General features: G+C 69.6%; 47 protein-coding genes, 3 tRNA genes and 1 pseudogene (1 of these 51 cut by a window edge). 19 read left to right on the forward strand and 32 right to left on the reverse strand.

From position 1 onward, the window contains the following. Nucleotides 1–162 precede the first annotated feature (162 nt). Together ppk2 and ACFYVR_RS03985 are read left to right on the forward strand one after the other, a co-directional pair. Nucleotides 163–930, forward strand: a complete 768-nt coding sequence (gene ppk2, locus ACFYVR_RS03980) for a polyphosphate kinase 2 (protein ID WP_387470348.1) — start codon at nucleotides 163–165, stop codon at nucleotides 928–930. A 56-nt stretch (nucleotides 931–986) separates the two neighbouring features. Beyond that, nucleotides 987–3,773: a cation-translocating P-type ATPase gene (locus ACFYVR_RS03985; RefSeq protein WP_387469813.1), complete on the forward strand. Its 2,787-nt coding sequence runs from the start codon at nucleotides 987–989 to the stop codon at nucleotides 3,771–3,773. Between the two features lie 59 nt (nucleotides 3,774–3,832). Here ACFYVR_RS03985 and ACFYVR_RS03990 read toward each other — a convergent pair whose 3' ends face one another. The 7 genes from ACFYVR_RS03990 to ACFYVR_RS04020 all read right to left on the reverse strand — a co-directional run bounded on the left by ACFYVR_RS03990 (nucleotide 3,833) and on the right by ACFYVR_RS04020 (nucleotide 13,943). Continuing rightward, entirely contained in the window at nucleotides 3,833–4,597 is a 765-nt protein-coding gene (locus ACFYVR_RS03990; protein WP_387469815.1) for a DivIVA domain-containing protein, read from the reverse strand. A gap of 113 nt (nucleotides 4,598–4,710) precedes the next feature. Then, complete coding sequence (gene coaD / locus ACFYVR_RS03995) at nucleotides 4,711–5,208, reverse strand: pantetheine-phosphate adenylyltransferase (protein ID WP_387469817.1); 498 nt, start codon at nucleotides 5,206–5,208, stop codon at nucleotides 4,711–4,713. Continuing rightward, on the reverse strand, nucleotides 5,205–5,768 hold the full coding sequence (gene rsmD, locus ACFYVR_RS04000) for a 16S rRNA (guanine(966)-N(2))-methyltransferase RsmD (RefSeq protein WP_387469819.1): 564 nt from the start codon (nucleotides 5,766–5,768) through the stop codon (nucleotides 5,205–5,207). The genes coaD and rsmD overlap by 4 nt, the downstream gene beginning before the upstream one ends. Nucleotides 5,769–5,822: 54 nt before the next feature. After that, nucleotides 5,823–9,236, reverse strand: a complete 3,414-nt coding sequence (locus ACFYVR_RS04005; RefSeq protein WP_387469821.1) for a pyruvate carboxylase — start codon at nucleotides 9,234–9,236, stop codon at nucleotides 5,823–5,825. A gap of 145 nt (nucleotides 9,237–9,381) precedes the next feature. After that, complete coding sequence (locus tag ACFYVR_RS04010) at nucleotides 9,382–9,909, reverse strand: hypothetical protein (protein WP_387469823.1); 528 nt, start codon at nucleotides 9,907–9,909, stop codon at nucleotides 9,382–9,384. Between the two features lie 55 nt (nucleotides 9,910–9,964). Further along, nucleotides 9,965–12,292: an ATP-dependent DNA helicase RecG gene (gene recG, locus ACFYVR_RS04015; protein ID WP_387469825.1), complete on the reverse strand. Its 2,328-nt coding sequence runs from the start codon at nucleotides 12,290–12,292 to the stop codon at nucleotides 9,965–9,967. Between the two features lie 16 nt (nucleotides 12,293–12,308). Further along, on the reverse strand, nucleotides 12,309–13,943 hold the full coding sequence (locus ACFYVR_RS04020) for a DAK2 domain-containing protein (RefSeq protein ID WP_387469827.1): 1,635 nt from the start codon (nucleotides 13,941–13,943) through the stop codon (nucleotides 12,309–12,311). 280 nt (nucleotides 13,944–14,223) lie between these two features. Here ACFYVR_RS04020 and rpmB point away from each other — a divergent pair, with 280 nt between their 5' ends. Then, nucleotides 14,224–14,415 carry a 50S ribosomal protein L28 gene (gene rpmB / locus ACFYVR_RS04025; RefSeq protein ID WP_007536895.1) on the forward strand — a complete coding sequence of 64 codons (192 nt, stop codon included), beginning with the start codon at nucleotides 14,224–14,226 and terminating at the stop codon, nucleotides 14,413–14,415. A gap of 81 nt (nucleotides 14,416–14,496) precedes the next feature. Next, nucleotides 14,497–15,294, forward strand: a complete 798-nt coding sequence (locus tag ACFYVR_RS04030) for an enoyl-CoA hydratase-related protein (RefSeq protein WP_387469830.1) — start codon at nucleotides 14,497–14,499, stop codon at nucleotides 15,292–15,294. Nucleotides 15,295–15,319: 25 nt separating this feature from the next. Here the strand turns inward: ACFYVR_RS04030 and ACFYVR_RS04035 are convergent, their stop codons facing one another. The 3 genes from ACFYVR_RS04035 to ACFYVR_RS04045 are packed head-to-tail and all read right to left on the reverse strand — an operon-like array spanning nucleotide 15,320 to nucleotide 17,718. Next, a complete protein-coding gene (locus ACFYVR_RS04035) occupies nucleotides 15,320–16,015 on the reverse strand; it encodes a uracil-DNA glycosylase (RefSeq protein WP_387469832.1) in 696 nt (231 codons plus the stop codon). Then, nucleotides 16,015–16,536 carry a gamma carbonic anhydrase family protein gene (locus ACFYVR_RS04040; RefSeq protein WP_387469834.1) on the reverse strand — a complete coding sequence of 174 codons (522 nt, stop codon included), beginning with the start codon at nucleotides 16,534–16,536 and terminating at the stop codon, nucleotides 16,015–16,017. Before ACFYVR_RS04040 ends, ACFYVR_RS04035 begins: the two co-directional genes overlap by 1 nt. Nucleotides 16,537–16,545: 9 nt before the next feature. Continuing rightward, entirely contained in the window at nucleotides 16,546–17,718 is a 1,173-nt protein-coding gene (locus ACFYVR_RS04045; RefSeq protein ID WP_387469836.1) for a thiamine-phosphate kinase, read from the reverse strand. On the opposite strand from ACFYVR_RS04045, the gene ACFYVR_RS04050 reads away from it, so the two are divergent. Continuing rightward, the gene (locus ACFYVR_RS04050; protein ID WP_387469838.1) at nucleotides 17,666–17,899 is read left to right on the forward strand and encodes an Lrp/AsnC ligand binding domain-containing protein; all 234 of its coding nucleotides are present in this window, start codon (nucleotides 17,666–17,668) and stop codon (nucleotides 17,897–17,899) included. The genes ACFYVR_RS04045 and ACFYVR_RS04050 overlap by 53 nt on opposite strands. A gap of 77 nt (nucleotides 17,900–17,976) precedes the next feature. Continuing rightward, the gene (locus ACFYVR_RS04055; protein WP_387470350.1) at nucleotides 17,977–18,549 is read left to right on the forward strand and encodes a DUF3515 domain-containing protein; all 573 of its coding nucleotides are present in this window, start codon (nucleotides 17,977–17,979) and stop codon (nucleotides 18,547–18,549) included. Between the two features lie 22 nt (nucleotides 18,550–18,571). Here ACFYVR_RS04055 and ACFYVR_RS04060 read toward each other — a convergent pair whose 3' ends face one another. Further along, nucleotides 18,572–19,678 carry a D-alanine--D-alanine ligase family protein gene (locus tag ACFYVR_RS04060; protein ID WP_387469840.1) on the reverse strand — a complete coding sequence of 369 codons (1,107 nt, stop codon included), beginning with the start codon at nucleotides 19,676–19,678 and terminating at the stop codon, nucleotides 18,572–18,574. Between the two features lie 34 nt (nucleotides 19,679–19,712). Then, on the reverse strand, nucleotides 19,713–20,711 hold the full coding sequence (locus ACFYVR_RS04065; protein ID WP_387469842.1) for an NAD(P)H-dependent glycerol-3-phosphate dehydrogenase: 999 nt from the start codon (nucleotides 20,709–20,711) through the stop codon (nucleotides 19,713–19,715). Nucleotides 20,712–20,842: 131 nt separating this feature from the next. Here ACFYVR_RS04065 and cofC point away from each other — a divergent pair, with 131 nt between their 5' ends. From cofC to ACFYVR_RS04080, 3 genes are all read left to right on the forward strand, one after another. Continuing rightward, a complete protein-coding gene (cofC, locus tag ACFYVR_RS04070; RefSeq protein WP_387469844.1) occupies nucleotides 20,843–21,523 on the forward strand; it encodes a 2-phospho-L-lactate guanylyltransferase in 681 nt (226 codons plus the stop codon). Nucleotides 21,524–21,689: 166 nt separating this feature from the next. Then, on the forward strand, nucleotides 21,690–23,807 hold the full coding sequence (locus tag ACFYVR_RS04075; RefSeq protein ID WP_387470352.1) for an RNA degradosome polyphosphate kinase: 2,118 nt from the start codon (nucleotides 21,690–21,692) through the stop codon (nucleotides 23,805–23,807). Nucleotides 23,808–23,834: 27 nt separating this feature from the next. Next, on the forward strand, nucleotides 23,835–24,779 hold the full coding sequence (locus tag ACFYVR_RS04080; protein ID WP_387469846.1) for an NUDIX domain-containing protein: 945 nt from the start codon (nucleotides 23,835–23,837) through the stop codon (nucleotides 24,777–24,779). A gap of 77 nt (nucleotides 24,780–24,856) precedes the next feature. Here ACFYVR_RS04080 and ACFYVR_RS04085 read toward each other — a convergent pair whose 3' ends face one another. The 3 genes from ACFYVR_RS04085 to leuC all read right to left on the reverse strand — a co-directional run bounded on the left by ACFYVR_RS04085 (nucleotide 24,857) and on the right by leuC (nucleotide 27,772). Further along, nucleotides 24,857–25,552 (reverse strand): HU family DNA-binding protein, encoded by a 696-nt coding sequence (locus ACFYVR_RS04085; RefSeq protein WP_387469848.1) that lies wholly within the window; start codon nucleotides 25,550–25,552, stop codon nucleotides 24,857–24,859. Between the two features lie 153 nt (nucleotides 25,553–25,705). Then, entirely contained in the window at nucleotides 25,706–26,320 is a 615-nt protein-coding gene (leuD, locus tag ACFYVR_RS04090; protein ID WP_387469850.1) for a 3-isopropylmalate dehydratase small subunit, read from the reverse strand. A 27-nt stretch (nucleotides 26,321–26,347) separates the two neighbouring features. Next, nucleotides 26,348–27,772, reverse strand: coding sequence for a 3-isopropylmalate dehydratase large subunit (gene leuC, locus ACFYVR_RS04095; protein ID WP_387469852.1), 1,425 nt, complete (start codon nucleotides 27,770–27,772; stop codon nucleotides 26,348–26,350). A gap of 165 nt (nucleotides 27,773–27,937) precedes the next feature. On the opposite strand from leuC, the gene ACFYVR_RS04100 reads away from it, so the two are divergent. The 3 genes from ACFYVR_RS04100 to ACFYVR_RS04110 all read left to right on the forward strand — a co-directional run bounded on the left by ACFYVR_RS04100 (nucleotide 27,938) and on the right by ACFYVR_RS04110 (nucleotide 29,517). Further along, a complete protein-coding gene (locus ACFYVR_RS04100; RefSeq protein ID WP_387469854.1) occupies nucleotides 27,938–28,657 on the forward strand; it encodes an IclR family transcriptional regulator in 720 nt (239 codons plus the stop codon). 90 nt (nucleotides 28,658–28,747) lie between these two features. Beyond that, nucleotides 28,748–29,245: a pyridoxamine 5'-phosphate oxidase family protein gene (locus tag ACFYVR_RS04105; protein WP_387470354.1), complete on the forward strand. Its 498-nt coding sequence runs from the start codon at nucleotides 28,748–28,750 to the stop codon at nucleotides 29,243–29,245. Nucleotides 29,246–29,349: 104 nt separating this feature from the next. Further along, nucleotides 29,350–29,517, forward strand: coding sequence for a DUF5302 domain-containing protein (locus ACFYVR_RS04110; protein WP_387469856.1), 168 nt, complete (start codon nucleotides 29,350–29,352; stop codon nucleotides 29,515–29,517). Between the two features lie 65 nt (nucleotides 29,518–29,582). On the opposite strand, the gene ACFYVR_RS04115 is transcribed toward ACFYVR_RS04110, so the two are convergent. The 5 genes from ACFYVR_RS04115 to ACFYVR_RS04135 all read right to left on the reverse strand — a co-directional run bounded on the left by ACFYVR_RS04115 (nucleotide 29,583) and on the right by ACFYVR_RS04135 (nucleotide 32,397). Further along, nucleotides 29,583–29,655 (reverse strand) — tRNA-Glu (locus tag ACFYVR_RS04115). Between the two features lie 60 nt (nucleotides 29,656–29,715). Then, nucleotides 29,716–29,791: transfer RNA gene (locus ACFYVR_RS04120), tRNA-Glu, on the reverse strand. A 54-nt stretch (nucleotides 29,792–29,845) separates the two neighbouring features. Then, nucleotides 29,846–29,917: transfer RNA gene (locus ACFYVR_RS04125), tRNA-Gln, on the reverse strand. Between the two features lie 145 nt (nucleotides 29,918–30,062). Then, nucleotides 30,063–31,538: a glutamate--tRNA ligase gene (gene gltX, locus ACFYVR_RS04130; RefSeq protein ID WP_387469858.1), complete on the reverse strand. Its 1,476-nt coding sequence runs from the start codon at nucleotides 31,536–31,538 to the stop codon at nucleotides 30,063–30,065. Nucleotides 31,539–31,623: 85 nt separating this feature from the next. Further along, entirely contained in the window at nucleotides 31,624–32,397 is a 774-nt protein-coding gene (locus tag ACFYVR_RS04135) for a fumarylacetoacetate hydrolase family protein (protein WP_387469860.1), read from the reverse strand. A gap of 119 nt (nucleotides 32,398–32,516) precedes the next feature. On the opposite strand from ACFYVR_RS04135, the gene ACFYVR_RS04140 reads away from it, so the two are divergent. The 3 genes from ACFYVR_RS04140 (at nucleotide 32,517) to ACFYVR_RS04150 (ending at nucleotide 36,493) form a co-directional block, all read left to right on the forward strand. Further along, nucleotides 32,517–33,704 (forward strand): MFS transporter, encoded by a 1,188-nt coding sequence (locus ACFYVR_RS04140; RefSeq protein WP_387469862.1) that lies wholly within the window; start codon nucleotides 32,517–32,519, stop codon nucleotides 33,702–33,704. A 128-nt stretch (nucleotides 33,705–33,832) separates the two neighbouring features. After that, on the forward strand, nucleotides 33,833–35,194 hold the full coding sequence (locus ACFYVR_RS04145) for a lipase family protein (RefSeq protein WP_387469864.1): 1,362 nt from the start codon (nucleotides 33,833–33,835) through the stop codon (nucleotides 35,192–35,194). A gap of 39 nt (nucleotides 35,195–35,233) precedes the next feature. Next, entirely contained in the window at nucleotides 35,234–36,493 is a 1,260-nt protein-coding gene (locus ACFYVR_RS04150; protein ID WP_387469866.1) for a hypothetical protein, read from the forward strand. A gap of 68 nt (nucleotides 36,494–36,561) precedes the next feature. Here the strand turns inward: ACFYVR_RS04150 and ACFYVR_RS04155 are convergent, their stop codons facing one another. The 6 genes from ACFYVR_RS04155 to ACFYVR_RS04180 all read right to left on the reverse strand — a co-directional run bounded on the left by ACFYVR_RS04155 (nucleotide 36,562) and on the right by ACFYVR_RS04180 (nucleotide 44,813). Beyond that, entirely contained in the window at nucleotides 36,562–37,575 is a 1,014-nt protein-coding gene (locus tag ACFYVR_RS04155; protein WP_387469868.1) for a 3-isopropylmalate dehydrogenase, read from the reverse strand. A 120-nt stretch (nucleotides 37,576–37,695) separates the two neighbouring features. Next, complete coding sequence (serA, locus tag ACFYVR_RS04160) at nucleotides 37,696–39,288, reverse strand: phosphoglycerate dehydrogenase (protein ID WP_387469870.1); 1,593 nt, start codon at nucleotides 39,286–39,288, stop codon at nucleotides 37,696–37,698. A gap of 163 nt (nucleotides 39,289–39,451) precedes the next feature. After that, the gene (locus tag ACFYVR_RS04165; RefSeq protein WP_387469872.1) at nucleotides 39,452–41,152 is read right to left on the reverse strand and encodes a SulP family inorganic anion transporter; all 1,701 of its coding nucleotides are present in this window, start codon (nucleotides 41,150–41,152) and stop codon (nucleotides 39,452–39,454) included. 148 nt (nucleotides 41,153–41,300) lie between these two features. Continuing rightward, nucleotides 41,301–42,302, reverse strand: a complete 1,002-nt coding sequence (ilvC, locus tag ACFYVR_RS04170) for a ketol-acid reductoisomerase (RefSeq protein WP_387470356.1) — start codon at nucleotides 42,300–42,302, stop codon at nucleotides 41,301–41,303. A gap of 76 nt (nucleotides 42,303–42,378) precedes the next feature. Then, nucleotides 42,379–42,882, reverse strand: coding sequence for an acetolactate synthase small subunit (gene ilvN, locus ACFYVR_RS04175; protein WP_387469874.1), 504 nt, complete (start codon nucleotides 42,880–42,882; stop codon nucleotides 42,379–42,381). Next, nucleotides 42,879–44,813 carry an acetolactate synthase large subunit gene (locus ACFYVR_RS04180; RefSeq protein WP_387469876.1) on the reverse strand — a complete coding sequence of 645 codons (1,935 nt, stop codon included), beginning with the start codon at nucleotides 44,811–44,813 and terminating at the stop codon, nucleotides 42,879–42,881. Before ACFYVR_RS04180 ends, ilvN begins: the two co-directional genes overlap by 4 nt. Nucleotides 44,814–45,098: 285 nt before the next feature. Between ACFYVR_RS04180 and ACFYVR_RS04185 the strand changes: the two genes are divergently transcribed. Together ACFYVR_RS04185 and ilvD are read left to right on the forward strand one after the other, a co-directional pair. Beyond that, nucleotides 45,099–45,617 carry a PH domain-containing protein gene (locus ACFYVR_RS04185; RefSeq protein ID WP_387469878.1) on the forward strand — a complete coding sequence of 173 codons (519 nt, stop codon included), beginning with the start codon at nucleotides 45,099–45,101 and terminating at the stop codon, nucleotides 45,615–45,617. A 181-nt stretch (nucleotides 45,618–45,798) separates the two neighbouring features. Continuing rightward, complete coding sequence (ilvD, locus tag ACFYVR_RS04190; RefSeq protein ID WP_387469880.1) at nucleotides 45,799–47,640, forward strand: dihydroxy-acid dehydratase; 1,842 nt, start codon at nucleotides 45,799–45,801, stop codon at nucleotides 47,638–47,640. A 178-nt stretch (nucleotides 47,641–47,818) separates the two neighbouring features. On the opposite strand, the gene ACFYVR_RS04195 is transcribed toward ilvD, so the two are convergent. Next, nucleotides 47,819–48,859, reverse strand: coding sequence for a Glu/Leu/Phe/Val dehydrogenase dimerization domain-containing protein (locus ACFYVR_RS04195; RefSeq protein ID WP_387469882.1), 1,041 nt, complete (start codon nucleotides 48,857–48,859; stop codon nucleotides 47,819–47,821). A gap of 348 nt (nucleotides 48,860–49,207) precedes the next feature. Between ACFYVR_RS04195 and ACFYVR_RS04200 the strand changes: the two genes are divergently transcribed. Then, complete coding sequence (locus tag ACFYVR_RS04200) at nucleotides 49,208–50,737, forward strand: amino acid permease (protein WP_387469884.1); 1,530 nt, start codon at nucleotides 49,208–49,210, stop codon at nucleotides 50,735–50,737. Between the two features lie 25 nt (nucleotides 50,738–50,762). Here the strand turns inward: ACFYVR_RS04200 and ACFYVR_RS04205 are convergent, their stop codons facing one another. Beyond that, complete coding sequence (locus ACFYVR_RS04205) at nucleotides 50,763–51,578, reverse strand: DoxX family protein (RefSeq protein WP_387469886.1); 816 nt, start codon at nucleotides 51,576–51,578, stop codon at nucleotides 50,763–50,765. 67 nt (nucleotides 51,579–51,645) lie between these two features. Between ACFYVR_RS04205 and ACFYVR_RS04210 the strand changes: the two genes are divergently transcribed. Beyond that, nucleotides 51,646–52,785 carry a PQQ-dependent sugar dehydrogenase gene (locus ACFYVR_RS04210; RefSeq protein WP_387469888.1) on the forward strand — a complete coding sequence of 380 codons (1,140 nt, stop codon included), beginning with the start codon at nucleotides 51,646–51,648 and terminating at the stop codon, nucleotides 52,783–52,785. A gap of 33 nt (nucleotides 52,786–52,818) precedes the next feature. On the opposite strand, the gene ACFYVR_RS04215 is transcribed toward ACFYVR_RS04210, so the two are convergent. From ACFYVR_RS04215 to ACFYVR_RS04230, 4 genes and pseudogenes are all read right to left on the reverse strand, one after another. Beyond that, nucleotides 52,819–53,784 (reverse strand): linear amide C-N hydrolase, encoded by a 966-nt coding sequence (locus ACFYVR_RS04215; protein ID WP_387469890.1) that lies wholly within the window; start codon nucleotides 53,782–53,784, stop codon nucleotides 52,819–52,821. A gap of 64 nt (nucleotides 53,785–53,848) precedes the next feature. After that, nucleotides 53,849–55,080 (reverse strand): annotated as a pseudogene (locus tag ACFYVR_RS04220) (cation:proton antiporter). Nucleotides 55,081–55,175: 95 nt separating this feature from the next. Next, nucleotides 55,176–56,687 (reverse strand): Asp-tRNA(Asn)/Glu-tRNA(Gln) amidotransferase subunit GatB, encoded by a 1,512-nt coding sequence (gatB, locus tag ACFYVR_RS04225; RefSeq protein ID WP_387469892.1) that lies wholly within the window; start codon nucleotides 56,685–56,687, stop codon nucleotides 55,176–55,178. A gap of 25 nt (nucleotides 56,688–56,712) precedes the next feature. After that, nucleotides 56,713–57,671, reverse strand: partial view of a 6-phosphofructokinase gene (locus tag ACFYVR_RS04230; RefSeq protein WP_387469894.1) — the 3' portion only. Its footprint extends 73 nt past the window's final position; only the last 959 of its 1,032 coding nucleotides appear in the window; its start codon lies beyond the right edge, outside the window; its stop codon occupies nucleotides 56,713–56,715.

Consider the following 57,671-nt stretch of genomic DNA (forward strand, 5'->3'; position numbering starts at 1 on the left):
ACCACGGGGAAACCGGCGGCATGATGTGCCCATCGCTTCATCCGGTCCGCGCGGCGAGTACGCGCACGAGGGTGTCGAAGGGGTCATGTGAGCAAGCATCACGGCGGCAGGAAACACGACGGGGACCACGACGGCCCCGACGAGACCGGGTCGCTCCCGCGCATGAAGTTCAAGCACTACCGCCGCCTGCTCGAACCGCTGCACGGCGAACTCGTCGCCATGCAGGAATGGGTCAGGTCGTCCGGCGCCAAGGTCTGCATCGTCTTCGAAGGCCGCGACACCGCAGGCAAGGGCGGGGTCATCAAAGCCATCACCGAGCGCGTCAGCCCGCGCGTGTTCCGCGTCGTCGCGCTGCCCGCGCCGACCGAACGCGAGAAGTCGCAGATGTACATCCAGCGGTACATCCCGCACCTGCCCGCGGCGGGCGAGGTGGTCGTCTTCGACCGCAGTTGGTACAACCGCGCCGGCGTCGAGCGCGTGCTGGGCTTCTGCACGGAGGAGCAGTCGCTGCAGTTCCTCGAGAACGTCCCCGCGGTCGAGCGGACGATCGTCGAATCGGGCGTCATCCTCCTCAAGTACTGGCTCGAGGTGAGCGAGGAGGAGCAGACGCTGCGACTGCAGAGCCGGATCGACGATCCCCGCAAGGTCTGGAAGCTCTCCGACCTCGACCTCGAGTCATACAGCCGCTGGTACGACTACTCGCGGGCGCGCGACGACATGTTCCGGCTCACCGACACCGGGTGGGCGCCGTGGTTCCTGGTGAACAACGACGACAAGAAGCGCGGACGCCTCAACGTCATCACCCACCTCCTGGACCAGGTGCCCTACGAACCGCTGGAGCCCCGCGACATCGAGCTGCCGAAACGGCAGTCCCCGCACGGCTACGAGCCGACGCGGCAGCCGCTGCACTGGATTCCCACTCCGTACTGAGCACGCCGAGCGGCATCCGCCCGTCGCCCGTCGCCCGTCCAAGGAGCACACACCTCATGTCCACCACCGAGCACCCTTCCCCGGTCCCCGCACCGGCCGACCCGGCGGGGTCGACACCCTGGCACGCGCAGGAACCCGACCGGGTCGTCGCCCACCTCGAGTCCGATTCCGTGACGGGACTGACCGCCTCCGAGGCGGCGGACCGCACGCGCCGGTTCGGCGTGAACGAGATCGCCGCCGAACCGGCCCCGTCGATCTGGGCGACCGCGGGTCGCCAGGTCCGGGACCTGATGAACCTGATGCTGATCGCCGTCGCCGTCGTCAGCATCGTGATCGACGAGATCCCCACGGCGATCGTCGTCGTCGTCCTGGTCGCGCTCAACGTGGTGCTGGGCACCCAGCAGGAACTGAAGGCTCGCGCCAGCGTCGACGCGCTCGCGAAGATGCAGACCCCGCAGGCCCGGGTGATCCGCGACGGAACGCTGACGCAGCTGCCCGCGACCGGCCTCGTCCCCGGCGACATCGTCGAACTCGAGGCCGGCGACATCGTTCCCGCGGACGGCAGGCTGCTGCGGTCGGCCACCCTCGAAACCCAGGAAGCGGCGTTGACCGGCGAGAGCGCGCCGGTCGGCAAGGACGCGTCGACACTGTCCGCCGTCGACGTCCCGCTCGGCGACCGCACCGACATGGCGTTCCAGAACACCTCGGTCACGCGCGGCACGGCCACCATGGTGGTCACCGAGACCGGGATGAACACCGAGATGGGACGCATCGCGTCGATGCTCTCGGCTGTCGCGCCGAGCAAGTCCCCGCTGCAGCGCGAACTCGACTCGCTGACCAAGGTGCTCGGCATCATCGCCTGGGCGGCGGTCGCGATCATCGTGGTCATCGGCCTGTTCCGCGGACAGGACACCACGACGCTGCTGTTGCTCGGCATCTCGATGGGTGTCTCCGCGATTCCCACCGGTCTGCCCACCTTCGTCCAGGCGATGCTCGCGTTCGGAGCCCGCCAGCTCGCCGACGCCAAGGCGGTGGTGAAGAACCTCACCGACGTCGAGACCCTGGGCGCGACGAGCGCGATCAACTCCGACAAGACCGGCACCCTGACGATGAATCAGATGACGGTGCGGTCGCTCTACTTCCACACCCGCTGGTACACCGTCGGCGGTGAGGGATACAGCAAGACCGGGACGATCACCCACACCGCAGGCGACGCGGTCCCCGACTTCACGATGCTCGCCTACGGGCTGTGCCTGGACAGTGACGCGACCGTGTCCGACTCCGGTGAGGTGGTGGGCGACCCCACCGAGGCCGCGCTGGTGGTGCTCGCCGCCAAGATCGGTGTCGACGCGCCATTGACCCGGCGGCAGTATCCGCGGGTCGCCGAGGTTCCGTTCGACTCCGCCTACAAGTTCATGGCGACCTTCCATCACCTGGACATCGACGGCGAGGCGCGCTTCGTGGAGGTGGTCAAGGGCGGACCGGACGTGGTCCTCGACCGGTGCACGCACGCCTTCCTGCCGGGTCGGGAGTCGGTTCCGATCGACCAGGTGCGCGAGGAGTTGACCGCGGCGAACCGCACGATGTCCGAGAAGGGTCTGCGGGTGCTGGCGTTCGCCGCCCGCGACGTCGCCGGCCAGGAGGACGCGGTGGTGGGCGACCCGATGTCGTTCGTCGAGAACCTGACCTTCATCGGGATGGTCGGCATCATCGACCCGCTGCGACCCGAGGCCGTCGACGCGGTGCGGACCGCGCACGAGGCGGGCATCGAGGTCCGGATGATCACCGGCGATCACGCGATCACCGCCTCGGCGATCGGTGCCGAGCTCGGACTCGGCCCGGGTGCCATCGGCGGAGCCGAACTGCAGACCCTGACCGACGACGAGCTGGCGGCCCGGTTGCCGAACCTGCACGTGTTCGGTCGCGTCACACCGCAGGACAAGCTGCGCCTCGCCGACATCATGCAACGCGGCGGTGCCGTGGTCGCGATGACCGGTGATGCCGTCAACGACGCCGCCGCGCTGAAGAAGGCCGACATCGGCGTCGCGATGGGCTCCGGCAGCGAGGTCACCAAGCAGGCGGGCAAGATGGTGCTCACCGACGACAACTTCGGGACACTGATCACCGCGATCCGTCTGGGCCGCAGCATCTACGACAAGATCGTCTCGTACATCCGCTACCAGATGGCGAAGCTGTTCTCGCTGGTGCTGCTGTTCCTCGCGGCGAGCCTGTTCGACATCAACGAGGGCGTCGCACTCACCCCGATGATGGTGCTGTTCCAGCACTTCTTCATCACCCTGTTCCCGGTCGCGGTGATCATGGCCGACCCGCCGCCGCCGAACCTGATGAACAAGCCGCCCCGCGACCCCCGGGTCCCGATCGCGAACCGACCCGCGTTCACGCAGTGGCTCGCCTACGGGATACTCCAGTTCGTCGTCACCCTCGCGGCGATGCTCCTCGCGCCCGGCGAGCTGAGCACGACCGAGGGGAACGTGCCGATGACGATGGCGTTCGTGGTGATGTCGCTCGGTTCCGTCCTGGCCGGTCTGGTGATGCGCCGGGACCCGGAGTCCGGTGTCACGGCACCCGTGCTGAACGCCCTGAAGATCCTGTCCGTGCCCGTCGTCGTCACGGTGCTCGCGGTGGAACTCGGCTTCCTCCAGGACCTGCTGATGACGACGTCGCTGACCGGACCCCAGTGGCTCGCCGGCATCGGGTGGGCGCTGATCATCCCCGTCGTCGTGGAGGCGGAGAAGGCCGTCCGCCGGCGTCGGCGCGCCGTCGCCGAGGCGCCGGTGTCCGCGGCGGAGACGGTGACGCCGGCGCGGGCCCGCGCCAGCTGACCCGACACGAAGAAGGGTGCACCCCTCGGCGGCGCCGAGATGTGCACCCTTTTTCGGTGTCAGCGACGGCGGTCGGAGCGCCGCTCGTCGGTGTCGTCGTAGGTCGGCACTCCGGTGCCGGTGCGTAGCTGCTGCCGTCCACGCCCGACGGAGCGGATGGTTCCGGTGAGGAACTCCTCGAACTCGGCGAGTTTGTTGTCCACGTAGAGGTCACAGTCGCTACGCAGCCGGTCGGATTCGGCGTGTGCGGCGTCGATGACCCGAGCCGACTCGGTGTGGGCCGCCTGCACGACCTCGGTCTCCGAGACGAGGCGTTCCTGCTCGGCCCGGCCGTCCGCGACGGACCGTTCCTGCGACGCTCGCCCGGATTCGATCATGCGTTCCGCCTCGGCAGCGGCCCGGCCGGTCACGTCCTGGTACTCGCGGCGACCGTCCGCGATGGTGCGATCGGCCTCGTCCTGCGCGTCGACGACGAGCTGCTCGGCGTGGGCCTGGGCCTCCGCGACCATCCGATCGGCCTTGTCCTTGGCGTCGGCCAGGATCCGGTCGGCGTCCGCGCGGGCGTTCGACAGCGTCTCCTCGGCCTCCGCGTCGGCGCTCGACACCGTCTGCTCGGCATGGGTCCGGGCATCGCCCACCAGTTTGTCGCGATGATCGAGGACGTCCTGCGCGTCGTCGAGTTCGCCCGGGATCGCGTCCCGGACGTCGTCGAGCAGTTCCAGGACGTCACCGCGTGGGACGACACAGCCGGCGGTCATCGGGACACCCCGGGCCTCTTCCACGATCGCGACCAGCTCGTCGAGCGCCTCGAATACCCGGTACACGCCACACCCCAATCGTCGACAGCGGCCATCAACGCCTTCAATCTTGCCGCAGCCCGCGACCGCGGTGCGGCACCACACCCGGGCGCGCCCCGGACGTGTCGCGGATCATCAGGTCACGAACGCGTCGCAGCCTTGCGTTCGGCGATGCGATCGAGCAGGCGGGCGTGCACCTTGGCGGGCAGCATGTCCGCGACGTCGCCGCCGTACGTCGCGACCTCCTTGACGAGCGAGCTCGACAGGTAGCTGTACCGCGGATTGGTGGCGACGAACAGGGTGTCGACGCCGGTGAGCTTGTGGTTCATCTGCGCCATCTGCAGCTCGTAGTCGAAGTCGTTGGCGCCGCGCAGGCCCTTGACGATCGCCGTCGCACCGTTGTTCGTCGCGTAGTCGACGAGCAGGCCCTGCCACGAGTCGACGCTGACGTTCGGCAGATCCGCCGTCGCCTCGCGCAGCATCTCGAGCCGCTCGTCGATCGTGAACATGCCCTGCTTGTTGGGATTGATCACGACGGTCACGACGACCTCGTCGAATTGCACCGCCACGCGGGCGATCACGTCGAGGTGACCGTTGGTGACGGGGTCGAAGGAACCGGGGCAGACCGCCTTGCTCATGACTGCAGACGGTAACAGGCGATCTCGACGCGGGTGTCACCGTACTTGCGGGCGCGTTCGACTTCGAACCCGTCGGGCCACACCGTCTCCGGCGAACGGGACCCTCGCTCGACCACCACCAGCGATCCCTCCCCGATCCAGGCCTTCGCCGCCAGATCGGCGAGCACCGACCCGAGTTCGCCTGCGCCCAGCGCATACGGCGGGTCGAGCAGCACGATGTCGTACTCGCCGTCGGGTGTGCCCGCGACGACGGCGGCCGCCGGCGCGGTCGTGACGACCGCGCCGGGCAGGCCCACCTCGGCGATGTTCTCCCGCACCACCGCAGCGGCACGGGCGTTCGACTCGACCAGCTGCACGTAGCCGGCACCGCGCGAGAGTGCTTCCAGCCCAAGCGCACCCGACCCGGCGTACAGGTCGAGTACCCGTGCGCCGTCGAGGTCCATGCGGGCGGCGAGGGCACTGAACAGCGCCTCCCGCACCCGTTCGGAGGTCGGCCGGGTGCCCTGCGTGGGCACCCGTAGCCGGCGCCCGCCTGCGGCGCCGGCCACGATGCGGGTCACTGCGTGACCCCCGCCACGAACGGGGTCACTGCGGTGCCCTGGCCGCGAGCGGTGTCACTGCGGGCCGTCCTCCTCCGCGGCGACGACCGAGATCACCGTGAGCAGGTCGCCGCCCTCGACCTGCTGGACGGGGGCGATGGCGAGTCGCGAGACGGTGCCGCTGCGGGTGGCGGTGATCGCGGCCTCCATCTTCATCGCCTCGATGGTGGCGACGGTGTCCCCGGCGGTGACCTTCTGGCCCTCGGCGACGACGAGGGTCACGACACCGGCGAACGGAGCGGCGACGTGGCCCGGGTTGGAGCGGTCGGCCTTCTCCGCGGCCGGGATCTCGCTGGCGATCGAGCGGTCCCGCACCGACACCGGCCGCAGCTGGCCGTTGAGGATGCACATCACGGTGCGCATGCCCCGCTCGTCGGGGTCGGAGATCGCCTCGAGTCCGATGAGCAGCTCGACGCCCTTCGCGAGTTGGACGCGGTGCTCCTCGCCCTGTCGCAGGCCGTAGAAGAACTGGTTCGCCGACAGCCGGGACGTGTCGCCGTACTTCTCCTTGTGCTCGGCGAACTCCCTCGTCGGCGCCGGGAACAGCAGCCGGTTGAGGGTGGCGCGCCGCTCGTCCGCGTCGCCCGCCAGTCCGGCCTCGTCGGCCGCGCTCAGCGGGGTCTCGGGCTTGGCCGGTCCGCGTCCCTCGAGGGCCTTGCTGCGCAACGGTTCCGGCCATCCGCCCGCGGGGGTGCCGAGTTCGCCGCGCAGGAACCCGACCACCGAATCGGGGATGTCGAATCCGGCCGGGTTCGCGGCGAACTCGTCCGCCGACACCCCGGAACCGACGAGGTGCAGCGCGAGGTCGCCGACGACCTTCGACGACGGGGTGACCTTGACGAGGCGGCCGAGCATCCGGTCCGCAGCCGCGTACTTCGCCTCGACCTCCTCGAACTGGTCGCCGAGTCCGAGGGCGATCGCCTGCTGGCGCAGGTTCGACAGCTGACCGCCGGGGATCTCGTGGGTGTAGACGCGTCCGGTGGGTGCGGGCAGCCCGGACTCGAACGGCGCGTACACCTTGCGCAGCGCCTCCCAGTACGGCTCGAGGTCGCACACGGCCTGCAGGTCGATGCCGGTGTCGCGGTCGCTGTGCGCGGCCGCGGCGACGATCGCCGACAGTGCGGGCTGGCTGGTGGTGCCCGCCAGCGCGGCACTGGCGCCGTCGACGGCGTCGGCACCGGCGTGCCACGCCGCCAGGTAGGTCGCCAGCTGGCCGCCGGGGGTGTCGTGGGTGTGCACGTGCACCGGCAGGTCGAAGTTCTTGCGGAGCGCGGTCACCAGCGTGGTCGCCGCCGGAGCGCGCAGCAGACCGGCCATGTCCTTGATCGCCAGCACGTGCGCGCCGGCGTCGACGATCTGCTCGGCCAGCTTCAGGTAGTAGTCCAGGGTGTAGAGCGACTCGTTCGGGTTCGACAGGTCACCGGTGTAGGACAGCGCGACCTCGGCGACGGCGGTCCCGGTCTCGCGGACCGCGTCGATCGCCGGCCGCATCTGGTCGACGTTGTTGAGGGCGTCGAAGATCCGGAAGATGTCGACACCGGTGGAGGTGGCCTCGGCCACGAACGCCCGCGTCACCGTCTCCGGGTACGGGGTGTAGCCGACGGTGTTGCGGCCACGCAGCAGCATCTGCAGGCAGATGTTCGGCATCGCCTCCCGCAGCGCGGCGAGCCGCTCCCACGGGTCCTCGTGCAGGAATCGCAACGCCACGTCGTAGGTGGCGCCGCCCCACGCCTCCACCGACAGCAGCTCCGGCGTCATCCGAGCGACATGGCCGGCAACGGTGAGCAGGTCGCGGGTGCGCAGCCGGGTCGCGAGCAGGGACTGGTGCGCGTCCCGGAAGGTGGTGTCGGTGACCGCGAGTGCCTTCTGCTCCCGCAGCGACCGGGCGAAGCCCTCGGGGCCGAGTTCGACGAGGCGCTGCTTCGACCCGGCGGGCGGCGCCGCCTTGAGGTCGATGTCGGGCAGCTTGTCGTGGGGGTAGACCGAGGTGGGTCGCTCACCGTGCGGCTTGTTGACCGTCACGTCCGCGAGGTACCGCAGGATGCGGGTGCCGCGGTCGGCGGAGGCGCGGGAGGTGAGCAGCTCGGGCCGCTGCTCGATGAACGAGGTGGTGACGTTGCCGGCCTGGAAGTCCGGGTCGTCGAGAACGGCCTGCAGGAACGGGATGTTCGTCGCGACACCGCGGATGCGGAACTCGGTGACCGCTCGCCGGGCCCGCGCCGCTGCCGCGCGCAGATCCGTGCCACGGCAGGTGAGCTTGACCAGCATCGAGTCGAAGTAGGCACCGACCTCGGCGCCGACCATGGTGCCGCCGTCGAGGCGGACACCGGCGCCACCCGGGGTCCGGTAGCCGGTGATGCGGCCCGTGTCCGGGCGGAACCCGTTGGCCGGGTCCTCGGTCGTGATCCGCAACTGCAGTGCCGCGCCCCGCAGCCTGACCGACTCCTGCGACAGGCCGAGGTCTTCGAGGGTCTCGCCCGACGCGATCCGCAGCTGCGACTGCACGAGATCGACATCGGTGACCTCCTCGGTCACCGTGTGCTCGACCTGGATCCGCGGGTTCATCTCGATGAAGACGTGGTTGCCGCGGGTGTCGAGGAGGAACTCGACGGTGCCCGCGCACGAGTACCCGATCTGCTTGGCGAACGCCACGGCGTCCGCGCAGATCTTCTGCCGCAGCTCCTCGGGCAGGTTCGGTGCGGGCGCGAGCTCGATCACCTTCTGGTGCCGCCGCTGCAGCGAGCAGTCCCGCTCGAACAGGTGGATCACGTTGCCCTGCTGATCGGCGAGGATCTGCACCTCGATGTGCCGCGGATCGACCACCGCCTGCTCGAGGAACACCGTCGCATCACCGAACGCGGACTCCGCCTCCCGCGCCGCCGCCTCGATCGCCTCACGCAGCTGGGCGCGCTCGGCGACCCGCCGCATACCGCGGCCACCACCACCGGCGACGGCCTTGACGAAGACCGGGAACTCCATGTTCTCCGACGCGGCCAGCAGCTCCTCGACATCCGAGGACGGCTCGGACGACGCCAGCACCGGCAGCCCCGCCGCCTTCGCCGCCGCGATCGCCCGCGCCTTGTTGCCCGTCAGCTCCAGCACCTCGGCGGACGGGCCGACGAAGGTGATGCCCTCGGCCGCACACGCCGCAGCGAGGTCGGGGTTCTCGGACAGGAATCCGTAACCCGGGTAGATCGCGTCGGCACCGGCCTTCTTCGCCGCCGCCACGATCTCGTTCACCGACAGGTACGCCCGGACCGGGTGCCCTTCCTCACCGATCTGGTAACTCTCGTCGGCCTTCAGCCGGTGGACCGAGTTGCGGTCCTCGTACGGAAAGACGGCGACCGTGCCCGCACCCAACTCGTACGAGGCACGGAACGCCCGGATCGCAATTTCGCCGCGGTTGGCAACCAAGACTTTTGAGAACATCGCTGAAAACTACCCTCGCGTTCAGGACGTGGACGGCACGCCGTCCCAGCATTCGGGAAATCCACGGTACATTCGGACACCTGTAACGATGCAGTACGCTACCGGCCCCGCATCTCACAGCGGAACCGGTGTCCCGCGTGAACCGTCACCGGTCGGCGCCGGGCGCTCTCCGGGCCTGCATGACGTTCGCCCGACTCCAGGTCATCGACGCCCACTGGATCGCGAGCAGCGCCATCGCCGCCCACGCGATCAGCAACCCGATGCCCGTTCCGGAGGGTCGCGACTCGACCGGCAGCGACTGCTGTGACCAGCGCGCCAACAGCCCGAACACGAACCCCATCGCCGTCCCGATCATGGCCAGCCAGGACAGTGCCCAGCGGCGGGTCACCGCCGCGACCGTGGACACGCCGATCCCGAACACCACGACGAAACCGAGGAACAGTCGTAGCGGCACGGTGGCGGTGGCACCGCCCGCACCACCGAGCACAGCGATACCGGTGTGCGACCCGGCGTGGGGCAGGAACAGCGCGACGACCAGGACCGCGATCAGCGTGAGGACGACCGGCCGCCGGCGGCCGAACGAGAACTCCCGGGTGACCCGCCGCTCGATCGCCGACAGGTCGTCCTCGTAGGCGGACAGGTCTCCGGACTGCGCGGACACGTCGTCGGGCATCTCACTTCCTCGGTTCGTCGGGGCGGCGAGCAGGGGTGGGGCCGCCTGGGACACGCTACGACTTGTCGAGGTAGTCCAGGCGCTCGGTGTCGAGTCCCGCGGACACCATCGAGGCGAGTCCCGGATGCTCGGACAGATCGGGGTCCTGCGTGACGATCCGCTGGGCGAGCTCGCGCGCCGTCTCGATGACCTCCTCGTGATCGAGCAGCGACAGCAGACGCAACCGGGTCGTCGTGCCGGACTGGGCGACACCGAGGACGTCGCCCTCGCGGCGCTGCGCGAGGTCGAGTTGGGCCAGTTCGAAGCCGTCGTTGGTCGCGGCCACCGCGCTCAACCGTCGGAAGGCCGGCGATTCGGGCCGGGAACCGGTGATCAGGATGCACAGCCCCTGGTGGGCACCGCGGCCGACGCGACCACGCAGCTGATGCAGCTGACTCACCCCGAAGCGGTCGGCGTCGACGATCACCATCACCGTCGCGTTGGGGACGTCGACACCGACCTCGACGACGGTGGTGCAGACCAGGACGTCGATGTCACCCGCGTTGAAGTCGCGCATCACCGCGTCCTTCTCGTCGGACGGCAGCCGGCCGTGCAGCAACCCGACCCGGACGGACGCGAGCGGGCCGCGGCGCAGCTCGTCGAACACCGCGAGCGCGGCCGCGGTCTGCGGGGCGTCACCTCCCTTCGGCGGTTTCGCGCTCCTGGCCTTCGCGCGGGGCGCCGGCGTCGCGGGAGCCTGCCCCGAGAAGAAGTCGTCGAGGTCGAGGTCGGGCCCCTCGGCGTCCTCGTCGCCCTCACCGATGCGCGAACACACGACGTACGCCTGCCTGCCCGCGCCGACCTCCTCGACGATCCGGGCCCACGCCCGGTCCACCCAGGCCGGTTTGTCCGGCGCGGACACCACGTTGCTCACGATCGGCGACCGGCCCCGCGGCAGCTCACGCAGCGTGGACGTCTCGAGATCGCCGAGCACCGTCATCGCGATGGTGCGCGGGATCGGGGTCGCGGTCATCACCAGCACGTGCGGGCTCCGGCCCTCCCGGCCCCGGCCGCGCAACGCGTCCCGCTGCTCGACACCGAAACGGTGCTGCTCGTCGACGACGACCATGCCCAGGTCGAAGAATCCGACGCCCTCCTGGATGAGCGCGTGGGTGCCGATCACGATGCCCGCGTCGCCGACCTGCGCCTCGTTGAGTGCGGCTCGCTTCGCGGCGACCGACAGCGAGCCGGTCACCAGGGCGACCCGGGTGGCGTGTTCGGCGGCGCCGAGCTCGCCGGCGCGGGCCAGGTCGCCGAGCATCTGCCGGATCGAGCGCGCGTGCTGTGCGGCCAGCACCTCGGTGGGCGCGAGCAGTGCGCACTGGCGCCCGGCGTCGATCACCTGGAGCATCGCGCGCAACGCGACGATCGTCTTGCCCGAGCCCACCTCGCCCTGCAGCAGCCGGTTCATCGGATGCGGTCGGGACAGGTCCGTCGCGATCTCCTCGGCGACAGCGAGCTGACCGTCGGTCAGGGCGAAGGGCAGCTGGGCGTCGAACGTCGTCGCCAGCCCGTCCGGTCGCGGCGGGCACGCGGGCGCGAGCCGCTCGTCGACGGTGTGCCTGCGCTGCGCCAGCACCAGTTGGAGGGCGACGGCCTCGTCGAACCGCAGCCGCTCACGCGCCCGGTCGACATCCCCCTTCGTCTCCGGCCGATGCACCAGCCGCAGCGCCTCGTCGAGGGTGATCAGGCCCAGTTCGTTCCGCGTCGCCTCGGGTAGCGGATCGGGCACGACGTCGAGTTGGTCGAGCACCTGCCGCACGCACTTGGCGATCGTCCACGTCTCGACGTCCCGCGTCGACGGGTACATCGGGATCAGTTCCCGGTCGAAGATCTCCATGTCCACCGCGGCGTCGGCGCCCTGCGCGCTGCGGGCCATGCCCGCCAGCTCCCCCGAACCGCGGACCCGACCGCCCACGACCGGGTCACCGCCACCGGACGGGAGCAGCAGGTAGCTCGGGTGCGTCAGCTGCAGCTGTTCACGGAAGTACTTCGCGGTGCCCGAGAACATCGCCCGCACACCGGGTTTGATCACATGGGCCACCTTCTGCGGATTGAAGAAGGTGGCCTCGACCCGCTGGCTGTCCGAGGAGAGCACGGTGCGCAGCATCTTGCCGGTGCGGTTCTTGAAGGGGACGACGTCCGCCTTGACGACCGTCGCCACCATCGTGATGTGGGCGCCCTCCGGAGGCTTGCTCTCTCCGAGTTCGGCGCCCTGGGTGGCGTACCGGTGCGGATAGTGGCGCAGCAGGCCCTCGACCGTCGTGATGTCGAAGTCGGTGGCCAGGGGCTCGGCGACCTTGGCGCCGAGAAGGTGGTCGAGGCGGTCGCTCAGTGTTGCCATCGATGCATCTCTCGTTTCACTCGACGCCGACCTGCAGCAGGTCACCGTCCTGTCCGCCGGGATAGACGAGCACCTCGACACCCGGATGGTTGCGTGCGACGTGGTCGGTCAGCGCGTTCGCGAGACCGCCCGGCGCGGCCGCACCGAGCAGCAGCGTCACCAGTTCGCCACCGACGCCGAGGACCTGGTCGAGGAGCCGGCGACCCGCCTCCTCGGCGTCGGCCGCGATGACCACCACCTCGTGGCCGATCAGCCCGAGCCCGTCGCCGGCCTCGCAGGTGCCCATCAGCGTCAGCGACCGCTGCGCCGCCACCCGCACGGACCCCCAGCGGGTGGACGCGGCGGCCTCCGACATCGCGAACCCGTCGTCGACGGCGGCCAGGCTGTCGTCGTGGACGGCGAGCGCCGCCAGCCCCTGCACCATCGACGACGTCGGGAGCAGCAGCACGGACCGGTGGTCGTCGCGGGCGGCGACACCGACCGTGACCAGTTCCTGGGCGGGCAGGACCCCGTTCGGGAGCACCAGCACCTCCGTACCGCCCAGCTCCCGGATCGCCGCCAGCAGTCGTTCCGGTGTCACCGGTTCGTCGGCGCGCAGCACCTCGGCGCCCTCCGCGGCGAACAGTTCGGCGGCGCCGTCTCCGGTGACCACCGCGAGAATGCACCGGCGGCCCGGCACCGGCACCGAGGTGCCGGGACGTGCGGGCGTCGCGTCCAGCGCGAAGCAGGAGATCCGGATCCGGTGCACGGCCCCGGCGGAGAGACCGGCCTCGACGGCGGCCCCGGCGTCGGCGCAGTGGACGTGCACCGACCAGCTGTCGGCGCCGTCGCCGACGATGATCACCGAGTCGCCGAGCACGCCGAGACGGTGGCGCAGCTCCCCGACACGGTGCTCGTCGGAGTCGGACAGCAGGTACATCACCTCGTAGTCCCGGCTGCTCGAGACGTCCGCGCACCGGGCCGGCAGCGGCGCCGGCGGCGGTACCTCCGTCGGCCCCGCGACGAGCGAGAGGTCCGAGCGGTCGGGGGTGACGCCCGTGACCACACCGACCAGGGAGTCCAGGATCACGACGAGACCGAGTCCGCCCGCGTCGACCACCCCGGCGCGGCTGAGCTCCGCCAACTGCGCCGGCGTGTGCGCGAGAGCCTCGACCGCCCCGTCCGAGGCGGCGGAGACGACCCCGGCGAGGTCCGTTCCGTCCGGGCACGCGTCGGCGGCCGCCGCGGCGTGCCTCAGAACGGTGACGATGGTGCCCTCCACCGGGATGCTGATCGCGTCGGTGGCCAGGACCGCCGCCTCGTTCAACGCACTGCACACGGTGCGGGCGTCGAGCCGACCCGACCGGGCGACCTCGGCGATGCCCCGCAGGACCTGCGACAGGATCACACCGGAGTTTCCCCGCGCGCCCGACACGGCGCCGCGGGCCAGCGCGGTCGCGACCTCGCCGGCGGAGGCGCCGTCGTCGACCGCGTAGGCACCCTCGGCGGCAGCGCGCATGGTGTGGAGGAGGTTCGTGCCGGTGTCGGAGTCGGGCACGGGGAACACGTTGAGCTTGTTGATGTCGTCGCAGCGGCTCGCCAGTCCGTCGACGCAGACCCTCGCCCAGCGGCGTAGCGCCGCCCCGTCCACCTCTTGCAGGGCCTCGAGCACCTCGGTTCCGGCCTCCGTCCCTCGGTCGACGAATCTGGGTTCACGCGTGGAATCCGGATGATCACGCGCGACGGGTTTCGCCGATCCGCAGGTACGATCGGCTCGCTGAAACACTAGCGGGAGGGCACGACAGCCCGCTCACCTCGACGGCCTCGAGGTGCCGGTTTGGTCAAACGCATCCGTTCCGGCTAATCTTGCAGGGTTGCCTCGCAAGGGTCGCTCCGGTGTCCCATGCCTGCAACTGAATTTCATCCGTCATCACATCAAGGAGTTCGCGACTATGGCTGCCGTCTGCGACGTCTGCGCCAAGGGACCCGGCTTCGGTAAGTCGGTCTCGCACTCGCACCGGCGTACCAACCGTCGCTGGAACCCGAACATTCAGACTGTCCGGGCCCAGGTTGGATCCGGTACCCGTCAGAAGCTCAACGTGTGCACCTCCTGCCTCAAGGCGGGCAAGGTCGTCCGCGCCTGATCTTCACCAGCATCGACGATGCCCCCGGCACCTCACGGCGCCGGGGGCATCGTCGTTTTCCGGCACCGATATGGTGCATCGGTGACTTCACTCGACGGCCTCGCCCACGTCCGCCTCGACGGCGGCGTCCTCCGTATCGCCATTGCCACCGCCGACAACGGCACCGCACTCGACTTCACCTGTGTCGGCCAGGGCATCACCGCGCTTCGTGCGCTCGCCGCAGGCGAGATCAGCGCGGGCGCCGTGCTTCTGGTCGGTGACGGCGCCAACTTCTGCGCCGGCGGCAACGTCCGCGACTTCGCGGGTGCGGACGACCGACCGGCGTACCTCCTCGGCGTCGCGCACGAGCTGCACGACTTCGTTCGTCTGCTCACCGCCGCCACCGTCCCCGTCGTCGCCGCGGTGCAGGGCTGGGCCGCCGGTGCCGGGATGAGCCTGGTGTGCGCGGTCGACATCGCGATCGGCGGCACCTCGACCAAGCTCCGGCCCGCTTATCCCGGAATCGGGTTGACGCCGGACGGCGGCATGTCCTGGAACCTGTCGCGCATCGTCGGCACCCGCAAGGCACGCGAGATCGTCCTGACCGACGCGATCGTCGACGCCGAGGAGGCCGTCCGCCTCGGCGTGCTCAGCCGTCTCGTGGCCGACGACGAGGTCAAGGCCGAGGCGCTGCGGGTCGCGCAGGGTCTCGCCGCCGGACCGACCAGCTCCTACGCCGGGATCAAGGCGCTGTTCGCCCGCTCGGAGGAGTCGACCCTGTCGGATCAGCTCGACGCGGAAGCCGAGGCGATCTCCGCCGCCGCGGGCAGCCCGGCCGGGCGCGAGGGAGTCGACGCGTTCGTCGCGAAGCGCAAGCCGGACTTCGCCACTCACCGCTGAGTGCGGTCCCCCACTGCCGGGCGGATCAGACCAGACGCCAGTCGACCGGCTTCTCGCCGCGTTCCTCGAGAAGCCGGTTGACGCGGCTGAACGGCCGGGAACCGAAGAAGCCGCGCGACGCCGACAGCGGTGACGGGTGTGCGGACTCGACGTACGGAGTGTCACCGAGCATCGGCTTCAGCGTCGCCGCGTCGCGGCCCCACAGGATCGCGACGAGCGGACGCGGGGTACCGCTCGGGTCGGTCCTCGCGACGAGCGCGTGGATGGCCTGCTCGGTGACCTGCTCCCAGCCCTTGCGCCGGTGGGACGCCGCCTGACCGGGCTGCACGGTGAGAACCCGGTTGAGCAGCAGCACACCCTGCTGGGCCCACGGCGTGAGGTCACCGTTCGAGGGAGTCGGCAGACCGAGGTCGGTGCCCAGTTCGGTGAAGATGTTCGTCAGGCTCCGCGGCACCGGGCGGACGTCGGGGGCGACGGAGAAGCTCAGCCCCACCGCGTGTCCGGGTGTCGGGTAGGGGTCCTGCCCGACGATCAGCACGCGGACGTCGTCGAAAGGCTGGGTGAACGCCCGCAGCACGTTGTCCCCGGCGGGCAGGTACCCGCGGCCGGCCGCGACCTCGCCGCGCAGGAACTCCCCCATCTCGGCGATCCGTCCGGCGACCGGGTCGAGGGCCTGTGCCCAGCCGGGGTCGAGCAGTTCGCTGAGCGGCCGGGGCCCCATCAGTCGACCTTCCGGAGGGCCTTGCGGTAGTACGCGGCGTTCGCGGCGTACATCTTGGTGTTGCCGTCCATGTGGCCGACGGGGACCTCGTGGCCCTCACGGAGTCTGGCGGGCACACCCAGCGCCATCCGACGGGGCGGCACCGTGAAGCCGAAGGGAATCACGGCCCCGGCGCCGACGATCGCGCCTGCGCCGACGGTCGAACGGTTGAGGACCACGGATCCCGATGCGATCAGGCATTCGTCGCCGATGGTCGCGCCCTCGATGTGGGCACTGTGCCCGACGACGCACCGCGCTCCGATGACGGTCGAGTCGGTCGCGGTGCAGTGGATGACGGAGCCGTCCTGGATGTTGGTCAGCTCACCGACGGTGATGGTTCCGTAGTCTGCGCGCAGTACCGCCTGCGGCCACACCGAGGCACCCGCGGCGAGTGTGACCGCGCCGATCACCACCGCGTCCGGGTGAACGTATGCGTCGGGATGGATGTCGGGTACACGGTCTCCGAGGGCATAGATCGACATTGCTGCACCCTAACCGTCGAAGCTCTGCCAGCCTCCGGGCCCCGCCCACTCGCGGCCACCGACGAGGACGCCTGCTCCCGCACGGACGACACCGATGCGCCGCCAGCCGTCCGGGAGGCTCGCGTCGGGAGGGAAGGTGGCGGCGAGGCCGTGATCCTCGCCACCGGTGAGCACCCAGCCGAATGCATCGGCTCCGAGCGCCTGCGCCGCGGCGCGGAGCGGCGGGTCCGGTGCCAGCGCCGCGGGATCGAGGTCGACGCCGACACCGGACGCCGCGCACAGGTGACCGAGGTCGGCGACGAGTCCGTCGGAGACGTCGGTCATCGCCGTCGCCCCGGACCGGGATGCGTCCACGCCGCTCCGATACGGAGGACTCGGAACCCGATGCGCGTCAACGACTTCCGGAAACCCGTCGACTCCCGCGAGCAGGACGGCGAGGCCCGCCGCCGACCATCCGGCCCGTCCGGCCAGCGCCACCTGATCGCCGGGACGCGCACCGGACCGCAGTACCGCATCACGTCCCCGAAGATCTCCGAGGACCGTGATCGACAGCACCACCTGATCCGACTGGACGGTGTCGCCACCGACCACTCCGGCCCCGAGCGCGGCGGCCGCCGTCGCGATTCCGTCGCTCAACGCGTCGGCCACCGACACCGGCGTGTCCGGTGGGCAACCGAGCGAGACGAGAAACGCCGTCGGCCAGGCCCCCATCGACACGATGTCGGCGGCGTTCTGCGCAACCGCCTTGCGTCCCACCTGGTGCGGGGTCGACCAGTCGAACCGAAAGTGTCTGCCCTCCACCAACATGTCGGACGAGACGACGACGCGGCCGTCCTCGGCACGCACGACGGCGGCGTCGTCGCCGGGCCCGAGGATCGTCGTCGCGGGTTGCTCGCGCCCGGACACGGCCCGGTCGATCACGGCGAACTCGCCGATGTCGGCCACCGTCCGCTCGGACTGCGGATCCCGCTCGCTGCCGGTGTTCCCAGTGTCGATGACATGCCTTTCGCCGAAAACGGTCGCGGTACCCTGGGAGGGCGGCCGGGAATCGACCCGGCCCGGCACGACAAGCCGGAGCCACCGCGACTCTACCGAGACCGCGAGGCGCTGTGCTGGGAAGGGGCCACCGGTGGCGCAGGCGTTCGTATTGATCCAGACCGAGGTGGGCAAGGCAACCGTCATCGCCGACCGGATCCGGCAGCTGCCCGGGGTGGTCACCGCCGAGAACGTGGTCGGCCCGTACGACGTGATCGCCCGGATCGACGCTCTGGGCGGCGACGGCCTGGCCCCGGTCGTGAAGGACATCCAGCACGTCACCGGCATCACCCGAACCCTCACCTGCGAGGTGGCGGCGAGCTCGTGAGCAGATCCGGCCCCGAGACATCGGCGAACGACCCCGCCAGCACCGACGACGTTCGACAGGACGTTCGACGGAACGACATTCGAGAAAACGACACAGTGACAGATCCCGACACCCGCCGCAGCCCCGCCCTGATCGCCGCCGCGGTCGCACTTCCCGTCGCCCTGATCGCGGGGGTCGTGGTCGCCGCCGTCATCGCCGGCCGCAATCCCGTCCTCGAGCCCGTCGCGCTGGGCGAGGTTCCCGCCCCTGCCGCGGGATCGCCGGAGTGCACCTCGCTGGTGGCGTCACTTCCGGAGACGATCGGCGACTTCGACCGCGCCGATCTGGTCGATCCGGCTCCCGCGGGCGCGGCGGCCTGGCAGTCCGCCGACGCACAGGAGATCGTGCTGCGGTGCGGCCTGGACCGTCCGGTGGAGTTCGACGCGGCGAGCGCCCTGCAGGTCGTCGACGGTGTGCAGTGGCTGGAGATCCCGGGCGACGAGGGCATGGACGCCAGCACGTGGTTCGCGGTCGACCGCGGGGTGTACGTCGCGGTGACCATCCCGCACGGGCTCGGACCGACGCCGTTGCAGGACACGTCGGCGGCCGTCGCGGGCGCACTCGAGGCGAAGCCCCTCGACCCGGCGCCGGTGGCGGTCCCCGGCTCGTGAGCCCGGTGGACGCAGTCCTGCGTCAGCGCAGGCCGGTGCCGCGGGCGAGCGCCGTGTCGACGAGGGTGGAGACGAGGGTCCGGTAGTCGACGCCGGCGGCGTCCCACATCCGCGGGAACATCGAGATGGCGGTGAACCCGGGCATGGTGTTGATCTCGTTGATGACGGGGCCGTCCTCGGTGACGAAGAAGTCGACCCGGGCCAGGCCCTGGCAGTCGAGGGCCTCGAACGCGCGGATCGCGATGGCCCGGATCTCGTCACTGACGTCGTCGTCGAGCTTGGCGGGCACGTCGAATTCACAGATGTCGTCGAGGTACTTGGTGTCGAAGTCGTAGAACGCGTCGTCGTCCTCGACGAGGTCCGGCATCCGGATCTCGGCAACGACACTGGAACGCACTGTGCCGTCGGGGAATTCGAGCACTCCGCACTCGACCTCGCGCCCGACGATCGCGGCCTCGACGATCACCTTCGGGTCGTGGGTTCGGGCGTGTGCGATCGCCGCGTCCAGTCCCTCCCAGCTCGAGACGCGGGTGATGCCGATCGACGAACCACCGCGCGCGGGCTTGACGAAGACGGGCAGTCCGAGTGCGTCCCGGTCGGCCTGCGAGACGGTGGCGACTCCCGGCCGCAGGACCACCTGACGACCGATCGGCAGGCCTTCGGCGGCAAGCAGTTTCTTGGTGAACTCCTTGTCCATCCCTGCGGCGCTGGCCAGCACACCCGGACCGACGTACGGGATTCCCGCCAGTTCGAGCAGGCCCTGGACGGTGCCGTCCTCGCCGTATGCGCCGTGCAGCACGGGGAACACGACATCGACCGACGCCAGGACGCGGCCCGCTTCCTCCGAGTCGAGGGCGACGATGGCGCCTCCGCGGGTCGGATCGGCGGTGATCGTCAGTGCCGCGCCCGCCGCGTCGACGCTGGGCAGGGCGCGACCGTCGATGGCCAGTTCCGCCGGATCGGCTGCGCCGAGCACCCAGGCGCCGGCGGGAGTGATGCCGATCGGCACCACCTCGTAGACCTCCGGGTCGAGGTTGCGCAGGACGCTGCCCGCCGAGACGCAGGAGACCGAATGCTCGCTGCTGCGCCCACCGAAGATCACGGCCACCCTGGTACGAGGATTGTTCACGCGGAAACCGTACCGTTAGACGCGTGGCCGGGCCTCATTCGGGTTTGATGCGGCGGCCCAGCAGCAACCCGACCGCCTCGCGCACCGACAGTCCCTCGTGACACACGCGATGCACCGCGTCGGTGAGCGGCATCTCGACGCCGTGCCGCTGCGCCAGCGCGCGGACGGAGGTGCACGACTTCACACCCTCGGCGACCTGGCCGTTGGTGGCGGCCTGTGCACTGGCCAGCGTGCCACCCTTGCCGAGGTGGGCTCCGAAGGTGCGGTTGCGCGAGAGCGGCGACGAACAGGTGGCGACGAGGTCGCCGACCCCGGCGAGCCCGGCGAGGGTCGCGGGATTGGCTCCGAGCGCGACGCCGAGGCGGATCATCTCGGCGAGGCCGCGGGTGATGATCGTGGCGTTCGTGTTCTCGCCGAATCCGACGCCGGAGGCCATCCCGCATGCCAGGGCGATGACGTTCTTGCACGCCCCGCCGATCTCGCAGCCGATCACGTCGACGTTGGTGTAGGGGCGGAAGTACTTTGTGGCACAGGACTTCTGAACCGCCACGGCACGCTCGTGATCGGAGCAGGCGATCACCGTCGCGGAGGGCTGACCGATCGCGATCTCCCGGGCCAGGTTGGGCCCCGACAGGACGGCGACCCGGTCCGGGTTGACGCCGGCGACCTCGGTGATCACCTCGCTCATCCGCAGCAACGTGCCGGACTCGATGCCCTTGGCCAAGGAGAGCAGGGTGGCGTCCGACTCGACGGACGCCGCCCAGCCGGCGAGGTTGGCGCGCAACGACTGGGACGGTACGGCGAGTACCACCAGGTCGGCACCGGCCAGTGCCGTGACGGGGTCCGTCGTCGCAGTCAGCTCGTCCGGCAGGGTGATTCCGTCGAGATAACCAGGATTGACATGGTCGTTCGTGATCGCCGCGGCGATCTCCGCGCGGCGCGCCCACATCGTGACCTCGGTTCCCGCGTCGGCGAGCACCTTCGCAAACGCCGTGCCCCACGAACCCGCACCCAGTACCGCCGCCCTCACCATCGCCCATCCTCCGACCGGTCCACTCACTGTTGGCTGTCACGACAGTAGTCGGGCCCCGTCCGCCGCACGGGCCGACCGGCAGACCGGCACCCTCGCGGGCCGCATCAACCGCCACTGGCAGGATGTTTCACATGAGCACCGCGCCCACTGCCCCGTCCTCGGTGCGCGCGCACGTCCTGATCGCCGTCAAGGATCTCGGCCAGGCGAAGAGCAGGCTGACGCCGCGACTGGCCGACGGGCAGCGCACGGAACTCGTGCTGGCGATGCTCCGGGACACGCTGTCCGCGGCGCGTGCGTCGGTCGCGGTCGCTGCGGTCACGGTGATCACGCCCGATCCGCGGGTGTCGGCGGCCGCGACTGCGGCGGGCGCGCATTGGATCCCGGATCGCGCGGCGGGCCCGGATCGGCTCAACGACGTGCTCCACGCGGCCGCCCGTGAGACCGACCGCGGACCCGGTCCGGTGGTGGCGCTGCAGGGCGATCTGCCATGCCTGACGGCCGTGGAACTGACCGAGGCACTCGTGGCCGCACGGCCGTTTCCGCGCGCGGTGGTCGTCGATCACCACGGCACGGGAACGTCCGCCCTGATCGTCGCCGACCCGTCACAGGACCTGTCCCCCCGGTTCGGCACCGACTCCGCCAGACGCCACATCGATTCCGGGGCAACGGCTTTGAGGGGATCGTGGCCGGGTCTGCGACTGGACGTGGACACCCCGGACGATCTCGACGCCGCGTCACTCCTCGGCCCGGGGCCCGAAACCGCCCGGGTGCTGCGGTCGATCGGCTGGCCGAGGCCATCCGCACGTTGTTGAGAATTCACCCGGACTCGCGGGCATCGGATTGCCGCGTTCTCGCGATCTGGGGGATGATCGACCGGTGAGCAATGGTGACAGCGCAGGACACGACACGGTGACGGAATCGGCGATCTCCAGGGAACGGGAAGCACCGACCGAACGAGACCCGGCGCCAGCACCGCACCTGCCGGTGGTTCCGACCGCACCGCCGGCGCCGACACCGATCACCGTCGACGGAGCAGCCGCCCCGCTGCCCGACGATCGTTACCTCAACCGCGAACTGAGCTGGCTGGACTTCAATTCCCGGGTGCTCGCACTCGCCGAGGACCCGTCGCTGCCATTGCTCGAGCGCGCGAAGTTCCTCGCGATCTTCGCGTCCAACCTCGACGAGTTCTACATGGTTCGGGTGGCGGGTCTCAAGCGGCGCGACGAGACCGGATTGTCGGTACGCTCCGCCGACGGTCTGACGCCGCGGGAACAGCTGGCGCTGATCAACGAGCGCACCCAGGAGATCGCCGAGTTGCACGCGCGCACGTTCGGGGAGCTGCTCCCCCAGCTGGCCGCGGAGGGCATCTCGATCATCCGGTGGTCGGACCTGGACGCCGCGGAAGCCGACCGGCTGTCGCAGTACTTCCAGGATCAGGTGTTCCCGGTCCTGACACCGCTGGCCGTCGACCCGGCCCACCCGTTCCCCTACATCAGCGGCCTGAGCCTCAACCTCGCGGTGACGGTGAAGGATTCCGCGACCGGCGGCGAGCACTTCGCCCGCGTGAAGGTACCCGACAACGTCGATCGCTTCGTCCGTGTCAACCGCGGAGAGTCGCCGTCGGCGATCCCGGCGTTCCTCCCGATGGAGGCCCTCATCGCCGCCCACCTGCACGTGCTGTTCCCCGGCATGGAGATCGTGGAGCACCACGCGTTCCGGATCACCCGCAACGCCGACTTCGAGGTCGAGGAGGACCGCGACGAGGATCTGCTGCAGGCACTCGAACGCGAACTCGCCCGGCGGCGCTTCGGATCTCCGGTGCGCCTCGAGGTCGCCGACGACATGACCGAGCACATGCTCGACCTGCTGCTGCGCGAACTCGAGGTCGACCCCGGTGATGTGATCCAGGTTCCCGGTTTGCTCGACCTGTCCTGCCTGTGGCAGGTGTACGGCGTCGATCGGCCCGCGCTCAAGGATGCACCGTTCGTGCCCGCGACCCATCCGGCGTTCGGCGAACGCGAGACCCCCAAGAGCGTCTTCTCGACGCTGCGCGAGGGCGACGTCCTCGTGCACCATCCGTACGACTCGTTCTCGACCAGCGTGCAGCGGTTCATCGAGCAGGCCGCCGCGGACCCGCAGGTGCTGGCGATCAAGCAGACCCTGTACCGCACGTCGGGCGACTCCCCGATCGTCAACGCGCTCATCGACGCTGCCGAGGCGGGCAAGCAGGTCGTCGCGCTGGTGGAGATCAAGGCGCGCTTCGACGAGCAGGCGAACATCAAGTGGGCACGCAAGTTGGAGCAGGCGGGGGTGCACGTCGTGTACGGACTCGTCGGCCTCAAGACGCACTGCAAGACGTGCCTCGTGGTTCGCCGCGAGGGCGGGGCGATCCGGCGGTACTGCCACATCGGGACGGGGAACTACAACCCGAAGACGGCCCGGCTGTACGAGGACGTGGGACTGCTCACCGCGGCCCCCGAGATCGGGGCCGACCTGACCGACCTGTTCAACTCGCTGACCGGGTACTCGCGAAAGTCCAACTACCGCAACCTGCTGGTCGCGCCGCACGGCGTCCGCGCCGGGATCGTCTCCCGCATCGAGGCCGAGATCGAGCACAAGCAGTCGGGCCGCTCGGCGCGGGTCCGGCTCAAGGCCAACGCCCTCGTCGACGAGCAGGTCATCGACGCGCTCTACCGCGCGTCGCAGGCGGGTGTCCCGGTCGAGGTGGTCGTACGTGGCATCTGCGCGCTGCGTCCGGGGGTGCCGGGGCTGAGCGAGAACATCGAGGTCCGTTCGATTCTCGGCCGGTTCCTCGAGCACTCCCGCGTGCTGCACTTCGCGGGATCGAACGAGTTCTGGATCGGCAGCGCCGACATGATGCACCGCAATCTGGACCGCCGGGTCGAGGTGATGGCCCAGGTCAAGGATCCCCGTCTGACGCGACAACTCGGAGAGATCTTCGACTCCGCTCTCGATCCCACCACCCGGTGCTGGGTGCTGCAGTCCGACGGGCACTGGGCGGCGTCCCCCGCCCGTGGCGAGCGGGTACGCGACCACCAGGAGGAACTGATGCGCACCCGACGGGTCGGCGCGTAGGCGCGATCGACGAGCAGGAGGACACCCGTGGGCTCCACTTCCGATCGCGCAAACGGCAAGTCGGCCAGTATCAAGGCCAGCATCTTCGCCGCGGGCGCAGTCCTGTGGCGCAAGGCGCCGGGCAACCCGTACGAGATCGAGATCGCGCTGATCCATCGGCCCAAGTACGACGACTGGTCGCTCCCCAAGGGCAAATTGGATCCGGGCGAGATACCGGTCGTCGCCGCGGTGCGCGAGGTGGAGGAGGAGACCGGTCTGCAGGTCCAGTTGGGCAGACACGTCGCACGCATCTCGTACGAGGTGCCCGGACACCGTAAACGCAAGCGGGTCGACTACTGGGCCGCCGAGGCACGCGGCGGCGAGTTCGTGCCCAACGCCGAGGTCGACGAGATGCGGTGGCTGCCGCCGGACGAAGTGCCCGACGCCCTGTCGTACCGGATGGATGTCAGGGTGATCACCCGATTCCTGGAGGTACCCGCGGACACCACCACGGTTCTGGTGGTGCGCCATGCGAAGGCGGGTCGCCGGTCACGCTATCGGGGCGACGACGATCTGCGGCCCCTGGACAAGCACGGTCGCGCACAGGCCGAGGCGCTGTCGACGCTGCTGCAGGCCTTCGGGACGACCGAGATCCACACCGCCGACCGCACGCGGTGTGTGCAGACGGTGGAGCCACTGGCACGCGCGCTCAGCATCGGAATCGGCGTCGAGCCCGCACTGTCCGAGGAGTCGTACCGGGACGACCCGTCGGCCACGCAGGCACTGCTGCGAAAGATCGCCACCCGAGGTGGAGTTCAGGTCGTCTGCAGCCAGGGCCGGGTGATTCCCCCGCTGCTCCAGTGGTGGGCGGACCGCGACGGTGTCACGCTCCCACCGGCACGAAACCGCAAGGGCAGCACCTGGGTGCTGTCGCTGTCGGGCGGCAAGTTGGTGGCCGCCAATCACATCGACAGCGCACTGCCCGAAACCTGACGAGGATCCGAACCCGACGAACACAGGGAAAGGGTGGCGACGGATTTCTCCGTCGCCACCCTTTCCCCGTCGGTGTGTCAGCGCTTGCGCGCGGGTGCCTTCTTCGCGGGCGCCTTCTTGGCCGGAGCCGCCTTCTTCGCGACGGTCTTCTTGGCCGGAGCCGCCTTCTTGGCCGGCGTGGTCTTCTTCGCCGCGGTCGCCTTGGTGGCCGTGGTCTTCTTGGCCGGCGTGGTCTTCTTCGCCGCGGTCGCCTTGGTGGCCGTGGTCTTCTTCGCCGGCGTGGTCTTCTTCGCCGCGGTCGCCCTGGTGGCCGTGGTCGCCTTGGTGGCGGTCGCCTTCTTGGCCGGTGCCGCCTTCTTGGCGGGAGTGGCCTTGGCGACGGTCTTCTTCGCCGGTGCCGCCTTCTTCGCAGCCGTCTTCTTGGCTGCGGCCTTCTTCACGGGAGCCGCTGCGGCCGAACCACGCTTGACGGCCGGGCCGGTGGCCGGAAGCTTCTGCTTACCGGCGATCACGGCCTTGAACTGAGCACCGGGGCGGAAGGCCGGGACCGACGTCGGCTTGACCTTGACGGTCTCGCCGGTACGCGGGTTGCGCGCGACACGAGCCGCACGGCGACGCTGCTCAAAGACGCCGAAGCCGGTGATGGTGACGTTCTCGCCGGCGTGGACCGCGCGGACGATGATGTCCACGATGTGCTCGACCGCGTCGGTCGCGCTACGACGATCGGATTCCAACCTTTCGGTCAGCTGATCAATGAGCTCTGCCTTGTTCATGGGGATTTCCTCCGCAACCAGATGGCCCACTGACGGACCGACTAGCAAACACGGTAAACCGGAAATGGGCAAGAGTCTATGTGCCACGCCAATTCTCATGCCTCTCTCAGCGGCGTGGCAACCCATTTCCGGCTTCCGATGTGCTTAGCGCCCCTACGAGTCGCCCCCCGCGACGGGCTCGGGAAGCGTCACAGGTTTCCATGACGGCCTTGACTTTTCGAACTCGGAAATCGCCTCTACCTGGCGCAACGTCAGTCCGATGTCGTCGAGACCCTCGAGCAGACGCCACCGCGTGTAGTCGTCAATGCTGAAGGGCACCACCAGGGTTCCGGCGCTCACGGTCCGAGAAGTGAGATCCACGACAATTTCCAGACCGGGCCGCTCTTCGAGCGCTTTCCAGAGCAATTCGACGTCCGACTGCTCCACCTGAGCGGCCAGCAGACCGGCCTTGCCGGCGTTGCCGCGGAAGATGTCCGCGAACCGGGACGCGATGACGACGCGGAAACCGTAGTCGGACAGCGCCCACACCGCGTGCTCGCGGGAGGAGCCGGTACCGAAGTCCGGTCCGGCCACGAGAACGCTGCCCTTGTCGTACGGCGCGGTGTTGAGGATGAATCCCGGGTCGGCACGCCAGCCGGCGAACAGTCCGTCCTCGAAACCGCTGCGGGTCACCCTCTTCAGGTAGACCGCGGGGATGATCTGGTCGGTGTCGACATTGGAACGCCGCAGCGGGACGCCGATGCCCTTGTGAGTCGTGAAGGCTTCCATCGAAATATCTCCTACTCGTTCCGGTGCCTAGTCGAGATCCGACGGGGAGGACAGCGTGCCACGCACCGCGGTCGCCGCCGCGACGAGCGGCGAGACCAGGTGGGTGCGTCCGCCCTTGCCCTGCCTGCCCTCGAAGTTGCGGTTGGATGTCGATGCCGACCGCTCCCCCGACGCGAGCTGATCGGGGTTCATGCCCAGGCACATCGAGCATCCCGCCTGCCGCCATTCCGCGCCTGCCGCAGTGAAGATCTCACCGAGCCCCTCGTCCTCGGCCTGGGCGCGCACCCGCATCGAACCGGGAACGACGAGCATCCGGACGCTGTCTGCGACCTTGCGTCCCTTCAGAACTCCGGCGACGGCGCGCAGGTCCTCGATGCGGCCGTTCGTGCACGATCCGACGAAGACGGTGTCGACCGCGATCTCCCGGAGCGGGGTGCCACCCTCGAGCCCCATGTAGGCGAGTGCCTTCTCGGCCGCGGCGCGTTCGGTCTCGTCGACGATGTCGGCCGGATTCGGAACCGAATCCCCGAGCGGTGCGCCCTGTCCGGGGTTGGTGCCCCAGGTGACGAAGGGCGTCAACGCACTGGCGTCGATGTGCACCTCGGCGTCGAAAACCGCGTCCTCGTCGGTCTTCAGCTCGTTCCACGCCGCGACCGCGGCATCCCAGTCCGCGCCGGTCGGCGCGTGCGGACGACCCTTGATGAAGTCGTACGTCGTCTCGTCGGGGGCGATCATCCCGGCCCGGGCACCCGCTTCGATCGACATGTTGCAGATCGTCATTCGGGCTTCCATGGACAGCTTCCGGATGGCCTCGCCGCGGTATTCGAGGACGTAGCCCTGACCGCCGCCGGTACCGATCTTGGCGATGACCGCCAGGATCAGGTCCTTGCTCGTCACGCCCGGGCCCAGTTCCCCGTCGACGGTGATCGCCATCGTCTTGAACGGACGAAGCGACAACGTCTGCGTCGCCAGGACGTGCTCGACCTCGCTGGTGCCGATTCCCATTGCGATGGAACCGAACGCACCGTGGGTCGAGGTGTGGCTGTCTCCGCAGACCACGGTCATGCCGGGCTGGGTCAGGCCGAGCTGCGGGCCGACCACGTGCACGATGCCCTGATCCAGATCACCCATGGGGTGGAGCCGGACGCCGAACTCCTCACAGTTCTTTCGCAGCGTCTCGACCTGGAGCCGGGAGACCGGGTCCGCGATCGGCTTGTCGATGTCGACGGTCGGGACGTTGTGGTCCTCGGTGGCGATCGTCAGGTCGGGTCGGCGAACCGGTCGCCCGGCCAACCGAAGTCCGTCGAACGCCTGCGGGCTGGTCACCTCGTGCACGAGATGCAGATCGATGTAGATCAGGTCGGGCTCGCGGGAGCTGCCCTCCCCCCGCCCCTCGACGACGACGTGCTGGTCCCACACCTTCTGCGCCAGTGTGCGCCCTCTGCTGGCCATGTTCTCCACCTCTTCGTGATTCGTCGGCTCGCGGCTACGGGCTGGCCGGCGGGTCCGACTTCCATCATCTCTCGGTTCGCGGTCGCTGCGATCGACTCCACCCTCGGCATCCGGCTGTTCATCCCCGATTGCGAATCCCAGAATACGAGACGATAATATCGACCTATGAGACAGCATAGCGCCTCCGCGGCCACCAGCGGGATCGGGGTTCTCGACAAGGCGATGACGGTTCTGCACGCGGTGGCCCAAGCGCCGTGCAACCTCGGTGAGCTGTGCACCCGGACCGGACTCCCCCGCGCGACCGCGCACCGGCTGGCGGTCGGGCTCGAAGTGCATCGACTGCTCGCTCGCGACGCGGACGGCCTCTGGCGACCGGGTCCGGGACTGGCGGAGCTGGCACCGACCGCGAACGACAATCTCCTCGAGGCCGCCGCACTCGTGCTCCCCCGCCTACGCGAGATCACCGGGGAGAGCGTGCAGCTCTACCGACGCGAAGGGCTGCAACGGGTCTGCGTCGCCTCGATGGAGCCTCCCACCGGACTCCGCGACACCGTCCTGGTCGGCGCCCGCCTTCCGATGACCGCCGGTTCCGGAGCCAAGGTCCTTCTCGCGTGGGCCGATCCGCAGGTGCAACGGTCCGTGCTGCCCGACGCGCTGTTCAGCGAGCGGGTCCTGGTCGAGGTGCGCAAGCGCGGCTGGGCGCAGAGCGCTGCCGAGCGCGAGCCCGGAGTCGCGAGTGTCGCGGCCCCGGTACGCGATCGCGGTGGCGCGGTCGTCGCTGCGATCTCGGTGTCCGGACCGATCGACCGGATGGGCCGACGACCCGGCGCGCGCTGGGCCGCCGATCTTCTCGCCGCCGCCGAGGCACTGCACAAGAGGCTGTGACACCGCGGTCCGCGTGACCGACGTGACACCCGCGTGGGACAGTGCATGCGAAGCAACGTTCACAGGACACCCGAACGGGAGGACGCCGTAGTGGGCACCAACCAGCGGTCACAGATCACGATGACCGACTCCGAGATCGCCGAGTTCGTCGAGCACAGCAGGGTCGCCACGATGGCGACGATCGGACCGAACGGCACCCCCCACCTGATCGCGATGTGGTACGCGGTCGTCGACGGGGAGGTGTGGTTCGAGACGAAGGCGAAGTCGCAGAAGGTCGTCAACCTCCGTCGCGACAGCCGGATCACCGTGATGATCGAGGACGGACAGACCTACGACACCCTCCGGGGAGTGTCCATCGAGGGCACCGCGGAGGTCGTCGAGGACCGCGACGCTCTGTGGGCGGTCTGCGTCAGCGTCTGGGAACGCTACACCGGGCCGTACACCAAGGAGTCGGATCCCGCGATCGAGATGATGGCGAACAAGCGGGTCGCGGTGCGTATCAAGCCCGACCGGGTTCGGTCGTGGGACCACCACAAGCTGGGATTGCCCGCGATGCCGGTGAGCGGCAGCACCGCGCAATACCTGTAGCGACGTTGCCGCGACGCGAGAAATCCACGCGACGATCGGGGCGAACGGAGGTACGGTCACGATGCGACCACTCATCGGACGACGAGATCCAGGAGGAACGCATCGTGACCGAATCCGAGAGCGAGCACATCAAGGAGCAGTTCCGCGAGGCACTCGAGCGCAAGAACCATCAGCACTCGCTGCACGGCAACGCGCCCGCGGGAGACTCCAAGGTTCACCAGGAACACGGTCCCGCCGACCACAAGCGCGAGTTCCGGCGCAAGAGCGGCTGACCCGACTCCACTCTCCCGAACATGAGAAAGACCCTCCGGTCCGTACCGGAGGGTCCTTCTCGTTGTAGCCCCGACGGGATTCGAACCCGCGCTACCGCCTTGAGAGGGCGGCGTCCTAGGCCGCTAGACGACGGGGCCAGGACGTGACCGGTGTTCGCCGACTCGACGTCGACCTTCCCGATCATGGCACGCTCTCCGTGGTAGCCCCGACGGGATTCGAACCCGCGCTACCGCCTTGAGAGGGCGGCGTCCTAGGCCGCTAGACGACGGGGCCAGGGAACGTGCCGTGTACTGCTTGGCAATCCGGCTGATCTTCACCGGATTTCCGCTGGGGTACCAGGACTCGAACCTAGAATGGCTGAACCAGAATCAGCTGTGTTGCCAATTACACCATACCCCAATGGCTTGTCCCGACGTCCCTCGCGGCGAGGCGGAGGCCGTCGTTCGAACCGAGGAGAACAATAGCAAAGCCCACCCTCGATCCTCCAAATCGGCTGGTCAGAGGCGTGAAATTGCCGCCGCTGACCAGCCGGTGGAGCGCGGCGTCAGACCGTGACGGTCGCGCGGGCCGCCCGCAGCCGGGCCAACGTGGTGTCCCGGCCGAGCAGTTCCATCGACTCGTAGAGCGGCGGGCTGATGTGCGAACCGGTCACCGCGACCCGCACGGGGGCGAAGGCCTTGCGCGGCTTGAGCTCGAGGCCGTCGATCAGGGCCGCCTTGAGCGAGGACTCCAGCTCGGCCGTCGCCCACGTGTCGACACCGTCCAGTGCGGCGATCGTCGCGTCGAGCACCGGCGCCGCGTCCGCACCGAGGTTCTTCGTCGCGGCCGCCGGGTCGATCGCGAAGTCCTCCTCCGCGACCAACAGGAACTTCAGCAGGTCCCAGGCGTCCTCCAGCACCACGATCCGGGTCTGCACGAGGTCCGCGGCCACCGCGAACTCCTCGTCGCTCAGCGCGTCCACCGGGTGCCCGTGGGTGGTCAGGTACGACCGCAGCCGGGCCGCGAAGTCGGCGGGCTCGAGCAGGCGGATGTGCTCGGCGTTGATCGCGTCGGCCTTCTTCTGGTCGAAACGCGCCGGGTTCGAGTTCACCTTCGCGATGTCGAACGCCGCGACCATCTCGTCCAGCGAGAACACGTCGTGGTCGTCCGCGATGCTCCACCCCAGCAACGCCAGGTAGTTGAGCAGACCCTCGGGGACGAACCCGCGGTCGCGGTGGATGAACAGGTTCGACTCGGGGTCGCGCTTCGACAGCTTCTTGTTGCCCTGACCCATCACGAACGGGAGGTGCCCGAACTCTGGCGTGAAATCGGCCACGCCGATGCGCTGCAGCGCCTCGTACAGCGCGAGCTGACGAGGCGTCGAGGACAGCAGGTCCTCGCCACGGAGCACGTGCGTGATCTTCATCAGCGCGTCGTCGACGGGGTTGACGAGGGTGTAGAGCGGGATGCCGTTGCCGCGGGTGAGCGCGAAGTCCGGGACCGTACCCGCCTTGAAGGTGGTCTCGCCCCGCACCAGGTCGACCCAGGTCAGGTCGTGGTCGGGCATCCGCAGCCGGACCACCGGCTTGCGCCCCTCGTCGAGGTACGCCTGCCGCTGCTCGGGGGTCAGGTCGCGGTCGAAGTTGTCGTAGCCCAGCTTGGGGTCGCGGCCGGCCGCCTTGTGGCGCTCCTCGACCTCCTCCGGCGTCGAGAACGACTCGTAGGCCTCGCCCGCCTCGAGCAGCTTCGCGACGACTCCGAGGTGCAGGTCACGCCGCTGCGACTGCCGGTACGGCTCGTACGGGCCGCCGACCTCCGGGCCCTCGTCCCAGTTCAGGCCGAGCCAGCGCAGCGCGTCGAGGATCGCCTGGTACGACTCCTCCGAGTCGCGGGCCGCGTCGGTGTCCTCGATGCGGAAGACGAACTTGCCGCCGTGGTGCCGCGCGAACGCCCAGTTGAACAGGGCGGTGCGGACGAGACCGACGTGCGGGGTCCCGGTGGGAGACGGACAGAAACGGACACGCACTTCGCTGGTGGTCATGGCTCACTTGGGTCGAGGGAGGACAGGGGTCCCTGACAGATTAGTCCTCCCCCGACCGACCCGCGGCGTCCGCGCCGGGTGCGTCCTATCCCTTGGCGACGACCGGATTGCTCAGCGTTCCGATGCCCTCGACGGTGACCTCGACGGTGTCACCGGCGACGATCGGGCCGACACCCTCCGGGGTCCCGGTCAGGATGACGTCACCGGGCAGCAACGTCATCACCGCGGAGACCCACTCGATGATCTTCGGAATGTCGTGCAGCAGAAGGGAAGTACGGCTGCGCTGCCGGACCTCGCCGTTGACCTCGGTGCGAATCTCGACGTCGGACGCGTCGAGACTCGTCTCGATCCACGGACCGAGCGGGCAGAAGGTGTCGTGCCCCTTCGCACGGGTCCACTGCCCGTCCTGGCGCTGGTGGTCGCGGGCCGAGACGTCGTTGGAGACCGTGTAGCCGAGCACCACGTCGAGCGCCTTGGCGGCGGGCACGTCCTTGCAGGGCCGGCCGATCACGACCGCGAGCTCGCCCTCGTGGTGCACCTCGTTGGAGCTGGGCGGCAACACGATCGGTGCGCCGGGTCCCACGATGGAGGTGTTGGGCTTGATGAAGATGACCGGATCCTCCGGCGCCTCGCCGCCCATCTCGGCGGCATGGGCGGCGTAGTTCTTGCCGACGCAGATCACCTTGCTGGCGAGGATCGGAGCGAGCAGCCGCACGTCGGCCAGCGGCCAGCTGCGGCCGGTGAAAGTGGGGGTGCCGAAAGGGTGTTCGGCGATCTCCTTCGCCGTCCGGGCATCCCCCTCCCCCTCGATCGACACGAAGGCGACCCCGTCCGGGCTGGCAATTCGACCTAGGCGCATGGCCGCGAGTCTATCGCTGCCCTCCCCTCGGCCCGCGGCCCACCGCGTCCGGGTATACGATTCGACGAGAGTGACCACATTACGAGATTAATATCTCAGATAGTGAGAATTCTGTGATCGTGACGGACCACCACACCAGTTCCCGCCGCTGGGTCGTTCTCGGGCTCGGCGTCCTCGCCCAGGCGGCGCAAGCAGTCCTGGTCAACGGAACCGCGTTCCTGATACCGACGCTGCACGACGAATCCGGCCTCAGCCTCGCCCAGGCGGGCACCCTCGCCTCCGCCCCGGTGTTCGGCGTCACGGTCACCCTGGTCGCCTGGGGTGCGTTGGCCGACCGGTACGGAGAGCGGCTCGTCCTGACGGCCGGGCTGGCTCTGGCCGCCGTCGCGACCGCGGCCGCAGCGGTGACCACGTCCACGCCGACCCTCGCCGTGCTGCTCGCACTCGGCGGCGGCGCCGCGGCAGCGGCCAACGCCGCCAGCGGACGCGTCGTGGTCGGCTGGTTCCCACCCGACCAACGGGGCCTCGCCATGGGAATCCGCCAGATGTCGGTGCCGCTCGGAGTGGCCCTGGCCGCCATGACGATGCCGCAGCTGGCCCGCGACCACGGCATCGGCTGGGCGCTCGCCTTCCCCGCCGTGGTGTGCGCCGTCGCCGCCGCGGCATGCGCGATCGGGATCACCGATCCGCCGCGGCCCGAACGTCACCACGCCGCCGAGCTCGGCCTGCTCGACAACCCGTACCGCCGCAGCAACACCCTGCTGCGCATCCACGCCACCTCGGTGCTGCTGGTGGTGCCACAGTACGTGGTCTGGACGTACGCGCTGGTGTGGCTGGTCACCGACCGGGGGTGGGCCGAATCGGCCGCCGGACTCGTGATCACCGCCTCGCAGTTCCTCGGCGCGGGTGGGCGGGTCGCGGCGGGCGTGTGGTCGGATCGCGTCGGCAGTCGGCTCCGCCCGCTTCGCGTCGTGGCGGTGTCGGTGGTGACCACGATGGCCGCGCTCGCGGCCGTCGCCGCCACCGACTCGGCGATCGCCGTCGCCCTGCTGGTGGTCGCGTCGGTGGTGACCGTCGCGCCCAACGGGCTCGCCTTCACCGCGGTCGCCGAGATCGCCGGCCCCTACTGGGGCGGACGGGCACTGGGCGTCCAGAACACCGGGCAGTTCGTGGCCGCGGCCGCGGTCGGTCCGGTGTTCGGGGCCGTCATCGGCACGGTCGGCTTCCCCGTCGCCTTCGCCGTGGCAGCGCTCGTCCCCGCACTCGGCATCCCCCTCGTCCCACCGGATCCTCGCGATCGCGCCTGAGACCACCGCGACATTCGCGGCCCGGATCCGGCCGGGAACGGCTCGACGGCGGCCGAATTGTAGTTCACTTACCCGACCTTACCCAGTGGTCAGGTCATGCCCCGCTCCCACCCGAACGGAGTTCCCCGGTGCCCACGGTTCGTCTCCCGCGTCGCGTCGTGACGCGCGTGCGACGCTGCGTCGCCCTCGCGGCCGCGCTCGCCGCGGCCGCGTCGGCGGCAGCCCCCGCAGTCGCCGAACCGACTCCGGATCTCGGCGTTCCCGCCCTCGGGAGCGTGTTCACCGAATACACGCTCGGCACGTTCCGGGACGGACGAATCGGCTCGCCACAGGAGATCCGAGACGGACTGCTCGCCACCGACCAGTTCTTCGACGAGCCACCGCTGCGCGGGGACGAGAAGCCGGGCACCCTGCTGCGGGCCGCGCCCTTCGACGTTCTGTTCGCCGGCGTCGAGCCGGGCAACCTGACGGCGTGGAAGATCATGTATGTCACCGAGAACGTCAACGGCAGCCGCGACGTCAGCACCGGCGTCGTCATGATTCCGGAGGACGGACGCGACAACGCCACCCGGCCGGTCGTCGCCTACCAGCAGGCCAACGACTCCGTCGGCCCGAACTGCCATCCCTCGTCGCACTGGAGCGGCGCCGCGCAGACCGACGCGTCGGCATGGTCGGCTCTCGGGCCTCTCGCGCAGATGTGGAGTGCGGGTCTGGCCACCGTCATCTCCGACCTCGGCAACGACGCCGACCCCGCGCCGCACGGCGTGTTCGCCGGACGTTTCGCCGGCATGGCGCTGATCAACGGGATTCGCGCCGCATACCAGGTCGAGGGCCTCGGGCTCAGCCCGCAGAGCCCGGTCGGCATCTTCGGTGTCGCGGGCGGCGGTGTCGGAGGCGGCTTCGCGGCCGAGTACCAACCCGACTACGCACCGGAGATCAACCTCCGGGCCACCGTTCTCGAAGCGATGGCAGTGAATCAACGCGACTTCGTCGAATTCGCCTCGGGAGGGCTGGGATCCGGGTTCGCGTTCGCCACCCTCCTCGGCCTCGAAGCCCAGTACCCGCAGATGCGGATCGACGAGAAGCTGACTCCCGCAGGCAGAGCCCTCGCCGACGTCTTCCGTGACAGCTGCCAGATCGCGTACTTCGGAACCCCGTTCCTCCCGCTGAACGCGCTGTTCCGGTCGGGCGAGAACCCCGCGGACATCGCGGACTTCCAACCGGTGTTCGCGCAGAACGATCTCGGCGTCGGCACCGCGCCCACGTCGAAGGTGCTGATCACCAACTGCGGGAGCGACAACTCCTTCATGGCCATCACGCCCGCGTCCGAGGCCCGCGACCTCGCCGACCGCTACCGCGCCGGCGGCACCGACGTCACCTACCAGCCGCTCGACTGCGGGGCCGACGTGCTGCTCACCGATCCCTACCGCTGGGGCACCGAACTTCTCGGCATGCACACCGTCGACTGGCTCACCGATCGACTCGACTGACACACCCGATCCTCCTCGAATCCGCGCGACAGGAGCACCATGACCTTCCCGATCGGACGTCTCGCCGCCCGCCTCGCCGCCGCACTGCCCCCGGTCCTGCTGGCCGCGTCGGCTCTCGGCGCACCCGCCGCGAGCGCCACCGAACTGGACGAGGTGCTGAACCTGCCACTGACGAACCGGCTGGCCGACCAGGCGCCCGGCGGAGTTCACGCGGCACTGCCCACCGACCTCGCCGCGCTGGAATCCCTCGTCGCGCAGGCACGCAGGTCCGGGCGACCCGCCACCGACTACGCGGCACTGCTGCTGCAGTACCGACTCGTCCAGGCGACGACCGAGGCGGGCATCGACCTCGCAGGCTGGGACCCGAGCGCAGGATTCATCGCGAACCGCGACAACATGATCCGGTCGTACCGGTACTACGAGAACTTCCAACTCGCGCACCGGGAACTCCTGTGGGCCGGCATGGGTGGCATGGTCGGCGGCGACTTCGGCGGCGGCATCGCCGACATGGAGTTGGCGAACACCGTCTACGGCCTGCCCGGACTGCAGGACGCCGCACGCTCGGTCCTCGGCGCCGCCGAATCCGCCTTCGGGCCGGCCGGAATCGAGCAGCTCCCCGGCGGCCTGCGCACCCTCGCCGAACGCGCGAGCGATCTCACCACCGCCGACCTCGACTGGTTCGTCCGTCGTGTCGTGATCATGCAGAAGGCGATCTTCGACGACCTGATGCCGATGCACTACGCGTACACCCACGAAGGGCTGGCCGCGATCGACGAATACCACGCCGCGGGAGTGATTCCGGACGACGTCCGCACCGCCTGGTACGACATCGCGTCCCGCGAACCGGACCGCGTGGCCGCGGGCAATACCGCGCTCCTGCGTCGTGAACAGCTCACCGTCGTCGGCGAACTGTGGGACGAGACCCGCGCCTACCGCGACGGTCTCGGTGGCGCACTGACGTACGCGATGACGATGGTCGGATCGCCGTCCCTGGCGGGTGTCCCGCCCCTGCGCAACCACCGTCCGATCACCGTCACCGGGACGCTCCCCGACGGCCGCTCCGCCACCCTCACCACACCGCTGCCGGCGTGGGACTGGTCGGTGTTCGACGAACGATGGGCCTACGTGGACGGCGAACTGCTGCCCCGCTACCGCGACCTCGCCGAGAACCACTGGCCGACACTCGAAGCCGTCCTCGAGGTGCCGTACGAGCATCAGTTCGAATCACAGCGTGCCACCGCACGCATCCCGCAGATCGTCGGCGACGTCGCCGCGGCGACCACCCTCACCGTCCACTGACCCTCGAACGGTGAAGGGCCCGCGCGGATCTCGAATCCGTGCGGGCCCTCCTCGCGTCGATCGGGTGTCTACAGTGCCGCCGCGATCCGGTCGCCCACCTCGGTGGTCCGGATCGGGCCGTCGCCACGTGCGGCGAGGTCCGCCTCGACGGCCCGCTCGATGCGGGCCGCGTCCTCCTCACGTCCGAGGTGGCGCAGCAGCAGCGCCACGGACAGGATCGCCGCCGTCGGATCGGCGACGCCCTGTCCGGCGATGTCCGGCGCCGAGCCGTGCACGGGCTCGAACATCGACGGGTTGGTGCCGGACGCGTCGATGTTGCCGGACGCGGCCAGACCGATACCGCCCGTGACGGCGCCGGCGAGGTCGGTGATGATGTCGCCGAACAGGTTGTCGGTGACGATGACGTCGAAGCGTCCCGGGTCGGTGACCGCGTAGATGGTGGCGGCGTCGATGTGGCAGTACGCCGTCTCGACGTCGGGGAACTCGGCGCCGACGGTCTCCACGGCGCGGGTCCAGATCCGGCCCGCGTTCGAGAGCACGTTGGTCTTGTGGATCAGCGTCAGGTGCTTGCGGCGGGTCTGCGCCAACTCGAATGCGTAGCGGACGACGCGCTCGGCACCGAACCAGGTGTTGACGGAGACCTCGGTGGCGACCTCGTGCGGCGTGCCGACGCGGATGGAACCACCGTTGCCGGTGTACGGACCCTCGGTGCCCTCACGGACCACGACGAAGTCGATCTCCGGGTTGGCGGCCAGCGGCGAGCTCGAGCCCGGGTAGGTGCGGGCCGGACGCAGGTTCACGTGGTGGTCGAGCAGGAAGCGCATGTTCAGCAGCAGGCCCCGCTCGAGGATGCCCGGGCCGACCAGCCGCGGGTCGCCGATCGCGCCGAGCAGGATCGCGTCGTGCTGACGGATCTCCGCCAGTTCCGCGTCGGGCAGCAGTTCTCCGGTCTCCTTGTAGCGCTTGGCACCGAGGTCGTACTCGGTGGTCTCCACCTCGGGAACCAGCTTCCGCAGTACCTTCAGCGCTTCCGCGGTGACCTCGACACCGATGCCGTCACCGGGAATGACCGCAAGCTTCATGACAACAACACTCTCTTCCTCGTCGAACGAGCACACGTGGGAACGGACCGTGACCGACGCGTGTGGCCGTGACCGCTTCGTCGAACGGTCACGGCCACACGTGTCAGGCGACGGATCCGGTCAGGACAGGTCGACCTGAGCGACGCGGGCGTCGAGCTTCTCGATGATCTGCGCGACCTCGGCGTCGGCGACGACCTGGTTGACGCGCAGGATGACGGTCGCACCCTCACCCTCCACGTCCTGGCTCAGGGCCGCGGCCTGGATGTCGATGTTCGCGCTGCCGAGCACGGTGCCCAGGACGCCGAGGACGCCGGGACGGTCCGCGTAGTGCACGACGATGTTGTGGCCCTCGGCGCGCAGATCGAAGCTGCGGCCGTTGATGTTGACGATCTTCTCGACCTGCTGAAGACCGGTGAGCGCACCCGCGACCGCGGTGACGGTGCCGTCGGCGGCGACGGCCCGCACCTCGACGGCACTGCGGTGGGTCAGTGCCTCGCTGTGCTTGTCGACCTCCACGCTGACGCCGCGCTGCTCGGCGAGCTGCGGGGCGTTGACGAAGGTGACGGCCTCGTCGCTGCTCGCGGAGAACAGTCCGCGCAGCGCCGCGAGACCGAGAATCTCGACGTTCTCGGCGGACAGCTCACCGCTGACGACGACCTGGACGTTCTGCACGGCCTCGGGCGACAGGGTGCCCGCGATCAGGCCGAGCTTGCGGACCAGCTCGAGCCACGGCGCGACCTCCTCGCCGACGGGGCCGCCGGAGACGTTGACGGCGTCCGGCACGAATTCGCCCGCGAGGGCGAGCAGCACGCTCTTCGCGACGTCGGTGCCCGCGCGGTCCTGGGCCTCGGACGTGGAGGCGCCGAGGTGCGGGGTGACGACGACGTTGTCGAGGTCGAAGAGCTTGGAGTCCGTGCACGGCTCGGTGTTGAAGACGTCGAGGCCTGCGGCGCGGACCTTACCGTTGACGAGCGCGTCGTACAGCGCGTCCTCGTCGATCAGTCCGCCGCGGGCGGCGTTGACGATGATGACGCCGTCCTTGGCGTTGGCGAGACGCTCGGCGTTGATCAGGCCGGCGGTCTCCTTCGTCTTCGGCAGGTGCACGGAGATGAAGTCGGCGCGCCGGACCAGCTCGTCGATGTCGACCAGCTCGATGCCGAGCTGTGCGGCGCGGGCCGCGGGCAGGTAGGGGTCGTAGGCGATGACGTTGGTCTCGAACGCGGCGAGGCGCTGCGCGAACAGCTGGCCGATGCGGCCGAGGCCGACGACGCCGACGGTCTTGCCGAGGATCTCGGTGCCGTTGAAGCTCGAACGCTTCCAGGTCTTCTCACGCAGCGTGCGGTCTGCCGCGGGGATCTGGCGGGCAGTCGAGAGCAACAGCGAGACGGCGTGCTCGGCCGCCGAGTGGATGTTGGAGGTCGGTGCGTTGACGACCATCACGCCGCGCTCGGTGGCGGCGGGAATGTCGACGTTGTCGAGGCCGACACCGGCGCGCCCGACGATCTTGAGCTTTGTCGCCGCGGCGAGCACCTCGGCGTCGACGGTGGTCGCGGAGCGCACCAGCAGGGCATCGGCCTCGGGCACGGCGGCCAGCAGGGCGGGACGGTCCGGGCCGTCCACCCAGCGCACCTCGACACCGTCACCGAGCGCATCGACGGTCGATTGTGCGAGCTTGTCGGCGATCAGGACAACGGGACGGCCATTCTGGCTCACGAGCGAACTCCCCTGTGTTAGGTGTCTTGGGCGGATCGTCCTCGAACCGCCGGTCGAGTGGGAGCACCCGCGAGTCCGTGACCCGAACAGCTTAGTGGTTCCCCTCACCGCGGTATCACCCCACGTGTCGGCCGGGCCGAATGGCGGACACCGCGCGCACCGGTCAGGGACGGTTCGGGGAGAGCCGTTCGAACGCCTCGACCGCTGTCTCGACCGTGGGGTAGAAGCGGCCGGGACTGAAGCGCTCCCCCAGCCCGAGTCGGCGTAGCCGGTCCTTGACGGGATCCTTCATCTCGGCGAAGACGAGCCGAATACCGTTGCCGGACAGGTATTGATCGAGTTCGACCAGCTCGTCCATCGCGGTGGTGTCGAGTCCGGTGATGGGTTCGGCCGCGATGATCACCCAGCGAACCGGATCCGGTGCCCGGCCCACGACGCGGCGGACGTAGTCGTCGAAGATCGCGCCGTTGGCGAAGAACAGTTGTGCGTCGAACCTCACGATCACCAGGCCCGGGATCCGCGCCCCCGCCGGGTAGCGCTTGATGTCGTGATAGCCGGCCACCTCCGGCACCGCCACCAGTTCGGTCCGGTAGGGACGCCACGCGTGCACCACCACCGACACGAACGACAGGGCGATCGCGACGAGGATGCCCTCGAGCACCCCGACGAGGGCGACACCGAGGAACGCGGCGATCGCGAGCCAGGTCTCGATCCTGCTCATCGACCACATGTCGACCAGGCTGCGGATGTCGACGAGCGACGTCGCAGCCACGATCACGACAGCGGCCAGCGCCGCCGAGGGCAGATACGCGGTGACCCGCGGCGCGACGAGGATGAACACGACGATGAGGACCGCGCCGACGACACCGGCGAGCTGTGTTCTCGCCCCGTTCTGTTCGGCGACCGGCGTCCGGGAGGAACTCGCCGACATCGGGAAACCGCCGAGCAGACCGCTCGCGACGTTGGCGGTGCCGATCGCCCGCATCTCGTGGCTGCCGTCGACGGACTCCCCCCGCCGCGCCGCGAAGGTGCGGGAGAGCACACCCGTGTCGGCGAACGCGACCAGGGCGATGCCCGCCGCCGGCCCGATCAGTTCGCCCACATCCGACCACTGCAGCCCACCGAGCGCAGGCGCGGGCAGGCCGTACGGGAGGGCGCCGGCCATCGGGATGTCGTCGGCCAGACCGAACACGTAGGCCACGACGATGGATCCGATCACGGCGACCAGCACACCGGGGATGCGGCTGTGGAACATCCTGAATGCCACGATGACCGCGATCCCGCCGAGACCGATGGACGCGGCCTGTGCGTCGATCTCGCCGCCGAAGACGGCCGTGACCGTCTGTCCGATCTCGTCGATCAGGTTCACCCCGTCTACGGAGAACCCGAGGAGTTTCGGGATCTGGCTGATGATCACCACGAGTGCGATGCCGTTGAGGTACCCGAGCCGGATCGGTTTGGACAGCAGATCGGTGACGAACCCCAGTTTCAGCAGGCCACCGAGGACGAGGATCGAGCCCATCAGGATCGCGAGCAGGCCGGCCAGCGCGACCGCTCGCGCCGAGTCGCCGGCCGCGAGCGGGAGGACCGCGGCGCCGATGATCGGGGCGAGCGAGGAGTCCGGGCCGAGCACCAGGATCTTGGACGGTCCGACGAGGGCGTAGACGAGCAGCGGAACGATGGTCGCGTACAACCCGGTCTCGGGTGGCAGTCCCGCGGCCTGGGCGTAACCCATGCCTGCCGGAATCAGCAGGGCGGTCAACGCGATTCCCGCCGTGATGTCCTTGCGGAACCAGGACCGTTCGTAGTTGCGGGCGATCTCGACGCCCGGCAGCCACTGCCGCATCACCGACTCACGTGTCATCGACCACCTGCCTACAAGCACGAAACCCGACGTTCCTCCGCACAGTGTGCACCGTGCGGACGAACATCGGGTATCGACATGCGCGTCACGCCCGTGAGTCTTTTCGGCCCACAGCGGGACCGAAGGGACTCACGGGCGGCGCAGCCGCCTAAGCGGTTTCGGTGATCGGGCGATCGACCCAGCTCATCAGGTCGCGCAGCTTCTTGCCGGTGACCTCGATCGGGTGCTCCGCGTTGGCCTTGCGCAGGCCCTCGAGCTCGGTGTTGCCGTTCTCGACGTTCGCGACCAGGCGACGGGTGAATTCACCCGACTGGATGTCCGCGAGGATCGCCTTCATGCGCTCCTTGGTGCCGGCGTCGATGACGCGCGGGCCGGAGAGGTAGCCGCCGAACTCCGCGGTGTCGGACACCGAGTAGTTCATGCGGGCGATGCCGCCCTCGTACATCAGGTCGACGATCAGCTTGAGCTCGTGGAGGACCTCGAAGTAGGCCATCTCGGGGGCGTAACCGGCCTCGACCATGACCTCGAAACCGGTCTTGACGAGCTCCTCGGTGCCACCGCAGAGCACGGCCTGCTCACCGAACAGGTCGGTCTCGGTCTCTTCCTTGAAGGTGGTCTTGATGACGCCGGCGCGGGTGCCGCCGATGCCCTTGGCGTAGGACAGCGCCAGCGCCTGGCCCTCACCCTTCGGGTCCTGGTCGATGGCGATCAGGGCCGGAACACCCTTGCCGTCGACGAACTGGCGACGCACCAGGTGGCCCGGGCCCTTCGGGGCGACCATGCCGACGGTGACGTTGGCCGGGGCCTCGATCAGCTTGAAGTGGATGTTGAGGCCGTGGCCGAAGAACAGCGCGTCGCCGTCCTCGAGGTTCGGCTCGATGTCGTTCTTGAAGATCGCGGCCTGCGCGGTGTCGGGGGCGAGGACCATGATCACGTCGGCCCACTCGGCGACCTCGGCCGGGGTGCCGACGGTCAGGCCCTGCTCCTCCGCCTTGGCGCGGGACTTCGAGCCCTCCTTGAGACCGATGCGAACGTCGACACCGGAGTCGCGCAGGCTCAGCGAGTGCGCGTGGCCCTGGCTGCCGTAGCCGATCACCGCGACCTTGCGGCCCTGGATGATCGACAGGTCGGCGTCATCGTCGTAGAACATCTCGACTGCCACTGGTATTACCTCTCCTCTGGGTTTGGAGCTCTGCGTTACAGCTGAACTTATGAGTGGAACTTGGCTAGCGGGTGGCCGTGATCGACTTCGGGCCACGTCCGACCGCGACGACCCCGGACTGCACGATCTCCCGAATACCGTACGGGTCGAGCATCCGAAGCAGTGCATCGAGCTTCGACCGGGTACCGGTCGCCTCGACGGTGAGCGACTCGGGCGAGACGTCGATCACCTTGGCGCGGAACAGATTCACCGTCTCAATGACCTGCGTGCGGACACTCGCATCGGCACGCACCTTGATGAGCACGAGCTCGCGCGCCACCGACGCCTCGCCCTCCTGCTCGACGATCTTGATGACGTTGACGAGCTTGTTCAGCTGCTTGGTCACCTGCTCGAGCGGGAACTCGTCGACGGTGACGACGATCGTCATGCGCGAGATGTCGGGGAGTTCGGTGCCGCCGACGGCGAGCGACTCGATGTTGAATCCGCGCCGGGAGAACAGCGCGGCGACTCGCGCCAGCACGCCCGGCTTGTCCTCGACGAGAACGCTGAGGGTGTGACTGGTGCTCACTTGGTGTCCTCCGTGTCGGTGGCGGTGCGCTGCTCGCGCTCCATCGCCTCGTGGATGACGGCCGGCTCCTCGGCCGCCTCGTCGTCGTCGAACAGCGGACGGATGCCCCGCGCCGCCATGATCTCGTCGTTGCCGGTGCCCGCGGCGACCATCGGCCACACCTGGGCGTCCTTGCCGACGATGAAGTCGATGACGACGGGCTTGTCGTTGATCGACTGCGCCTCGCGGATGGCCGCCTCCACGTCCTCCTCGCGTTCGACGCGGATGGCGTGGCAGCCCAGCGCCTCTCCGAGCTTGACGAAGTCGGGGATGCGGACCGTGCCGTGGGTGCCGAGGTTGGTGTTCGAGTAGCGCTCGTCGTAGAAGAGCGTCTGCCACTGCCGGACCATGCCGAGGTTGCCGTTGTTGATCAGCGCGACCTTGATCGGCACGCCCTCGACCGCGCAGGTCGCGAGCTCCTGGTTGGTCATCTGGAAGCAGCCGTCGCCGTCGATGGCCCACACTTCCTTCTCGGGTGCACCCATCTTGGCGCCCATCGCGGCGGGCACGGCGTAGCCCATCGTGCCGAGGCCACCGGAGTTGAGCCAGGTGCGCGGCTTCTCGTACTTGACGAACTGCGCGGCCCACATCTGGTGCTGGCCGACACCGGCACAGTAGATCGCGTCGGGTCCGGCGAGCCTGCCGACGGCCTCGATCACGTACTCCGGCGACAGCGCCCCGTCGGACGGCTTGCCGTAGGCCAGCGGGTACGTGGTGCGCAGGCCGTCCAGGTACTTCCACCACGCGGTCATGTCCAGGGTGGTGCCGGTGGCCATGTCCGCGCGGATCGCCTCGATCAGCTCGACGATGACCTCCTTGCAGTCACCGACGATCGGCACGTCCGCGTACCGGTTCTTGCCGATCTCCGCGGGGTCGATGTCGGCGTGGATCACCTTGGCGTCGGGCGCGAACGAGTCGAGCTGGCCGGTGACCCGGTCGTCGAACCGCGCACCGAGGGTGATCAGCAGGTCGGACTTCTGCAGCGCCCCGACAGCGGCGACCGTGCCGTGCATGCCGGGCATGCCGCAGTGCAGGCGGTGGCTGTCGGGGAAGGCGCCGCGGGCCATCAGGGTGGTGACCACCGGGATGCCGGTCAGTTCGGCGAGCTCGAGCAGCTCGGCCGACGCCTCGGCCTTGATCACGCCGCCGCCGACGTAGAACACCGGGGACTTCGACTCGGCGATCAGCCGCGCCGCCTCGCGGACCTGCTTGCCGTGCGGCTTGGACACCGGACGGTAGCCGGGCAGCCGCATCTCCGGCGGCCACGAGAAGGTGGTCTGCGCCTGCAGCACGTCCTTCGGGATGTCGACGAGGACGGCGCCGGGACGACCCGAGGAGGCCAGGTAGAAGGCCTCGGCCATGATCCGCGGGATGTCGATGCCGTCGGTGATGAGGAAGTTGTGCTTGGTGATCGGCATGGTGATGCCGGAGATGTCGGCTTCCTGGAACGCGTCGGTGCCGATCAGCCCGCGACCGACCTGGCCGGTGATCGCGACGACGGGCACGGAGTCCATCTGGGCGTCGGCGAGCGGGGTCACCAGGTTGGTGGCACCGGGGCCGGACGTGGCCATGCACACGCCGACCTTGCCGGTCGCCTGCGCGTATCCGGTCGCGGCGTGGCCGGCGCCCTGCTCGTGCCGAACCAGGACGTGACGCACCTTCTTCGAGTCGAAGAGCGGGTCGTAGACGGGGAGAACCGCGCCACCCGGAATGCCGAACACCGTGTCGACCTCGAGCTCCTCGAGGGCGCGGACCACGGACTGGGCGCCGGTGACCCGCTCGGGGGCGACCTGGCGTCGATTGCCGGACTGGGGTGCCGCCGTGGGGCCGGGCTGACCCGCTGCCCCACTCTTGCGCGGCGTGGGCTGCGGCCGTGCGGTTGGTGCGCTCACTGGTGATTCCTCTGGTGTTGACGGTTCGAGCTGACTCCGGGCAACAAAAAACCCCCGTCAGCATTGTCTGCTGTACGAGGGTGGCGCGTCGTGCTTTGCGAGTTGACTGCTGATCGACTCAGGCGACGACGCGCCGGCCGATTACGAGCAACTCATTCTGCTTCACGCGCTCGAAGGTAGGCGCGTCAAGGGTAAACAGTCAACTTTGGTGAGTCTGCTGTCCCAGAATGTGAGAAGCGCCGGCCGCAATGCGAGGATGGTGATGTGTCGTCCTCATCGCAGCCCGTGCCACCGTCTCCATCCTCCCACACCGCCGAATCGCCCCGTCAGTCCATCCAGATCTCCAGCCTCGGCCTGCTCGGCGTGTTCCTGCTGGCGTTCGGCCTGAGCTTCGTGATCTTCCCGAGCCCGCCGTGGGTGTCGGTGCTGTGGATCGTCCCGGTCGGGGTCGCCTACTGGATGCTGCGGGTACGCACCGTCGTCGACACCAACGGCCTGTACGTGCGCCGGATGTTCAGCAGCGAGGCGATCTCCTGGGACGAGGTCAAGGGATTCCGGTTCCCCGGCAACCGCTGGGCGCGCGCCGAACTGACCGACGGCACCGAGAAGACCCTCCCGGTGGTCACCTTCGGCCGTCTTCCGCAGATCGCCGCGGCCAGCGGCGGACGCGTCACCGACCCGTACGCCGTCGCCGACCGCGTCGAGCGCGAACGCGCCGCCCAGGACCGAGCGGACGCGACCCGCCAGGCCGGTGATCACGCCGAACCGGAGCCCACGACCGACTCGGATCCGGACGCCCGATAGCACGCGCGTACCGTTGACTGGCACCCGACGTCGGTCGGGCGGTCCGTCGGCGCCGCCGACACCGGAGGCACCAGCCCCGTGACCACCCGTGCCAGGCCCCCACGCCGGGTTCGACGATTCACGGCGCGCCCGACGGTCCCAGCCCGTCCGGCGGACGCGCCCCGATGAGCGAAGGACGCCCATGCCCCCGCTGAGGTCACGCACCACCACCGTCGGACGCAACGCTGCCGGAGCCCGCTCGCTGTGGCGCGCCACCGGCATGACGGACTCCGACTTCGGCAAGCCGATCGTCGCGATCGCGAACTCGTACACGCAGTTCGTTCCCGGCCACGTCCATCTCAAGAACGTCGGCGACATCGTCGCCGAGGCCGTCCGCGCCGCCGGTGGCGTGCCGCGCGAATTCCACACGATCGCGGTCGACGACGGCATCGCGATGGGCCACGGCGGCATGCTGTACTCGCTGCCGAGCCGCGAGATCATCGCCGACTCGGTCGAGTACATGGTCAACGCCCACACCGCCGATGCGCTCGTGTGCATCTCGAACTGCGACAAGATCACCCCCGGCATGCTCAACGCCGCGATGCGGCTGAACATCCCGACGGTGTTCGTCTCGGGTGGCCCGATGGAGGCGGGCAAGGCCGTCGTCGTCGGCGGCGTCGCGCACGCCCCCACCGACCTGATCACCGCGATCTCGGCGTCCGCGAACGACAGCGTCTCCGACGACGGCCTCGACGAGGTCGAGCGCAGCGCCTGCCCGACGTGCGGCTCCTGCTCGGGCATGTTCACCGCGAACTCGATGAACTGCCTCACCGAGGCCCTCGGACTCGCGCTGCCCGGCAACGGTTCCACGCTGGCCACCCACGAGTCGCGCCGCGCCCTGTTCAGCCGGGCGGGTACCACCGTGGTCGAGGCCGCGCTGCGGTACTACCGCGACGAGGACGAGTCGGTGCTGCCGCGGAACATCGCTTCCCCCAAGGCTTTCCGCAACGCCATGGCTCTCGACGTCGCGATGGGCGGCTCGACGAACACCGTGCTGCACACCCTCGCCGCCGCCCAGGAGGGCGAGGTCGACTTCGACCTGTCCACCATCGACGAGATCAGCCGGCGCGTGCCGTGCCTGTCGAAGGTCTCCCCCAACTCCGACTACCACATGGAGGACGTGCACCGCGCCGGTGGCATCCCCGCCATCCTGGGCGAGCTACGCCGCGCCGGGCTGCTCGACACCGACGTCTCCACCGTGCACACCACGTCCTTCGACGAGTGGCTCGACACCTGGGACATCCGCTCCGGCAAGGCTTCCGACGAGGCGATCGAGCTGTTCCACGCCGCGCCGGGTGGCGTCCGCACCACCGAACCGTTCTCGACGAACAACCGGTGGAGCGCGCTCGACACCGACGCCGAGGGCGGCTGCATCCGTGACATCGAGCACGCCTACACCGTCGAGGGCGGCCTGTGCGTGCTGCGCGGCAACATCGCCGTCGACGGCGCGATCCTCAAGACGGCGGGCATCGACGAGGACCTCTTCTCCTTCCAGGGCCCGGCGGTCGTCGTCGAGTCGCAGGAGGAGGCCGTCTCGGTGATCCTGCAGAAGCAGATCAAGCCCGGCGACGTGATCGTGGTCCGGTACGAGGGCCCCAAGGGCGGGCCGGGCATGCAGGAGATGCTGCACCCCACCGCCTTCCTCAAGGGCGCCGGCCTCGGCAAGGTGTGCGCACTGATCACCGACGGCCGCTTCTCCGGCGGCACCTCCGGCCTGTCCATCGGCCACATCTCCCCGGAGGCCGCAGCCGGCGGCGTCATCGGTCTCGTCGAGAACGGTGACCAGATCCGCATCGACGTCGCCACCCGCACCCTCGAGGTGCTCGTCGACGACGCGGTGCTCGCCGAGAGGCGCGCCAAGATGGAGGCGTCCGAGCGGCCCTGGCAGCCCGTCGACCGCCAGCGCACCGTGACCACCGCGCTGCGCGCCTACGCCGCGCTCGCCACCTCCGCCGACAAGGGCGCGGTCCGCCAGGTCCCCTGACCCACCCCCGCTCCTCCCCCCGCTCCTCCCCCTCCGGGCTGAAGGTGCCCTTCGTACGCATCAACGAGACGAAGGGCGCCTTCAGCCGGACGGGGCGAATTCGACCCCACCGGATGAAGGGCGCCGTCGTCCGCACCAACGAGACGAAGGCCACCTTCAGCCGGGAAGGGTGGGGTTGTCAGGCGGCGCGGCGGGCGGCGGCGATTCGCTTGCCGGCGAGGGTGATTGCGGCCAGTTGCGCGTCGGTCCGCGTCGACTGCGCGTGATCGAGAACCTCCTCGACGACGGTGCCGATCCGGTCGACCCGGTCCAGGAAGTCCCGGTCACCCGACACCTCGGCCGCGCAGGAGATCAGTCCGCCCGCATTGGAGACGAAGTCGGGCACGTACACGACACCGCGTGCGGTGAGCGTCTCGCCGACACCGGGCCCCGACAGCATGTTGTTCGCCGCGCCGACGACCGCGGCCGCGCGCAACCTGCCGGCGACCTCCTCGGTCACCACCAGTCCCGGTCCGGCCGGGCACACGACGTCGACGTCTGCGAGCAGCACCCGATCGAGCGGCGTCGCAGTTGCCCCGTGCCGCTCGACGGCCGTGTCGACGCGGTCGCGGTCGGGGTCCGCGACGACCACCCGCGCGCCGCGAGCGGTGAGTTGCTCGACGATCCCGAATCCGACGTTGCCGACACCCTGCACCGCGACCCGCAGTCCGTCCAGGCCGGAGTGCCGGATTCCGTTGCCTGCCAGTCGGTTCGCCACCTTCTCGATCGACGCGACGACGCCGCGCGCGGTGTACGGCGACGGGTCGCGGCCGTCGCTGGACACCCGCGGCGCGTACCGGCCGATGACCTCGAGGTCGGCGGGACAGGTGCCCATGTCGGCGCCCGGGATGTACCGGCCGCCCAGCGATGCGACATGTCTGCCGTGCGCCTCGAGCAGCTCGACGGTCTTGTCGGCGCGGGGGTCCGCGTTGATCACCGACTTCCCGCCGCCGAGCGCCACTTCGGCGAGCGCGGCCTTGAACGTCATCGCGCGGGCCAACCGTAGCGCGTCCGCGGCGGCGAGTTCGTCGTTGGCGTACTTGCGGATTCGCACGCCACCGAGTGCGGGACCGAGGGTGGTGTCGTGGACGGCGACGATGCTGGCGACACCGGCATCGGTGATCCGCCGGACGGAGAGGTGCTCGAAGTGCTGTTCGGCGAGAGTGTTGACGACGCTCACTGCTGCTCCTGACTGGGCCGTCGGCCGTGGCACCACTCTCGTGGAGGGGTCTCGGCCGGGCGATGGATTGGCGGGGATCCCCGCGACCAGAACTGTAAGCGGCGTCACATATTTGTCAACAATGATGTGCGCCGCGACCGCGAGGACCTCGATCGGGTGATCAGCACGCTCAGCCGACGTCCGCGCGACCGCCCGGGAACTGAGCACGATGCACACCTGCCGAACCGGGTGTTGCGCACCTACTCCCGCGGTGCTTCCCTCGGGTCACCGAATGAGACCCACGTCACACTGCGTGGTCCCGCCCACCCCGGCCCACGAGGCCGCCGGAGCACACCAAGGAGCACCTCCATGCCCGGATCCGGTATCTGGCGAACCAAGTCCGTCGAGCAGTCGATCGCGGACACCGACGAACCCGGAACCCGCCTCCGAAGAGAGCTCACCACCCGGGATCTCACGGTGTTCGGTGTCGCCGTCGTGATCGGTGCGGGCATCTTCACCCTCACCGCACGGACCGCGGGAAACGTTGCCGGACCGTCGATCTCGCTGGCATTCGTCCTCGCCGCCTGCGCCTGCGGGTTGGCCGCGCTGTGCTACGCCGAGTTCGCGTCGACCGTCCCGGTCGCCGGCAGCGCCTACACCTTCTCCTACGCCACGTTCGGCGAGTTCGTCGCGTGGATCATCGGCTGGGACCTGATCCTCGAGTTCGCGCTCGCCTCCGCGGTCGTCGCCAAGGGATGGTCGCTGTACCTGGGCAACGTGTTCGGGTCCGGATCGACCGTCGTCGACGTCGGCCCCCTGCACGTCGACTGGGGCGCCCTGCTGATCGTCGGCGCGCTGACCGTGGTGCTCGCAGTCGGAACCAAGGTGTCGTCCCGCGTGTCCGCCGTCGTCACGGGAATCAAGATCCTGGTGGTCCTGCTCGTCATCGTCGTCGGGATGTTCCACATCGACACCGACAACTACTCCCCCTTCGTGCCGCCCGCGCAGGAACAGACGACCACGACGGGCGGCCTGCACCAGTCGCTGCTGTCGTTCTTCACCGGCGCCGAGGGCAGCACGTACGGCTGGTACGGCCTGCTCGCCGCCGCGTCTCTGGTGTTCTTCGCGTTCATCGGGTTCGACGTCGTCGCGACCACCGCCGAGGAGACGAAGAATCCGCAGAAGTCCCTGCCGCGAGGCATTCTCGGCTCACTGGCCATCGTCACCGTTCTGTACGTCGCCGTCACCGTGGTGCTGACCGGGATGGTGAAGTACACCGACCTGCGCACCGGCAGCCCTCTGGTCGGCGACGGTAGCGCGACGCTGGCGACCGCGTTCGAGGCACACGGGATCACGTGGGCGCAGATGGCGATCAGCTTCGGCGGACTGGCCGGCCTGACGACGGTCGTGATGGTGATGATGCTCGGTCAGACCCGCGTGCTGTTCGCGATGTCGCGGGACGGCCTGATGCCCCGGGGGCTCGCGAAGACCGGACGTCGCGGCACGCCGGTCCGGATCACCGTGCTGGTCGGCACCGTCGTCGCCGTCCTCGCCGCACTGTTCCCGATGGGCACGCTCGAGGAGATGGTGAACATCGGCACCCTGTTCGCCTTCGTGCTGGTGTGCGTCGGCGTGCTGGTGCTTCGCCGGACCCGTCCCGACCTGCCCCGCGGGTTCCGGGTACCGCTCGTGCCGCTGGTGCCGATCCTCGCGGTGCTGGCCTGCGGGTGGCTGATGCTCAACCTGTCGGTGGAGACCTGGATCCGGTTCGTGACGTGGATGGTGATCGGGGTGGTCGTGTACTTCTCCTACGGGCACCGCCGGTCGGTGCTCGGCCGACGCCTCGCCGCACCGGTGGAACCGGCCCCGGACCCGGAACCCGCAACCCAGTCGGCGTGACCGACCGTCCGGTGAACCCCCTGACTCACACCAGGGGGTTCACCCCGTTCAGGAAGATCCACAGGCAGACGCCGCCGGCGACGCCGAGCACGAGGGCCAGGAACGACCCGACGTGGGGGCGCGTGGCCCACTTGCGTCGGCCCTCGAGCGAGAAACGTCCCGGCCCGGCGAGGATGATCGCGACCAACATCGCCGCCAGCAGCGCCTCGAGTTCGGGCCCGTCCGGGGCGAACCACTGCAGGCCGGGCGCGGCGGCCTGCCGCACACACCAGGCGTTGATCACGAGAGCCAGCAACCCGGCCGCGGCCAGCGGGGTGAGGAGGCCGACGATCAGCAGCACCCCGCCCACCACCTCGCCGACGGCACCGGCGTAGGCCAGGATCCGGGCCTGCTGGAACCCGGCGTCGACGAGGAACATCTCGAACCCGTCGAGCCCGGGACCTCCCCAGAGCCCGAACAGCTTCTGCAGGCCGTGGGCGAGCATCAGCGCACCGACCGCCACTCGCAACACCAGCAGGCCGAGATCGAGGGTGCCGCGGGGAGTCGCCGCCTGCGGGGCGGGCGGGACCACCGCGGGGGCCGCGGTGGACGCCGCGAGCGCGGACGCCAACTCGCGGTCGTAGGAGTCGGCGGTGCGCAACTCCTCGGTCGGCGTGACGTCCGACGCGAACGGGCCTCGGTCGGACGTCGAGCCGGTCGCGTACGTCGGGATCTGCTCGGTCGGGAGCAGTCCGAGGTCGTCGTCGGTGGTCGGGATCCGCTCGGTCGGCTGATCGAACGGACTCGTCGCGGAGCGGGCGACGCCGTCGGGATCGGAATTCGGGCGCGTGGTGTCGGTCACGAAACCCAGGGTAGAGGCGTCCGGGCCACCCCAGCGGTAGGGCGCGCGGCGACGGTAACGTCGGGGCATGGCGATCTCACGTGCGGCGTACCGCACCGCGGTGCTGTGCACGTCCGTCTTCGTCGTCACGGCCGCTGCCGGGTGCGCACGCTTCGACGACAGTGCGTCGACGCCATTCACGCCGGTCCCGTCCTTCTCCGCGGGCGAGGTCCAGCCCCGGCAACCCGGTGTCACCACCACCCCGGAAGTCAGCGAGTCGCCGCGGGCCCTGGCTCCGTGCGAGGACCCGGACCCCGCCGTCGTCGCCACGTGCCTCGACACCACGGGCGGCCTGACGATGCTGCCCGGAGGCCAGGCGGCGCTGGTCACCGAACGCCGCACCGGACGAATCCTGCGGGTCGCGCCCGGCACCGCGCCGCAGGAGGTCGCGAGGCTCGCCGTCGACGGTTCCGGCGACGGCGGCCTGCTCGACATCGCCCTGTCACCCACGTACACCGAGGACAATCTCCTGTACGCGTACGTCACGACGAACGCGGACAACCGGATCGTGCGGATCGCGCCCGGCGACGCCCCGAAGGACGTGCTGACCGGGATTCCCCGTGGGGCGAGCGGAAATGCGGGCGCCCTCGCGTTCACGACCCCGACCGAGCTGACGGTCCTCACGGGTGACGCCGGAAATCCTTCTGCAGCAATGGATCCTGCCTCGATGGCCGGAAAGGTCCTGCGGGTCACCGCACTGACCCCGGCACCCGTGCAGCCGATGCCGCGGGTGGCCCTGTCGGGGATCGGGACCGCGGGCGACATCTGCGTCGACCCGCTCGGAGGCGGGGTCTGGGTCACCGACCGTACTGTCCTCGAGGACCGGTTGCAGCGCGTCACCGCGGACGGCGCGACCGGAATGCCGGTGTGGACGTGGCCGGATCGGCCCGGGGTGGCCGGATGCACGGCCGTCGACGGTGGCGTCGCGGTGGCGCTGACCGACGGCCGGGCACTGGCCGTGCTGCCCCTCGATTCCACCACCGGCGCCGCGCAGGCCGCGCCGTCACTGGTCGCGGCGGATCGCTACGGCCGGCTCGGCGGCGCCGCGCTCGGTGACGGGAACCAGGTGTGGGTGGCGACGGTGAACAAGGCGGGCGGCGAGCCCGGCCCGAGCGACGACCGCGTCGTCCGCATCCCGGCACCCCAGGGCGGCGGCGGATTCGACTGACGTGCCACCGGGGACGGTGTCCCCGGGCCGACGTCACGACAGCACGAACTCCGGCGGCGCCGACTCCACGAATGCCGACCCGACGTTGCCGAGCAGTCCCGGAGCGGAGGGGTCCAGCCGCCGGCAGGTGGTGAAGTCCAGTTCCGCGAGCCTGGTCCACACGATGTTGGGGCTGAAGGACGATTCGAAGAGGTAGGTGCCGGAGGTCAGGTCCGCGAGCGTGCGCCAGATCGTCGCCGAGATGTTCGGCCGGTCCGGGTCGGGCTCGCCGAAGGGCTGTCCGGCGTTGCGCATCACACTGAGCAGCGCGGCGTAGGCGCGTTCGGGAGTCGGCGTCGCGGGCAGCCGCTCGAGGTAGTAGCTCGCGCGCACGAATCGGTCCGCGGCCTCCGTCGTCCCGGGCAGCGGTAGGGTACCGCCGAATCCCGTGTAGCGCTTGCGGAGTTCGAGCTGCTCGTCGTAGGGCGGCGAGTTCGTCATCACCGTGAAGGACCGATCGTGGTGCAGCCGGACCCGACCGTCGATGTGCTCGATGACGAGCGAGTCGCCGCTCGCGTCGTCGAGCGCCAGGTGCACGGTCCCCGCTCGTCCCGAGCGCGGTTCGATCAGCGGGCGCACCTGGAACGGCTGCTCGGCCATCAACTCGACGCACTCCGCAACGTTCGCGCATCGGTCGAGGAAGTACTGGGCCCACAACGACACCGCCAGCGCGGGTAGCTCGGGATCGCGATCACCGAAATCCGCCTCCGCGAGCCAGAGGATGTGCGCGGCCAACCCGTGCTCGTTGACGCCGTCGCTGGTCGCACCGTCCCACACCGTCGCGACGAGGCTGCCGTGAACGGCCTCCCACGACAGCGGATTCGGGTCCGCGGCGTGACCGACCCGGTGCGCACCACGGGGCAGCACCCACAGGTTCGTGTCCATCTCCTCGCGCCAGTCCATGTTCCGGCCGACCAGGACACCGTGACCGCTGTCGATCCACATCGCGCGCGTACACATGGGCGTTCCTCGTTTCGCTTCGGACGGCGGAGCACGGGGCCGACACAGCCGCGTCGGCGAACTGTCACACCGTATCCGCCGAACGACCCGCATCCGTCGAACGAGCGGGCTCGTGTCGTGGGCCGAGAAGCGATGCCGCGGTCGGAAGGACGAGGACGGTGATCGCACCCGCCGCAACGAGTATCGATGCGCTCGACGTCGACATCTGACCGGCGTCCACGGCGACCGCGGTGACGGCGACGACGAGCGGCAGACCGGTGGCGGCGTAGAGCGCGATCCGGCTCCGCTCGCGGATCGTCGGGGGTCGGTCGGTGCCGTCGGGTCCCTGGTCGAAACGCTCGGCGAACAGCACCGGCACCCCCCGCACCAGCAGAATGAGAACGAAGAAGCCAACCAGGACACCGGGTTCCGCGACGAACGCGGACACGTCGATCGCCATCCCCGAGGTGACAAACAAGACGGGGATGAGCAGGCCGAACGCGAGCCCGTCGAGTTTGGTCTCGAGCTGCTCGTCGCCGTCCGGGACCGCGCGGCGCAGGATGAACCCGGCGGCGAAGGCAGCCAGGATGCCGTCGATGTCGACGATGCTTGCCAGCGCGCCGAGCGTGACCAGGAGCAGGATCGTCAGCCGCACCGTGGTTTGCGAGGTCGTCTCGGATCCGAGGCGGATGACGGCGAGCAGCTGCGACCCCTCGCGCCGCATCTTGGCGGGTACGAACGCGACCACGACCACGACCGCGGCGGCGGTGAACAGCGCGAGCACGATCAGGGAACCGAGGGTCCCGCGCGAGCCGAGCAGCACCGCCATCGCGACCACCGGCCCCAGTTCCCCGACCGCGCCGTGATTGAGGACGGTGCGACCGAGCCGCGTGCGATCACGCCGGTGTCCTTGAGGATCGGCAGCAGCGTGCCGAGCGCCGTCGACGTCAGGGCGATCGCGACCGCGATCTCCGCGTGGATCGCGCCGGTCAGGCCGAGCAGCCCGATCACGGTGAACGCGAGCGCGAGACACACCAGCCACGTCGCCAGCGCACGGCGGCCACCCCGGCCGGTGAGTTCGTCGGTGTCGATCTCGTACCCGGCCAGCAGGAACAGCATCCCGAGTCCCAGTTCCCGCAGGAGCCCGATCTCCGGGCCCTGGGCGGCGAGGTCGAGGGCGCACGGACCGATGACAACGCACGCGACCAGCAGGAGCACCACCTCGGGCACCAGCCGTTGCGGGATCAGGCCCGCGACGAGGGGCGCGACGACCGAGCACAGGGCGATCCAGAACAGCGACGCACCGACCGAAGGCACGAAAGGAGTATGCCGCCCGGGCTCACGCAGGCGGCCGAGCGTGCAGTGCCCGTCGCGTCACGCAGGTGGACGCGGCGAGAACTGCACACTCACGTCTACGAGCAGGCCTCGATGACCAGTTCCTTCACGCGGGCCGGGTCCGCCTGGCCCTTCGTGGCCTTCATGACCGCACCGACGATCGCACCGGCCGCGGCCACCTTGCCGCTGCGGATCTTCTCCGCCACATCGGGATTCGCGGCGAGGGCCGCGTCGACGGCGGCCTTGATCAGCGTGTCGTCGCGGACGACGACGAGTTCCGGACGGTTCGCGACGACCTGCTCCGGGTCGCCCTCGCCGGCCAGCACGTGGTCGACGACCTGCCGGGCGACCTTGTTGTTGAGGGTGCCGCCGTCGATCAGTGCGATCACCTGTGCGACCTGCGCCGGGGTGATCGGCAGCTCGGTGAGCTCGACACCGCGGGTGTTGGCCTGCTGCGTCAGGTAGGACACCCACCAGGACCGCGCCGCGTCGGCGGGGGCACCGGCCTCGGTGGTCGCGATGACCAGGTCGAGCGCGCCGGCGTTGACCAGGTCGCGCATCACCTCGTCGGAGACGTCCCACTCGGCCTGGATCCGCGCCCGGCGCAGCCACGGCAGCTCGGGAAGGGTGCCGCGCAGCTGCTCGACCCACTCGGCGTCCGGTGCGACCGGCTCGAGATCGGGCTCGGGGAAGTAGCGGTAGTCCTCGGCGGTCTCCTTGCGGCGCCCGGCGGAGGTGGTGCCGTCGGCCTCCTGGAAGTGCCGGGTCTCCTGGATCACCTCACCACCCGCCACCAGCACCGCCGCCTGCCTGCGCATCTCGTAACGCACCGCGATCTCGACGGACTTGAGGGAGTTGACGTTCTTGGTCTCGGTGCGGGTGCCGAACTCCTCGGCGCCGATCGGCATCAGCGAGATGTTCGCGTCGCACCGCATCGAGCCCTGGTCCATCCGGACGTCGGAGACGTCGAGCGCCTTGAGCAGGTCGCGCAGCGCGGTGACGTAGGCGCGCGCGACCTCGGGGGCACGCTCGCCCGCACCGGTGATCGGCTTGGTGACGATCTCGACGAGGGGAACGCCGGCACGGTTGTAGTCGAGCAGCGAGTGGCTCGCGCCGTGGATGCGGCCAGTCGCGCCACCGACGTGCAGGGACTTGCCGGTGTCCTCCTCCATGTGCGCGCGCTCGATCTCGACCCGCCAAGTGGTGCCGTCGTCGAGAACGACCTCGAGGTGACCGTTGGTGGCGATCGGCTCGTCGTACTGCGAGATCTGGTAGTTCTTCGGCTGATCCGGGTAGAAGTAGTTCTTCCGCGCGAACCGTCCCCACGGGGTGATCGAGCAGTTCAACGCGAGACCGATCCGGATCGCGGACTCGACCGCGGCCTGGTTGACGACCGGCATCGAGCCGGGCAGGCCCAGGCAGACCGGGCACACCTGGGTGTTCGGCTCCGCACCGAACGTCGTCGGGCACCCGCAGAACATCTTCGTCGCGGTGTGCAGTTCGACGTGCACCTCCATGCCCATCACGGGCTCGAACTTCGCGAGCACGTCGTCGTAGGCGAGCAGGGCATCGGACATGGCGGCAGTCATGGCCACGATTTTAGCCACCGGCCCGCTACCCGAAGATCACCCGCATCTCCTGATACCGCTCCTTCGGCACGCTCTTGTGGTCGGCGAGGGCGTCCTTGAACCCGACCTGGACGATGTCGATCCCGTGCAACGCGACCATGTGCCCCCACTGCTGCTGCGCGACGAGATCGGTGACGGCCATCCCGAGCCGCGTCGCGAGCACCCGGTCGAAGGCCGTCGGGACGCCGCCGCGCTGGATGTGACCGAGGACGGTCGCGCGGGTTTCGATGCCGGTGCGCTCCTCGATCATGGGGGCGAGAACCTCGGCGATACCTCCGAGACGAGGCCGGTCGAACCCGTCCAGACCCTTCGTCGAGTACGCCTCCGTCATCCCGGGCAGGGTGAAGCCCTCGGCGACCACCACCATCGGGGCCCGCCCGCGTTCACGGACACTGGTCACCCACGCGCAGATCTGCTCGATGCTCTCCGGGTGTTCGGGGATCAGGATCGCGTGCGCGCCGCCCGCGGTCCCCGAGTGCAGGGCGATCCACCCGGCGTGCCGCCCCATCACCTCGAGCACCATGCACCGCATGTGCGAGTTTCCGGTGGTCCGCAGCCGGTCGATGGCCTCGGTGGCGATCTCGACGGCGGTGTCGAAACCGAAGGTGTAGTCGGTCTGGTCGAGGTCGTTGTCGATCGTCTTCGGCACGCCCACGATCTTGATGCCCTCGTCGTACAGGCGCTGCGACGCCGCAGCCGTACCCTCTCCGCCGATCGCGACCACCGCGTCGACGCCGAGCCGTTCCATCGTCCGGGCGATGTTCTCCGCTCCCCCGTCCGGACCCTGGTACGGTCCGAACCTGCTGGTGCCGAGGATCGTTCCACCCTCGTGCGACAGACCGCGCACCGTCGGACGGTCGAGAGCCATCACGTTCCCCTCGACCAGCCCGCGCCACCCGTCGAGAAACCCGACGAACTGCTGCCCGTACACCGTCGTGCCCTTGA

It is taken from the genome of Rhodococcus sp. NPDC003318 (assembly GCF_042879035.1).
Taxonomy (GTDB): Bacteria; Actinomycetota; Actinomycetes; order Mycobacteriales; family Mycobacteriaceae; genus Rhodococcus_G.

What these genes read in the sequence shown, in the direction of transcription:
- ppk2 (WP_387470348.1), top strand. Translation starts at nt 163, where the DNA reads ATGAAGTTCAAGCACTACCGCCGCCTGCTCGAACCGCTGCACGGCGAA.
- ACFYVR_RS03985 (WP_387469813.1), top strand. Translation starts at nt 987, where the DNA reads ATGTCCACCACCGAGCACCCTTCCCCGGTCCCCGCACCGGCCGACCCG.
- coaD (WP_387469817.1), bottom strand. Translation starts at nt 5,208, where the DNA reads ATGAGCAAGGCGGTCTGCCCCGGTTCCTTCGACCCCGTCACCAACGGT.
- ACFYVR_RS04005 (WP_387469821.1), bottom strand. Translation starts at nt 9,236, where the DNA reads ATGTTCTCAAAAGTCTTGGTTGCCAACCGCGGCGAAATTGCGATCCGG.
- ACFYVR_RS04010 (WP_387469823.1), bottom strand. Translation starts at nt 9,909, where the DNA reads ATGCCCGACGACGTGTCCGCGCAGTCCGGAGACCTGTCCGCCTACGAG.
- recG (WP_387469825.1), bottom strand. Translation starts at nt 12,292, where the DNA reads ATGGCAACACTGAGCGACCGCCTCGACCACCTTCTCGGCGCCAAGGTC.
- rpmB (WP_007536895.1), top strand. Translation starts at nt 14,224, where the DNA reads ATGGCTGCCGTCTGCGACGTCTGCGCCAAGGGACCCGGCTTCGGTAAG.
- ACFYVR_RS04035 (WP_387469832.1), bottom strand. Translation starts at nt 16,015, where the DNA reads ATGGGGCCCCGGCCGCTCAGCGAACTGCTCGACCCCGGCTGGGCACAG.
- ACFYVR_RS04040 (WP_387469834.1), bottom strand. Translation starts at nt 16,536, where the DNA reads ATGTCGATCTATGCCCTCGGAGACCGTGTACCCGACATCCATCCCGAC.
- ACFYVR_RS04045 (WP_387469836.1), bottom strand. Translation starts at nt 17,718, where the DNA reads ATGACGGTTGCCTTGCCCACCTCGGTCTGGATCAATACGAACGCCTGC.
- ACFYVR_RS04065 (WP_387469842.1), bottom strand. Translation starts at nt 20,711, where the DNA reads ATGGTGAGGGCGGCGGTACTGGGTGCGGGTTCGTGGGGCACGGCGTTT.
- cofC (WP_387469844.1), top strand. Translation starts at nt 20,843, where the DNA reads ATGAGCACCGCGCCCACTGCCCCGTCCTCGGTGCGCGCGCACGTCCTG.
- ACFYVR_RS04085 (WP_387469848.1), bottom strand. Translation starts at nt 25,552, where the DNA reads ATGAACAAGGCAGAGCTCATTGATCAGCTGACCGAAAGGTTGGAATCC.
- leuD (WP_387469850.1), bottom strand. Translation starts at nt 26,320, where the DNA reads ATGGAAGCCTTCACGACTCACAAGGGCATCGGCGTCCCGCTGCGGCGT.
- leuC (WP_387469852.1), bottom strand. Translation starts at nt 27,772, where the DNA reads ATGGCCAGCAGAGGGCGCACACTGGCGCAGAAGGTGTGGGACCAGCAC.
- ACFYVR_RS04100 (WP_387469854.1), top strand. Translation starts at nt 27,938, where the DNA reads ATGAGACAGCATAGCGCCTCCGCGGCCACCAGCGGGATCGGGGTTCTC.
- gltX (WP_387469858.1), bottom strand. Translation starts at nt 31,538, where the DNA reads ATGACCACCAGCGAAGTGCGTGTCCGTTTCTGTCCGTCTCCCACCGGG.
- ACFYVR_RS04135 (WP_387469860.1), bottom strand. Translation starts at nt 32,397, where the DNA reads ATGCGCCTAGGTCGAATTGCCAGCCCGGACGGGGTCGCCTTCGTGTCG.
- ACFYVR_RS04150 (WP_387469866.1), top strand. Translation starts at nt 35,234, where the DNA reads ATGACCTTCCCGATCGGACGTCTCGCCGCCCGCCTCGCCGCCGCACTG.
- ACFYVR_RS04155 (WP_387469868.1), bottom strand. Translation starts at nt 37,575, where the DNA reads ATGAAGCTTGCGGTCATTCCCGGTGACGGCATCGGTGTCGAGGTCACC.
- ACFYVR_RS04165 (WP_387469872.1), bottom strand. Translation starts at nt 41,152, where the DNA reads ATGACACGTGAGTCGGTGATGCGGCAGTGGCTGCCGGGCGTCGAGATC.
- ilvC (WP_387470356.1), bottom strand. Translation starts at nt 42,302, where the DNA reads ATGTTCTACGACGATGACGCCGACCTGTCGATCATCCAGGGCCGCAAG.
- ilvD (WP_387469880.1), top strand. Translation starts at nt 45,799, where the DNA reads ATGCCCCCGCTGAGGTCACGCACCACCACCGTCGGACGCAACGCTGCC.
- ACFYVR_RS04200 (WP_387469884.1), top strand. Translation starts at nt 49,208, where the DNA reads ATGCCCGGATCCGGTATCTGGCGAACCAAGTCCGTCGAGCAGTCGATC.
- ACFYVR_RS04210 (WP_387469888.1), top strand. Translation starts at nt 51,646, where the DNA reads ATGGCGATCTCACGTGCGGCGTACCGCACCGCGGTGCTGTGCACGTCC.
- ACFYVR_RS04215 (WP_387469890.1), bottom strand. Translation starts at nt 53,784, where the DNA reads ATGTGTACGCGCGCGATGTGGATCGACAGCGGTCACGGTGTCCTGGTC.
- gatB (WP_387469892.1), bottom strand. Translation starts at nt 56,687, where the DNA reads ATGACTGCCGCCATGTCCGATGCCCTGCTCGCCTACGACGACGTGCTC.